The sequence below is a fragment of the Photobacterium kagoshimensis genome, assembly GCF_050337045.1.
GTDB lineage: Bacteria > Pseudomonadota > Gammaproteobacteria > Enterobacterales > Vibrionaceae > Photobacterium > Photobacterium kagoshimensis.
Genome location: NZ_JAKJSO010000018.1, coordinates 115,343 through 158,604, shown reverse-complemented (window position 1 = coordinate 158,604; position 43,262 = coordinate 115,343). Strand labels below are relative to the sequence as shown.

General features: G+C 44.1%; 37 protein-coding genes, 1 tRNA gene and 1 riboswitch (1 of these 39 cut by a window edge). Of the genes, 28 read left to right on the top strand and 10 right to left on the bottom strand.

What is annotated here, in order from left to right; genetic code table 11:
* Positions 1-122 precede the first annotated feature (122 nt).
* Positions 123-196 (top strand) — tRNA-Cys (locus L4C35_RS17505).
* A 63-nt stretch (positions 197-259) separates the two neighbouring features.
* Here L4C35_RS17505 and L4C35_RS17500 read toward each other — a convergent pair.
* Positions 260-2,104 (bottom strand): sigma 54-interacting transcriptional regulator, encoded by a 1,845-nt coding sequence (locus L4C35_RS17500; RefSeq protein WP_428464101.1) that lies wholly within the window; start codon positions 2,102-2,104, stop codon positions 260-262.
* A 483-nt stretch (positions 2,105-2,587) separates the two neighbouring features.
* Here L4C35_RS17500 and gcvPA point away from each other — a divergent pair, with 483 nt between their 5' ends.
* From gcvPA to L4C35_RS17480, 4 genes are all read left to right on the top strand, one after another.
* On the top strand, positions 2,588-3,985 hold the full coding sequence (gcvPA, locus tag L4C35_RS17495) for an aminomethyl-transferring glycine dehydrogenase subunit GcvPA (RefSeq protein WP_428464100.1): 1,398 nt from the start codon (positions 2,588-2,590) through the stop codon (positions 3,983-3,985).
* Between the two features lie 16 nt (positions 3,986-4,001).
* Positions 4,002-5,555, top strand: coding sequence for an aminomethyl-transferring glycine dehydrogenase subunit GcvPB (gcvPB, locus tag L4C35_RS17490; protein WP_428464099.1), 1,554 nt, complete (start codon positions 4,002-4,004; stop codon positions 5,553-5,555).
* Positions 5,556-5,647: 92 nt separating this feature from the next.
* Complete coding sequence (locus tag L4C35_RS17485; protein WP_428464098.1) at positions 5,648-6,760, top strand: ATP-NAD kinase family protein; 1,113 nt, start codon at positions 5,648-5,650, stop codon at positions 6,758-6,760.
* Between the two features lie 43 nt (positions 6,761-6,803).
* Positions 6,804-7,574, top strand: coding sequence for an SDR family oxidoreductase (locus L4C35_RS17480; RefSeq protein WP_428464097.1), 771 nt, complete (start codon positions 6,804-6,806; stop codon positions 7,572-7,574).
* Between the two features lie 77 nt (positions 7,575-7,651).
* Here L4C35_RS17480 and melA read toward each other — a convergent pair whose 3' ends face one another.
* From melA to L4C35_RS17450, 6 genes are all read right to left on the bottom strand, one after another.
* Positions 7,652-9,016 carry an alpha-galactosidase gene (melA, locus tag L4C35_RS17475; RefSeq protein ID WP_428464096.1) on the bottom strand — a complete coding sequence of 455 codons (1,365 nt, stop codon included), beginning with the start codon at positions 9,014-9,016 and terminating at the stop codon, positions 7,652-7,654.
* 54 nt (positions 9,017-9,070) lie between these two features.
* On the bottom strand, positions 9,071-10,057 hold the full coding sequence (locus tag L4C35_RS17470) for an ABC transporter permease (protein WP_428464095.1): 987 nt from the start codon (positions 10,055-10,057) through the stop codon (positions 9,071-9,073).
* A complete protein-coding gene (locus L4C35_RS17465; protein WP_428464094.1) occupies positions 10,057-10,812 on the bottom strand; it encodes an ATP-binding cassette domain-containing protein in 756 nt (251 codons plus the stop codon). Before L4C35_RS17465 ends, L4C35_RS17470 begins: the two co-directional genes overlap by 1 nt.
* Positions 10,812-11,825, bottom strand: a complete 1,014-nt coding sequence (locus tag L4C35_RS17460; protein WP_428464105.1) for a sugar ABC transporter substrate-binding protein — start codon at positions 11,823-11,825, stop codon at positions 10,812-10,814. The genes L4C35_RS17465 and L4C35_RS17460 overlap by 1 nt, the downstream gene beginning before the upstream one ends.
* 265 nt (positions 11,826-12,090) lie before the next feature.
* Positions 12,091-13,113: a PTS sugar transporter subunit IIC gene (locus tag L4C35_RS17455; protein ID WP_428464093.1), complete on the bottom strand. Its 1,023-nt coding sequence runs from the start codon at positions 13,111-13,113 to the stop codon at positions 12,091-12,093.
* Positions 13,114-13,716: 603 nt separating this feature from the next.
* Entirely contained in the window at positions 13,717-15,969 is a 2,253-nt protein-coding gene (locus L4C35_RS17450; protein ID WP_428464092.1) for an acetyl-CoA hydrolase/transferase C-terminal domain-containing protein, read from the bottom strand.
* 460 nt (positions 15,970-16,429) lie between these two features.
* On the opposite strand from L4C35_RS17450, the gene L4C35_RS17445 reads away from it, so the two are divergent.
* Positions 16,430-18,115 carry a wax ester/triacylglycerol synthase family O-acyltransferase gene (locus tag L4C35_RS17445; RefSeq protein WP_428464091.1) on the top strand — a complete coding sequence of 562 codons (1,686 nt, stop codon included), beginning with the start codon at positions 16,430-16,432 and terminating at the stop codon, positions 18,113-18,115.
* A gap of 139 nt (positions 18,116-18,254) precedes the next feature.
* Here L4C35_RS17445 and L4C35_RS17440 read toward each other — a convergent pair whose 3' ends face one another.
* A complete protein-coding gene (locus L4C35_RS17440; protein WP_428464090.1) occupies positions 18,255-19,955 on the bottom strand; it encodes an FAD-dependent oxidoreductase in 1,701 nt (566 codons plus the stop codon).
* Positions 19,956-20,156: 201 nt separating this feature from the next.
* Here L4C35_RS17440 and L4C35_RS17435 point away from each other — a divergent pair, with 201 nt between their 5' ends.
* The 19 genes from L4C35_RS17435 to L4C35_RS17345 all read left to right on the top strand — a co-directional run bounded on the left by L4C35_RS17435 (position 20,157) and on the right by L4C35_RS17345 (position 38,902).
* A complete protein-coding gene (locus tag L4C35_RS17435; RefSeq protein WP_428464089.1) occupies positions 20,157-20,570 on the top strand; it encodes a YeeE/YedE family protein in 414 nt (137 codons plus the stop codon).
* A gap of 9 nt (positions 20,571-20,579) precedes the next feature.
* Positions 20,580-21,041: a DUF6691 family protein gene (locus L4C35_RS17430; RefSeq protein ID WP_428464088.1), complete on the top strand. Its 462-nt coding sequence runs from the start codon at positions 20,580-20,582 to the stop codon at positions 21,039-21,041.
* 92 nt (positions 21,042-21,133) lie between these two features.
* Entirely contained in the window at positions 21,134-21,376 is a 243-nt protein-coding gene (locus L4C35_RS17425) for a hypothetical protein (protein ID WP_428464087.1), read from the top strand.
* 563 nt (positions 21,377-21,939) lie between these two features.
* Complete coding sequence (locus tag L4C35_RS17420) at positions 21,940-23,127, top strand: amino acid permease (protein ID WP_428464086.1); 1,188 nt, start codon at positions 21,940-21,942, stop codon at positions 23,125-23,127.
* Positions 23,128-23,502: 375 nt separating this feature from the next.
* Positions 23,503-24,099, top strand: coding sequence for an LPP20 family lipoprotein (locus tag L4C35_RS17415; protein ID WP_428464085.1), 597 nt, complete (start codon positions 23,503-23,505; stop codon positions 24,097-24,099).
* 4 nt (positions 24,100-24,103) lie between these two features.
* Positions 24,104-24,991, top strand: coding sequence for a tetratricopeptide repeat protein (locus tag L4C35_RS17410; RefSeq protein ID WP_428464084.1), 888 nt, complete (start codon positions 24,104-24,106; stop codon positions 24,989-24,991).
* Entirely contained in the window at positions 24,969-25,493 is a 525-nt protein-coding gene (locus L4C35_RS17405) for a hypothetical protein (protein ID WP_428464083.1), read from the top strand. Before L4C35_RS17410 ends, L4C35_RS17405 begins: the two co-directional genes overlap by 23 nt.
* A 465-nt stretch (positions 25,494-25,958) precedes the next feature.
* On the top strand, positions 25,959-26,603 hold the full coding sequence (locus tag L4C35_RS17400) for a histidine phosphatase family protein (protein WP_428464082.1): 645 nt from the start codon (positions 25,959-25,961) through the stop codon (positions 26,601-26,603).
* Between the two features lie 96 nt (positions 26,604-26,699).
* A riboswitch (cobalamin riboswitch) is annotated at positions 26,700-26,896 on the top strand.
* A gap of 184 nt (positions 26,897-27,080) precedes the next feature.
* A complete protein-coding gene (locus L4C35_RS17395) occupies positions 27,081-28,301 on the top strand; it encodes a cobalt-precorrin-5B (C(1))-methyltransferase (protein WP_428464081.1) in 1,221 nt (406 codons plus the stop codon).
* A complete protein-coding gene (locus L4C35_RS17390) occupies positions 28,298-28,951 on the top strand; it encodes a precorrin-8X methylmutase (protein WP_428464080.1) in 654 nt (217 codons plus the stop codon). The genes L4C35_RS17395 and L4C35_RS17390 overlap by 4 nt, the downstream gene beginning before the upstream one ends.
* Positions 28,951-30,246 carry a precorrin-6y C5,15-methyltransferase (decarboxylating) subunit CbiE gene (gene cbiE, locus L4C35_RS17385; protein WP_428464079.1) on the top strand — a complete coding sequence of 432 codons (1,296 nt, stop codon included), beginning with the start codon at positions 28,951-28,953 and terminating at the stop codon, positions 30,244-30,246. Before L4C35_RS17390 ends, cbiE begins: the two co-directional genes overlap by 1 nt.
* Complete coding sequence (cobI, locus tag L4C35_RS17380) at positions 30,239-31,093, top strand: precorrin-2 C(20)-methyltransferase (RefSeq protein ID WP_428464078.1); 855 nt, start codon at positions 30,239-30,241, stop codon at positions 31,091-31,093. Before cbiE ends, cobI begins: the two co-directional genes overlap by 8 nt.
* On the top strand, positions 31,090-32,706 hold the full coding sequence (locus L4C35_RS17375) for a cobalamin biosynthesis protein (RefSeq protein ID WP_428464077.1): 1,617 nt from the start codon (positions 31,090-31,092) through the stop codon (positions 32,704-32,706). Before cobI ends, L4C35_RS17375 begins: the two co-directional genes overlap by 4 nt.
* Before the next feature lie 69 nt (positions 32,707-32,775).
* Positions 32,776-33,729: a sirohydrochlorin cobaltochelatase gene (locus L4C35_RS17370; protein ID WP_428464076.1), complete on the top strand. Its 954-nt coding sequence runs from the start codon at positions 32,776-32,778 to the stop codon at positions 33,727-33,729.
* Entirely contained in the window at positions 33,722-34,606 is an 885-nt protein-coding gene (gene cobJ / locus L4C35_RS17365) for a precorrin-3B C(17)-methyltransferase (RefSeq protein ID WP_428464075.1), read from the top strand. The genes L4C35_RS17370 and cobJ overlap by 8 nt, the downstream gene beginning before the upstream one ends.
* The gene (cobM, locus tag L4C35_RS17360; RefSeq protein ID WP_428464074.1) at positions 34,603-35,376 is read left to right on the top strand and encodes a precorrin-4 C(11)-methyltransferase; all 774 of its coding nucleotides are present in this window, start codon (positions 34,603-34,605) and stop codon (positions 35,374-35,376) included. The genes cobJ and cobM overlap by 4 nt, the downstream gene beginning before the upstream one ends.
* A 20-nt stretch (positions 35,377-35,396) precedes the next feature.
* Positions 35,397-36,416 (top strand): adenosylcobinamide-phosphate synthase CbiB, encoded by a 1,020-nt coding sequence (cbiB, locus tag L4C35_RS17355; protein ID WP_428464073.1) that lies wholly within the window; start codon positions 35,397-35,399, stop codon positions 36,414-36,416.
* A 42-nt stretch (positions 36,417-36,458) separates the two neighbouring features.
* Positions 36,459-37,565, top strand: coding sequence for a threonine-phosphate decarboxylase (locus L4C35_RS17350; protein ID WP_428464072.1), 1,107 nt, complete (start codon positions 36,459-36,461; stop codon positions 37,563-37,565).
* The gene (locus tag L4C35_RS17345) at positions 37,562-38,902 is read left to right on the top strand and encodes a cobyrinic acid a,c-diamide synthase CobB (protein ID WP_428464071.1); all 1,341 of its coding nucleotides are present in this window, start codon (positions 37,562-37,564) and stop codon (positions 38,900-38,902) included. Before L4C35_RS17350 ends, L4C35_RS17345 begins: the two co-directional genes overlap by 4 nt.
* Before the next feature lie 99 nt (positions 38,903-39,001).
* On the opposite strand, the gene L4C35_RS17340 is transcribed toward L4C35_RS17345, so the two are convergent.
* A complete protein-coding gene (locus L4C35_RS17340; protein WP_048900671.1) occupies positions 39,002-40,105 on the bottom strand; it encodes a phosphoribosylaminoimidazolesuccinocarboxamide synthase in 1,104 nt (367 codons plus the stop codon).
* 589 nt (positions 40,106-40,694) lie between these two features.
* On the opposite strand from L4C35_RS17340, the gene L4C35_RS17335 reads away from it, so the two are divergent.
* Positions 40,695-41,234, top strand: a complete 540-nt coding sequence (locus L4C35_RS17335; protein ID WP_428464070.1) for a porin family protein — start codon at positions 40,695-40,697, stop codon at positions 41,232-41,234.
* Positions 41,235-41,374: 140 nt separating this feature from the next.
* Here the strand turns inward: L4C35_RS17335 and L4C35_RS17330 are convergent, their stop codons facing one another.
* The gene (locus tag L4C35_RS17330; protein WP_428464069.1) at positions 41,375-42,094 is read right to left on the bottom strand and encodes a DUF4397 domain-containing protein; all 720 of its coding nucleotides are present in this window, start codon (positions 42,092-42,094) and stop codon (positions 41,375-41,377) included.
* Between the two features lie 86 nt (positions 42,095-42,180).
* On the opposite strand from L4C35_RS17330, the gene L4C35_RS17325 reads away from it, so the two are divergent.
* Both L4C35_RS17325 and L4C35_RS17320 read left to right on the top strand, forming a co-directional pair.
* Complete coding sequence (locus L4C35_RS17325; protein ID WP_428464068.1) at positions 42,181-42,339, top strand: DUF2256 domain-containing protein; 159 nt, start codon at positions 42,181-42,183, stop codon at positions 42,337-42,339.
* 60 nt (positions 42,340-42,399) lie between these two features.
* Positions 42,400-43,262: the 5' end (the start) of an ATP-dependent helicase gene (locus L4C35_RS17320; RefSeq protein ID WP_428464067.1), read on the top strand. The gene runs 1,426 nt beyond the window's last position; only the first 863 of its 2,289 coding nucleotides appear in the window; its start codon is at positions 42,400-42,402; its stop codon lies beyond the right edge, outside the window.

Genomic DNA, 43,262 nt, shown 5'->3' with positions numbered 1-43,262 from the left:
GGTAGACACAAGGGATTTAAAATCCCTCGACGTTCGCGTTGTGCCGGTTCAAGTCCGGCCCGGGGCACCATCTATTCCTTAATATCGTTACCATAGGCGATATTGAGTAGAGAAAGAAATATGGCGCGTTGGCAGAGTGGCTATGCAGCGGATTGCAAATCCGTGGACCTCGGTTCGACTCCGGGACGCGCCTCCATATTCAAGAAGCCCCAGCAGAAATGCTGGGGCTTTTTCGTTGATGGTGCTGTCCAAATTGGTATTATTCGATAATGTGGTATAGCTTCATTTTTCGATAAAACGTACTGCGTGATATACACATAGCCTTTGCGGCTTGACGAACATTTCCCTTATTTTCATGCAGCAAAGAGAGCATGGTTTCTTTGTCATGGCTATGGGTATTCGCTTGCTGGCTTTTTCTTACATCACCTAGCGTAACCTTACTGGTGATATTCGCTGTAGCTAGCTGCTTTGTTGTTTGCTCTTTGAAAGGGCTGAGAATGTTTTCTGGCAGGCTGGACAGGGTTAACTTTTCACCATTCGATATATAGTACAAACGTTCAGTGATATTTTGTAATTCTCTAACGTTTCCCATCCAGCTGTATCGTTTCAAACAGTCGAGGAGGACAGGCTCGTAGTTGATTGTGGTTGGAAAAGCCTTGCCTGTAAGTTTGCCCATAAAATGTTCGAACAAATGTAAGATATCATCTGGCCTTTTCCTTAATGGTGGGATCTCAAAAGACATTACATTTAAACGATAATATAAATCTTGTCTAAAGTTGCCTTTGTTCATTTCATTCAACAAGTTCTTATGGGTCGCACAGATTATCCTAACATCGATAGGAATAGACTGTACGCCGCCAATGCGGGTTAGCCTTTTTTCTTGAATAACCCTCAATAAGGCAACTTGTTGTTCAAAAGGCATATCGCCTATCTCATCTAGAAATAGTGTACCGCCTGATGCAAGTTCGAATTTGCCGGGCTTTCCACCTTTTTTGGCCCCTGTGAATGCACCATCTGTGTAACCAAATAACTCGCTGCCAATCAGTTCTCGAGGGATCGCACCACAGTTAACGGCAATAAAAGGACCATCTTTACGTTTGCTTGTGTTATGGATTGATTGCGCAAAAAGTTCTTTACCAGTGCCGCTCTCACCTTCAATTAATACATTGCTATTATTTGTGGCCAGTTTTTTCGCATAATATATTCTCTGCTTCATGGCAGGATCAATAGTGATTATATCGTTAAAAGTAAATTGAGCTTGGTTGCCTGTAAAATCGTTTACTAGCTTACTGACCTCTTTATGAGGTTTTACTATAATGATACCTTTCCGTTTTCCTTTTAGGTCTTTATCAATGAGTGTTCCACTGATTAAACATGGGATGTCTCCATAAGTCGATGGCAGTGATGCGTAGGTATTTTTGAATTCAAGCCCTTGCACCATTAAACTTTTTATAGGACTCTCATCGTTTCCAAATATTATTTTATATAGCGCTTTTTCTAATCTGCATTGAGAAATGTGTAAACTATTAATCAATATATTATTCAGGAAATCAACATTCCCTAATTCGTCAATAACAAAAACACCTTCTGACATATTAATTAAAATTTTATGCAGGTGGTTGTTTAACTGAGCGAGATTGTCATGCGCTTTTCGAATTTCTAAGGTACGTACTTCGACTTCTTTTTCTAATTTGTCGCGTGCTTGTTTTTTATCAGTAATATTACGACCCACGGCTTGATACTCTATCACTTTACCATCATGATCAAAAAAAGCGCGACCAGTCCACTCTAACCAGGCAATGTTACCAGCCTTATCAATGAACCTAAATGTGCCCTCTTTCACTGGAGATTGCAGGGTAATTGATGCAATAAAACCGAATAATTTTTGTTTATCTTCATGATAAATAAATAGATCTTCACTTTTACCTATCAGTTCAGCATGAGTTTTACCGATAAACGCGCAGTATGCATCATTCACATACGTAAACTTCATATCAGGTGTTTGTCTTGTGACGAACTCAGACATGTCCTCTATCATTGAAAGATATTGTTTATCTTTAAGGCTTAACTTCTCTATTTCACTTCTAGGAACGATTGTTGTCACAATTTACCTCATGCTTCGATTGATACAGGTGGTATTATTTAGTTGGTGAATATGTTTTCTTGTCATTGTTATAGCGAGGTTTGATAAACCGATTTATACACACAAATATCATTATTAAGTTGAGTATGATGCGGTTGTTATCACAAATTCGAGTGCGATTTTTAGGATTTTCATCGAGGTGTGAATTTTATTGATTGTCCCAATAGTGTTTCACCGTTGCTTTATAAAAGCAGGTAGTGACACGTTAATGACACACTGATGAGACTAATAGCGTGCAGTTCGAGAGATATTTTGTTTAATTTTGGTTTGTTGTTAAATTAAATGTATGTTAATTCAACTCCTTAGCTATCTTTATTAAAATGTGTGATGTGAAACGTAAGTTTGGTATGTGATTTGCTCCTGTGATTAGTATCGACAAATAACCAGTAACCGCTGTTTACGATGCAATGTTACTGAAAGTGGAATTTTTCATGGAGGTAGAAAATGAACAAGCGTAATACGGTTTATCCATATATTCCCAATACAGCGCCAGTAACGAAGGCTGCACTCATGGAGCAAGTGAAAGTTGCCGATGAGATGGAGTTGTTTGATTCAATTCCTTCTCATTTACTTCAGACTGAAATGCAGCTTCCTGAGCCTATATTAGATGAATATTCAATTCGTAGGCACACCGATAATTTATTGTCTCAAAATGCCAACCTTACGACGCATAAGTATTTCCTGGGGGCTGGCTGCGCGCCACATTATGTCCCTGCTGTTGTTGATGAAATTATTGGGCGAGGAGAGCTTTATACCTCTTATGCTGGCTTGATGGCCGATCAAGGTAAATCACAGATTCAATTTGAATACCAAAGCATGATGGCAGAGCTGTTGGATATGGGATGCATGGCTATGCCGCAATACGATGGCGGGACGGCAGCAGGGCATGCGATCCGAATTGCGTGTCGTGTTTCTGGGCGTCGTAAAGTGGTTATGCCTAAAAGCATGAGCCCACAAAATAGTGAAATTATTCAAAATTATCTTGGGGGGATCGAGCAAGCTTTCGCAGATATTGAGTATGTTGATTTTGATGAAAAAACAGGATTGCTAAATCTAGACGACTTAGCGATGAAGCTTGACGATCAAACCGCCGCTGTCTTTATCGAAAATCCCACCTTCCTTGGTATTGTTGAAGTGCAAGCCGAGCAAATCGGAAAGCTAGCTAAGCAAGTAGGGGCTGAATTTATTGTTTATGCCGATCCTATCTCATTGGGTGTTATTGAGGCGCCGGGGGCTTATGGCGCAACAATAGTGTGTGGCGATATTCACTCTCTTGGTAATCATATGTTAGCGGGCGGCGGTGTTGCTGGCTACGTTATGGTTAAAGATGAAGAAGCGTATTTGTACCAATTGAAGGATCAGATGGTAGGTGCTTCACCTACATCCGTTGATGGTGAAATCGGCTTTTCTTGGGTTACTGCGTTTGAACGTACTTCGTATGCTGTTCGCGATGATGCGGCTGAATTTACGGGCACAAATGCAGCACTTTGGTCGATGGCATCGGGTGTTTATTTAGCACTTATGGGGCCTAAAGGTATGGCGACCATAGGTGAGACCATCATGCAGAAGTCACAATACGCAGCCCAAAAAATGGCGGCATTACCAGGGGTTGAAATTAAATTCACTGGACCTTTCTTTAAAGAGTTTGTGGTGGACTTTAGTGGCACCAACAAATTGGTTGCGGATATCAATAACGCGTTATTAAAACACAATATTTTTGGCGGCTATGACCTGTCAAATAGCTTTCCAGAGCTAGGGCAAAGTGCATTATTTTGTGTGACAGAAATACACACGTTAAGTGATATTGATGAGCTAGTAGATACATTAAAGGCAATTGTTTAGCTAAGGGGATAGCAAAATGGAAAGTATTACGTTGAGAGACTTTCATCAAGCTCGATGGAATGAACCCGTTATCATGGAAATGAGCACCGAGGGCGAGCGAGGTATTCTTGTTCCCTTAGCTGAGAAAGAAATTAAAGCAACGGTTGGTGATGGTGTTTCTGTACTTGGCAATATTAAAAGAAAAAGTCAGTTAGCTTTACCTGAAGTGAATCAGCCTTTGGTTAATCGTCACTATATTCGTCTTTCCCAAGAGAACCAAGGTGCCGATAACTCACTCGGTATTTCACAAGGCACTTGTACCTTAAAATATAGCCCTAAAGTGCAAGAGCATACCGTAGGTCGACACCCAGGCTTAGTCGGCGTGCATCCTCTTCAGGCGGAAGAGTCGATGCAAGGTATTTTGAAGATTTATTATGAAACCGAACAAATAATGAAAGAAATTGGTGGTATGGATCGTGTTTCATTTCTTCCTGCTTCCGGTGGCCATGCCATTTATTCGAATGCGCAAATTATCAGTGCTTTTCATAAAGCGAATGGTAATACCCATAAAAATGAAATCATTACAACGCTACATTCTCACCCTGTAGATGCTGCGGCTACATCAATTCTCGGTTTTCGAGTTATTACCTTGTTGCCAGATGAAAAAACAGGCTTGCCATGTCTGGATGAATTTAAAGCGGCGCTAAGTGATAAAACGGCAGGTATTTTTATTACAAACCCTGAAGACACAGGGATCTACAATGCGCAGATAGATAAGTTTACTCAAGCTGCCCATGATGTCGGTGCGCTTTGTGCTTATGATCAAGCCAATGCCAATGCATTACTTGGTATTGCAAGGGCACGGGAAGCTGGGTTCGATTTAATGCACTTCAACCTTCATAAATCATTCTCGTCTCCTCATGGCGGTGGTGGTCCTGGGTGTGGCGCTTTAGGTTGTACCGCTGAGCTTGCGCCATATTTACCTAAGCCAACGGTGGAATTTGATGGGAGTCAATACTATCTAGATTATGACCGTCAAAAAAGTATTGGTTACGTAAAAGCTTTTCTGGGTAATTTCCCTGTGGTTGCTAGAGCGTATATGTGGTGTATGTCGCTTGGCGCTGAAGGGTTAAAACAAGTTGCTATTACCTCGGTGTTAAATAACCAATATATGACTCAAGAAATTATTGAAAAGGTCCCCGGTGTTTCACTGCATTACGCCCCAGGTATTCGTCGTATGGAGCAAACTCGACTTTCATTCGATAAGTTATTTGAGCAATCAGGCGGCCTAGGTATTGATGCCGTAAATGCGAGGCTCGTGGATTACGGCATATCGGAACTATGGCAATCGCATCATCCATTTACCGTCCCTGAACCTTTCACACCAGAACCTTGCGATTCTTACAACAAGGATGATATGGACTATTTTGTTCAGGTTCTTAAAACGGTCGCGACAGAATGCCTTGAAGATCCAGGTAAGGTTGCAAGCTCACCGCATAAGGCCAGCCGACATTTACCTAAGCACGTTATGGGCGAAGAGTTTGGTGTTATCGCTACCACGTGGCGTCAATATACAAGACGTTTTAGGTAGTGATCAGGCGCTATCACTCACTCTTTGAGTGGTAGCGTCTCTACTAATTATAACGCGCATAGGTTACTAGCTACTTTAGGTGGTGATAACAGATGAAGAAAATTGGCGTCATAGTAAATCCCATTGCAGGCATTGGCGGCCGTGTTGGTTTAAAAGGCAGCGATGGGGAATTTATTCAAAAAAGAGCGCTGGCGCTAGGAGCTCAGCCCGAGGCTTTGCGGCGAACCGCCGACGCGCTCAAAATACTTCACCAAATAGATGAACCTTTCGAACTGATCACCTGTCCTGACCAAATGGGAGAATTGGCGGTAAAAGAAGCGGGTTTTGTGCCAACGATTATCGGTGAGCGCTGTCCGGCCAACACAACAGCAGCAGATACAGAACGTGCAGCAACAGAAATGATGTTACGTAAAGTGGACTTGATTTTGTTCGCTGGTGGTGATGGTACAGCTCGGAATATTTATAGTGTGATTGAGCAAACTATTCCCGTATTAGGTATTCCAGCTGGGGTCAAAATTCACTCTGGTGTGTACGCCGTGAACCCTAAAGGTGCGGGTCAAACTGTCGTGCAATTTCTTGCTGGCAAGCTGTCTGAAACACGTGAAGCGGAAGTGATGGATCTTGATGAAGAGGCATACCGACAAGGGCGTGTAAGTGCAAAACTTTACGGTTATATGAAAGTGCCAGCAAATACAAAGCGTGTGCAGAGCGTAAAAGTACGAAGTCATTCTGAAGCGTCGAGATTGAATGGTATCAGTGATGAAGTTGTTAGTTCGATGGAGCCAGATACCTTATATATCATAGGGCCAGGCACGACCACGCGACGTATTATGGAACGGCTTGGTTTGAATAACACGTTAATTGGCGTCGATGTTATTTGTAATGGAAAGCTTATTGCGAATGATATATGTGAGCAGTATTTGTGGCATCTTGTTGAAAATAAACCGGCTCAAATTGTTATTACTGCTATTGGTGGGCAAGGACATATTTTAGGACGAGGTAATCAGCAAATCAGTCCACGAATTATTAATAAAGTAGGCATAGATAATATTCGAATTGTCGCAACGAAAGAGAAGTTACTCTCAATTTACCAAAAGAGATTGTTAGTTGATACCGGCGATTCAGCATTAAATGAAGCACTTTGTGGATTTAAAAAAGTGATCACTGGCTATCGGGAATCAACGATTTGCAGAGTGGCTAACTAGATAAAACGCGTCATTATTTATTACCATAATAAGGATAGATAATATGTTTTCATTGAAGGATAAAGTTGCAGTTGTTACAGGTGGTGGTTCTGGTGTTGGTCTCGCGACGGTTAAAAGGTTTGTTGAAGTAGGCGCTAAAGTTGTTATTGCTGATATTTCAGATCAACAAGAGATGGCGCTTGAGCTAGGTTGTACCTATGTAAAAGTCGATGTATCTAACGAAGATGATGTTAAACATTTATTTGAAATTGCACGTGAGACTTACGGAAAAATCGACATTTGTGTAAATAATGCAGGCATTATTGTACCAGGAGAGATGCTAGAAGATGCAAGCATGGATGAGTATCTGAAGGTTTATAAAATCAATTTTGGTGGGGTGCTATATGGCTTGAAACATGCGCCACCGAATATGAATGATGGCGGCTCGATAATTAACACTGCGTCTTTGGCCGGGAAAATAGGCTTCCCGGGTTACGGTGCTTATTGTTCTACAAAAGGCAGCGTTATTCAGTTAACCCGAGTAGCTGCATTGGAGTTGGCGGAAAGGAATATTCGTGTTAATTGCGTTTGCCCCTCAACCATTGATACCCCTATGGCGCACGCAAAAGGCAACGAGCTTGAATTGATGCTTAAAGATTATGTATGGCCACTTGCTCGATTGTGTAAAGCGGAAGAAGTCGCGGCCATGTATCACTTCCTCGCGGCGGATGACTGCACATACCTAACGGGTACTGCTATTGATTTAGATGGCGGTTATAAAGCAGGCACGGGGATGAATGCGATAGGAAAACTGACAGAAGGTATCGAGCTATAAAGCGCGGTAAAAAGTAGTGTGTCGTGGTAATTAAGCCGCTGGTTATTATCAGCGGCTTTTGTGTTGTTCTTTATCGATTATGATTTGAATCCACGAAGCCAAGGTTGCTGGGCTTCAACCATCTCTTTGAACATGGCATCAATGTCTGACAGTGTACAAACTGTCGCGGTGACAGGGTCGAGTGCCAAAGCATAGCGTGCTGCGTTTAAGTCTTTGTTTAGTGCTGCTTCAACAATTAACTCTTGCACAGCAGTATTGGTTTTGATCAAGCTGGCACATTGGGTCGGTAACCGTCCCATTGTTTGTGGCTGTAAGCCATTTTTATCAACCCAAATTGGCACTTCAACAACACAGTTTTGCGGTAAGTTTTCAATTAATAACCCATCGGCTTGTTGGTTGGCGACGTTACCATTAATGCGTGTTCGTTCACCGCTTATCATGGCATTGATTAACTTTGGCGCATTAAGCATATTGGGCTTAATGACAAAGTCTTGTTTCCCTGCAAGTTGCGCATCAATTTCCGCATTACCTGCGGCGTGCACTTTTTCTTCTAATGCTAAGAGGTTCCAGCGTAGAGGAAGAAAGTGATTAATCATCTCTTCATTTTTCCTGAAATATGGCACGTAATCACTGCAATGCCAGTGGTTTTCAGTACACCAATAATCAAAGAACTTGAGCATTTCGCAACGTACACCATCGGCTTGGTAAACGTCAGACTTGGTATGAATTTGGCGAATTTGAGCCATGATATCTTCACCATTCGCCTGCATTTTGGTAATCCAAGTCATATGGTTGATACCGGCAAATTCGTAGTTAATATGGTCAGGGACTTCGTTGTACATCAACCGTTGCCAGCGCTCTGGTGTTGAAGGGTGATCAACCCATGGCCCTTGCCCTAAGTAACCCACCAGTTGAGCCACAGTATAGCGAACGCCGTAGCATAGCCCGACGGTCGTGATGTTACTGAACTCTTTTGCTGCCCATGTTAGCGGGGCGAGTGGGTTGGCATAGTTGATGAAAATTGCGTTAGGGCAGGCTTGTTCCATATCTTTCAAGATTGCCAGCATAGGCGGGATATGACGAAGTGCCCGAAAAATCCCACCAGGCCCCATGGTATCGCCGACTTCTTGGATAACACCATATTTAGCGGGAATATCTATATCTAGCCGCCAAGGTTCAAGTCCACCGACTTGGATTGCGTTGATAACAAAATCAGCCCCCTGTAAAGCCTCGCGCTGATTAGTCGTTATTTTAACTGTGATAGGTAAGTTGGCCTGCTCAACCATTTTTGCAACAAGCTGGCCACTGCGTTTTAGCACTTCAGGCTGAATGTCCATCAAGGTGATCGTTGAGCCTGCAACAGCAGGGTAGGATAATAAGGCTGAGCATATTTGGCGGGTAAACATTACGCTGCCCGCCCCAATGATAGTTATTTGTGCCATAACGAATCCTTTTACTATGAAAACAAAATCGGAAACTTACGCTAACAGTGCTGATTAACGTGATGAAAATAAACGAGATAACGAGCCTGAATGCTGTTTGAGCAAGATACTGTGTACCACTAACGAAAGTAGAATAATGATGCCGTAGATTAAACGGGTCCAAAACCCTGCAAGCCCCGCACTGATGATGCCAGCTTCAAGAATGCCAATAATACAGGCGCCAAAGAGAGTGCCGATTAACGTGCCACGCCCCCCTAATACTGAGGTACCACCAATAAAGACAGAGGCAAACACAAGTAGCATGTAACCTTGCCCTTGATTCGGCCACCAACTACTCATTTCTAGGCTAACTAAGACACCCACCAAAGCAGAAACTGCCCCCATCTGCATGAATAACAGCATACGGGTACGTTCTACAGGGACGCCCATCATTTCCGCCGCTTTTGGATTATCACCAATGAAGTTAACGTTATCGCCAAAGACATGCCAAGCCAGTATTAACCAAAGAGCGAGCAGCAGTACGCCCGCCCATAGCATTTGCGCTGGTAGCACTTCAGCAATACGTCCGACCATGATGTTATGAAGGGCTGTTTGACGGATCTCTGGCATGCTAATCGCGATGCCGTCAGCCAATACTGTTGTTAATCCTCCGAGGAAAAACTGGGTACCTATGGTGGCGATGATAGAGGGAATACGGAAAATAACGACTAAGCAACCGTTTAATGTTCCACATAAGACTCCAGCAGTGACGGCGCCGATAAAAGCGATTAATGGCGACTGAGTGAGTTTGAATAAGGTAGAAAAAACAAAGCCACCAAGCGCAACCACAGATGGAAAGCTCATGTCGATTTCACGTGCAATGATCAATAGCGTTAACGCAAAAGCTAACATTGCGGTGAAGGGGATTGTCGACATGAATGAGGTATAAATGCGAAAGTGAAGAAAAGTCTGTGGACTAAGGTATGTGAACATAGACCACAGCATCATTAGGATAAATGCGGTTAACGTCGGGATCCGATGACGAGTAAAGAAATGAAGCATTACGCCCCCCTGCCAACAGCATCAAGTAAGGCTTTATGTAGCGCATCTTGAGTCATATCTGATTTGTGGTACTGCGCGACGATTTGGCCTCTGTCCATCACCACAAATCTATCTGCAACACGAAATGCATCGTTCATGTTATGGGTGATCAATAAGCACGCTCTTTCCTGTTCGCGCAGGGTTTCAATAAAGCGCAATACTTTGTCTACTTCACCGAGCGATAAGGCAGTGGTTGGTTCATCTAAAATCACCACTTTAGCATCGAACAGCATGGCTCGACCTATGGCTAAACCTTGGCGTTCACCACCTGACAATAGGTTAACAGGCGTTTCTATGTTGGCACCGATGCCGCGAAAATCGAGTTTATTAAGCAGTGCTGCAGCCTGCTGGCGTTCTTGCTTTTGATCGATAAAACCCAGCTTGTTACGCAGATGGCGTCCAAGAAATAAGTTACGCCATACGCTCTGTTGCTCGCCCAGTGAACCTGATTGGTAAACGGTTTCAATGCCAAGTTGACGAGCGACTTTAACCCCATAGCGCTGGTTGTTTACTGTGTGTCCATTGATTTTCATGTGTCCTTGGTCTAATGCTTCAACCCCGCTGATTAATTTGATCAAGGTTGATTTGCCTGCGCCGTTGTCACCAAGCAAAGCGCATACTTCACCGCCGACAAGCGAGAAATCAATATCTTTTAACGCATGGACGGGGCCGAACCATTTGTTCAACCCCGAAATTTCAAGCACATTGTCAGCCATTAACGAATGCCTTTCGCAGCCAGTGGCGCAATGAAGTCGATGTTGGCGGCATTAACGAAACCGGCACCTGTATTAATATCTAAACCAGAAAAACCGTATCGGGTGCTGAGTACTACTTGGACGACAGATAAATAACCCATTAAGTAAGGCTGGCTATCCGCAACAAGCTGAACATAGCCAGTTTTAATCGCGTCAGCTGTTGCTGGGGAAAGGCTAAATCCAGCAACAAATAATTCACTCGGCCTAACACCTGCATTGCGTAAGAAGTTACCCATTTGTGAGGTTAATGCACCATGATCCACCATGATTAATTTCACATCAGGTGTACGAGCAAGATACGCAGAAAGGGCGCTAGTTCCAAGCGATGGATCTTTGTCTACCTCAGGTGAAATTTGAATAAAATCAACTGTTAAACCTGCATCTTCAAGCGTGGTGATAATACCGCGCGTTGAATCACTGCGTTCTGCGATATCTTTCATCCCCCAAACTAAGGCGCGATCACCTGGTTTAAACTGACCATCGCGCAGTGCTTGATTCGCAAGATGCATACCACGATCTGCGTTACTGACACCGACATAGCCAAAACCATTCGCTTGTTGGGCCGCCATGGTTTCTGGTAACGCGGTATCAACAGAAGTGACTTTGATACCTTTGTCATAGGCTTCATTAATCAAGGGTTCGAAGGCGCTGTCACCTGGGTGTCCCATAACAACAATACCTGATGGTTTAGCCGCAAGCGCTTGCTTGAAGTTCTCAACCATTTTTTGGGGTTGCCAATCGGAGTAAACCACACGTAAATCAACACCAAGATCTTCGGCGGCTTGTACTGCACCGTTTTGAACAACAGTTGCGTATGGACCGCCAACAGGCCCACCCACATCAAACCAAATTGACATGTCTTTACCAGATGGCGTGGCATTTGCCGATAGGGATACAAAGGAAAAAATAGTGGCGGTGATAGTCGCACGTTGTTTTGAAGTAAGGTTGGAGAGTAATCTTCTGATCATTTTCATCAAGGTGGTGCTCCATTGGGGCATATACACTAATTGCGCATAATACTCCTATCTAAGAGCAGGTAAATCAAAATAAAGCGCTAGAAATAAGATCTGGTGTCATGATTTTGTTGGGAAATTTGACTCTATTCTCAATATGGGTTTATACGAGCTATATCTCGATTTCATTAGAAATAAGCGGAATGCAGGCAAAAAAATGAAGCCACTCACATAGGGTGCGTGGCTTCAATTTATCGAAGATTAGAGATCTTCTTGTGGTGAGTGGTTAGCCATTAGCAAATTGTTGTAGCGGTATGCGTTCAGCCAGTAAACGTTTGTAGATTTGGTGGCCAATAACCCCGCCAAGCAAACCAGCAAAAGCAGCGGCAACTGTTGCCATGAAGAGCGTTTGCGGTGCATTGAACGCAATAGAGGCAAGCAAACCAGGAATTGGAGCTGCACTTCCTGGTGCATCGTTCACGATGCCGAAGTAGGCAGCGATAGTTCCAGCCAAAGCGCCACCAATGAAGTTAGACATGAAGATAGGCACTGGGTTACGGGTTACGATATGCGCTTGAGTGAGAGGCTCTAGCATTACGCTGATAGTGTTACTTGATTTACCCAGTTTTAGTTTGTGGAAGATATAACCATTGGTAAAAGAACCGCCGACACAAGCAATTGCCGCGATCCCCATAGGTAAACCTGTCAACCCAAGCATAGCGGTGAGGGCCATCGAACTGAGTGGTGAGGTACATACCATTTTAATCAGTCCACCCAGCATAAAGCCCATAGCAAGTGGTGAGAATAAGGTGGCCTCAGTGATCATATTTGCCAATGTGCCCATTAACATCTCTAGGGCAGGGCTAATGAAAATACCAAGCAGTCTGGCAAGTGGTGCAAGGGTTAGTACCCCAACAATAACATCGACCCCTTCTGGTAAGTATTTTTTGAACAGAGGGGCAAGAAAAGAGAATAGGTAACCGACAATAAAGCCTTCAAGTATGCCAAGGTTTGCCATCGCAAGACCTGTTACTATGGCATAAACAGGTTGGATCCCCATACGGAGCATCACTAAAGTCGCGGCTGCAATTCCGCCCATGCCCCCAACCATATTCCCGAATTCGGCAAGATAGCCGATCCCAAATAAATTCCCCATTACATATTTATGAATAGCTTCAACCAAAAAGGTTGCGATAGCAGCATCTGCTAAGCCGCTCATCGCGGCACTTCCGTTTGGTGCTTTGAAACTGAATAGCGAGAATAGACATAAAGCTGCTAATAGGGCAGCGATACCCATTAAAATTTCCATATGATTTCCTTACCATGACTGATATACGGTGCAAATATTTGGGCGACGGTCAGAGTTATCGCCACAGAGTAAGCGCGTGGTTGGTAATTATCCGGGATCAGGAACGGTAATATGGAGGTGGTATCTGAGTGTCGTGTGAGGAAGGAATTGCTGTGTGCTGTACAGACTGCCAGCGCGGGTTATCGTTCATAGACGATAGTAATTCTCGTATCGCAATTGTGTACTAAAACGGCTGCTCATAAAGGTCACCATTGTGTTACAGAAAGCGTGAGTAAATGTTACATGTTAAGAGGTAAACTATCATAGATGATCTGTTTGAATTTTGAACTACTTCATGTTCTTGATAATGAATAATTAAGTCATTCAATATGTTAACTGTCGTTACTTATTACTGATGCTGAACATAAAAGAAGGAGGCATTGCCTCCTTCGATGTGATTAGCGTTTACGCTTGATAGGCTGTATTGGTTTGTCACCTATGGTTGTTTTTCCTGGGCATACACGCTTAACAGGGCACTTCATACAGCCCCATATTGCCGCGTAGGGGCATAGGGCAATTTCCTTGTACTTTTTAGTCATAACAGTACCTACATTGCTAATTTAGTTAATGTTGAAACGCATTCAGTAATAGTTTTTGTGTAATACGTTCTTCGAGTGTTTTGGGTTCATCAAGTCGCATTCGTTTTAATAAACGTTTTTGCGCCTCATCAGGCTTTCCTACAACAAGCGATCGTGCGATAGCTTGCAACTTCCCTTGAGGGCTTGCTGTTTCTTTTTTTAATTTCTTAAGTGCTTTACCTATTGTTAGTTCTTCATCGGTAAAACTGCAACCAAATGGGAAGGCAGGGAACCAGTTAAGCTTGGTGTAAGGTGCTAAGAAGCTGGTGACAGATTGCGGTGTATTGTTCGCGAATTCTGCTGGGATTTGGTAATCCTTTGCAACTTTACCCGCGGCTTTTGCTTCGGTTAAAAGTTGCTGTTGGAAACGTGAATCAGCGATTTTAATGAGTTCGGTGTAAACAACGTGATCTGGTTTACTGCGCAAATCAGCGATACCGTATTCGGTAACGACAATATCTCGAAGCTGGCGTGGGATGGTGGTGTGGCCATAGTTGAACAAGATATTAGATTGCAACTTACCGTTACGAACGCAGGTACTACGAATTTTAATAATTGACCGAGCATCTGGTAGTTGGTGTGATTGTGCGACAAAGTTGTATTGGCCACCAACACCACTCACAACCTGACCATTTGCCAGTGCATCTGAGACGACAGAGCCATCTAGGGTCACCATCATGCCAGAGTTAATAAACCGTGCATGCTGGCGTTGAACTTGTTTTAACTGCTGATTACCAAGCATGTGATCGTAGAGGTCATTGACATAGTTAACACTCGTCATACAGAAATGTTCATGTTCTTCAGGTGTTAAGTCACGTAAGTGTTGATAGAACTCCTGTGGGCCGATAAAGAAGGCACCATGCATGACAATACCGCCTTGCAAGCTATCGTTTAAGTAGTGCTTACTGATTTCTTGAAGACACTGGGCATCGTGTAAATTGGCAGTCACCTTATGTTCGCCGATCAACAAGGTACCGTTGCGATAACTGACATCTGATTTAAGCACACCAATTTTCAGCAAGTAGTTTACATCGTCTTCTGTCAGAAATGGCGTGATGAGCTTGTGGTCACACAGTGTCATTAGCGTGCCGATAGACACGTCTGTCGTGATTTTATCGCTATTTAATAAATGCTGTAGAGCAACGTCTTCAAATACTTGGCGCTTCAAAATACCAGCTTGGTACAAATGCATGAAACCATCGACCATAAGTTCACTACAACCATATAGGCCGTGATAGAAAGGTTCGGTATCGCCTACTTGCGTAGTGATAGGGAATCTTTCTTTGATCTTCAAGGTTTTCAGCATTTGCTGATATTCAGTGTTATGTTGGTGGCGCAGTAGGGTGCTGTAAGTTAGAGCGCTACTTAGTGAGCCAATACCAATCTGTAATGTCCCATTATCTTTCATCAAGGTACTGGTGTATAAACCGATCATATGATCTTCAGGTGAGATCGCCATATTAGGCGCGGCAAAGATAGCATAGTCTTGATGATCGGGCTGGCTGTTTGCATCTAAAACAAAATCAAATGCATTGGCTGAAAGCTCTGCATGGTTGTACATGAAAGGCATATTACTGTTTACCTCTCCTACAACCGCAATGGGTTTACCTTCTGCTTTGAGTTTCTCTAATTCAGGAATTAAATCTAAGCCTAGGTCGGAGTTACTGCATAAACTGTATGTGGTTACACCGTCACATGTTCGTGATGCGATAAGCTGTGCGATGACATTTACTTGTTTATCAAGAAGATCGCGAACGGCATGGGTGTAGTTTGTGCTGGTATAGTTGAGCTGTTGTTTAGAATTCAAACAACTGCCAGCTTTGAAGAAAAATTCACCAACTTGGACATTTGAAGGTAAATTTCCGCTACGAATATCTTTCATGTACTCAATATCGGGTACACCAGCAAACTCACGTTCTACAAAAGGTTGCAGAAAGTTTTGCTCTAAAGCGGATTTACCTGAAGGCTTTTCTAATGTGATCCCCGTTTCGATGGTCAGTGATATAGAAGGATCCTTTTTGGCTCGTTGATAGATTGCATTCACAAAAGCAATAGGTTTACCGATCGCGAGTGGGAGTCCTAATACGATCTTTTTACCGACAGTTGCAATGACTTGATCAACAAGATCGTCTTGGTGTTCGAATACGATCGCTGGTGGTTTTGTATGAGATAGAGAGTTGCCCGCCATGAGAGGCGTAAGATGAGTAGGATGCGTTTCAACGAGTTCAAGTACAGACATATCACATTCCTTTGTTATCGGTATTAGCGATGAGCAGTAATATTTTGTTTGTTGTTAAATTGTTATTATTGGAAGAAAGAATAGAGCATTCATTCTATTTTTGCCTGTTCACGTCTTCTTTATGCAATAAGTTGACTCTAGTCACATCCTTTTTTCGCATACTGTGGAGTTGGTATCGCTTATTGCTTTCACGATATGGCTGTGACAAGAGAAGCAAAGTCGAAGGCACTAAACCTTATGGAACTATTGATAAATAAAGGGATAGCGGGTTATTGCTGTGAGAATAAGTGACATGTATCACGGGTTGATATTCAGATAAATTCTTGCACAGTATTTAGTGGATTTTGCCGATGAATTTGTGACATCAACACTGTGTGAAATAAGAAATTAGAAAGAATGATCTAATATTCATTGTTACCGTTAAGACAGCAATTTGTTATAGGAATAAAAAGGATCATTTATGCCGAGCTTGTCGCTGTTGGATTTTAGTTTTGTGGCCTTCGAGTCAGCGAAAACGCCTCTGCATGTTTCAGGGCTGATCATTCTAGAGCCGCCGAAAGAGGATGCGGCAAATTTTGCGCAAAATGTTTACGCGAGCTTTTTACAAAAGCCCGATGCGTGTCAGCCTTTTAACTGGAAGCTGAACTGGGGTATGACGGGTAAACCCCGGTGGGATGTATTACCAAGCATTAATATCGAAGATCATATCCGTTTCACTATGTTGCCAGCCCCTGGAAATGATGCACAGCTGCAAAAAGTGGCTGGCCGTATTCATGGTCAGGTTCTCGATCGTGCTAAACCCTTATGGGAAGTATGGGTTATTGATGGGCTGGAAGGTAACCGCGTTGCGCTAATGATGAAAATGCACCATGCGGTTGCGGATGGGATTCGAGCAAGCAAGATGTTTACATCAAGTTGTTCACCAGATATTGAAGAATCATTTAATGCGCCGTTATGGCAGCATGATATACGCAAAACGTCGTCGCAGCGTCAGCAAGAGCATCACTTGACAGAAATGGTGATGAAAACTGTCACCAAAGCATCGAAACAAATATCGCTGTTGCCATCTATGTTCCGCTTAGGGACTAAGCTTGCGATGAAAGCTGTTAATTTGGGACACAGTGATTTAGCGCTGCCGTTCTCTGCGCCAAAAACACCATTTAATGCTAATCCGCAACGTAATAGAGCATTAAGTTTAGGCGACTTCTCTATTAAGCAAATTAAGCATTTGCGCACGATAACGGGTGCGTCAATGAATGATGTGCTGTACACCGTTTCGGATATTGCACTGAACCGTTATTTAAAGAGCAGATCGCAGCCATTACGTAAGCCTCTTATCGCAATGATGCCGATTAATTTACGTAATAAAGCTGAATCGAATGCGGGTCATGGCAATAAAATGACCATAGGTAATGTGGAATTAGGCCGTCCTAATCTAACGCCATTACAGCGTTTAGAGGCGATTCAAACGGCAACGAATGACCTTAAACGTGAAGCCTTAGCTATCTCACCAGATGCCTACATTAACTACTCTTTGTTGGTGAATGGTATTTCCTTGATAACCGGTAAGTTAGGCGTTAATAATTATGTACCAACCACAACTAACTTATTGATATCTAATGTTCCTGGAGAAAAAGAGCAGCTTTACTTTATGGGGGCGAAAGTTCAGCAACAGTACCCTGTTTCCGTACTTATGCCGGGACAAACGCTCAATATTACTTTCTTCAGTAATGGCGATACCATGTATTACTCGTTAGTGGCTTGTAGCCAATCTTTACCGGGTTTTGAAGTGATTGCAGACTATATGCAAGAGGCGTTTGAAGAGTTACAGCAAGAGATTTTAGAAGCGGCTTGTTTTGAAGTTGGCGAGCGAGTAGATAAACCCACTGAAGAAGAGTTTGCAATTGAAGTAGCGGTGTCTGCAGCTCAGCAGTCACTCACACCTGAAGATGAGGAGTTCGATCGCTTACTGCGTGAAAAACAGCACAAAGTGGCAGAGCTTGAAAAACAATTAGCCGCGCTAACGGCCAAGTTATCGTCTCAAATAGAGATAGACCCAAGTGCTGAAGCGGTTAATCAAGAAATTGATGAAGAGCTGCCAGTTAGTGCGCCTAAAGTGGCGCGATCACGCGCGGTGAAAGTTTAAGTGGCCGTTGCCATTTGGCGTTATTATCGAAGAAATTATTGAATAACAATCGCTGCGCACTTGAACCTTTAAGTAGGGCAGTATAACCATCACTTTTATTCTAGCGTTTGCCGCAGCGTCTGCTGCGGCTTTTTTTTGTTTACTGCTTGGCTGTGATGTAAGTACGGTAGCCACCGATCAGATTTCGCGCTGTAAAGCCATTATTGACGAGCTGACGGTAGGCCACATTGCCACGTAAACCAACCTGACAATAAATTACGATCTCTTTGTCTTTTGGTAGCTCATGCATGCGTTGGCGAAGTTGATCTACCGGAATATTTAACGCACCTGTAATATAGCCATTTTCCAGCTCAGCAGGGTTGCGCACATCTAGTAGTACTTGGTTATCCGTTAGTTGATCAATTTCATCGAAATGAATCGGTGTCGCGTCGCCCTTCATAATATTATTGGCCACAAAAGCCGCTTGGTTAATCACATCTTTTGCGCTGCCGTACGGTGGTGCGTAGGTGAGCTCTAGGTGTTGGAGTTGTTCAACTGTCATACCTGCACGCTGCGCAACAGCCATAATATCAATACGTTTATCGACCCCGTCTTTACCTGCGGCTTGAGCCCCTAAGATCTTGCCTGTTTTGGGGTCAAACAGCATTTTGAAAGATACAATTTCAGCACCAGGGTAGTAGCTCGCATGGCTGGCGGTATGGACATACACTTTTTCAAAATCAATGCCATCGCGTAGAAGTTGTTTTTCATTTTTACCCGTTGAAGCAATGGCTAAATCAAAAATCTTACAAATCGCGGTGCCTTGCGTGCCTTGATAGCTTTCACTTCTGCCCATCATGTTATCTGCTGCCATTCGGCCTTGTCGGTTCGCAGGGCCTGCCAGTGGCACCATGGTTTGTTCGCCTGTGACAAAGTCAGCTTCTTCAATGGCATCGCCGACAGCATAAATTGCTGGATCACTGGTTTGTAGGTTAGGCGTTGTCCAAATACCGCCTAGCTCACCAATTTTGAGCCCTGCATTCGCTGCAAGCGTAGTTTCAGGGCGAACACCTATCGCCATAATCAGTAGATCAGTATTTAGCGATTCACCATTGCTCAACGCGAGGTTGAGGTGACCGTTAATGTGCTGATGTTGGGGGTTTTCACCGGCTTCAGTACTCGCGATGTGGGGCTCAGATAGATATTCGACGCCAGTTAAAGCAACGCCTAAACGTAGGTCGACGCCATGGCTACGAATTTCACTGTGAGCAAATCCTGCCATCTCTTTATCGACAGGAGTCATCACTTGATCTGCCAGTTCTAATAAGGTTGTTTTAATGCCTCGCTGGTGGAAAGCTTCCATCATTTCAAGGCCAATAAAACCACCACCAACTACGGTAGCATGCTCGACATTATTGGTTTCGATAGTTTGCAGAATGCGGTCCATATCTGGAATATTGCGCAGGCTATGCGTCAGTGGGTTTTGTACTCCAGGAATAGGGGGAACAATAGGGCCCGCGCCTGGGCTTAATAGTAGAAAGTCATAGCTTTCGGTGTACTCACTATTCTCAAGTAGGTTTTTAACTGTGACGGTTTTGTCATTGCGGTTGATACTGGTCACTTCGTTCATAACACGTACATCAACATTGAAGCGAGCGAGGAAACTATCGGGTGTTTGAAGCAGGAGCTTACTGCGATCTTGGATATCGCCACCGATATGGTAGGGAAGGCCACAGTTAGCGAAAGAGACAAACTCACCGCGCTCAAACATGATGATTTCTGCATCTTCACTTAGTCGACGAGCGCGAGCCGCTGCAGATGCACCGCCTGCAACGCCACCGATAATCACAATCTTAGTCATACACACTCCTGATATTTTATTTGTACGCTTTTATTACTAAACACTGTAAAACTTTAAATTAGCATTGTCTAATTTAAATTTTGCTTAATTAGTGTTGACTAATCAAAAGGGCGGGTTAAGCTAGTTATAAGGTAGAGTATTGGTGATTATAGGCAGCCAATATAGAAGTTAATAATGGGTACTTACAAATAGGGTAGTGAGATGAGCGAATTTCCATGGGATGCACTAAGAGGCGGAATGTTATTAGGGTTATCCGCTGCGTTACTTTTGGTGATGAATGGCCGTATTGCAGGTATTAGCGGCATTTTATCTGGGTTATTAAAGCCTCAAAAAGGGGAGTTTGGCTGGCGAGCGACCTTTATTCTTGGGATGGTCATTGCGAGTTTACTTGCACCTATGTTGGGGTTTGAACTACCGCTCGATTTACCTGTTGCATCAATCCCTATGGTCGTTCTTGCGGGTTTGCTGGTGGGTATAGGCACCAAGCTTGGCAATGGTTGTACGAGTGGTCATGGTATTTGTGGAATGGGTCGTTTGTCGAAACGTTCTATTATTGCAACCTGTGTATTTATGGTTAGTGCAATTGCAACAACCTTCGTTCGTCTTCACATATAAGGGCTAGCTATGTTGATTCAAACCATACTTTCAAGTGCCATGTTTACACGGCTTATAACATTGATTGCAGGTGTACTGTTTGGACTCGGAATGATGATCTCAGGCATGGTTGATCCTGTAAATGTGATTGGATTTTTAGATATCACAGGTGACTGGAACCCGAGTTTGATGTTTGTGATGGGCGGTGCATTAATGGTGTTTATGCCGATCTATTTTTTAGTGGTTCGTCGCCTAGACAAACCCGTTTGTGATAATGAATTTAAGATCACCACCAATAATACGGTTGATCCTAAGTTACTGACAGGCGCTACACTTTTCGGTATTGGTTGGGGGATAGCAGGTGTTTGCCCAGGTCCTGCTGTAACATCGTTGAGTGGGGGCAATCTAGCGATTGTCGCTTTTACATTGAGTATGTTGATTGGATTTTTTATTGTAGTAAGAATTGAATCACGACATGAGAATGTAGGTTAGCGCTCATAATCTCTCCATTTACTACATTGGCTATTGAATCATCGTCAGATTTTGGTACAAAGGAACGAAGTCCCCATGAGCAGGAGGCAAGGATGACGATTGCCAATAAATTATTAAGCCCAGCGATCATAGATCAGGCGAGCAAGGAAGGCGTGCTAAATGCTTTGGAAAGCGTTTATGCCAAAGCACACTATGCAAGGTTTAAGCGGGTAAAATGGGGACGTGATTTTTTTGATGGTATTCAATTTGGCGATGGTAGCTTGATTGCTGTCAAGCCAGGGCAGTTTAATCGACTAATGCTGGTGGCACTGGAGTCTGATACCGCTTTAGCTTAAAGTGCCAGAAAGTTTAAAAGCGTGTTTTAGGTAGCCTCGTGTGGTAAACGGGGCTTTTTTATGTTTCGAAAAACAAAGTGTGATCCATGTCACGTTGTGGTGGTATAAACGAAATAAATACCACAAGTGTATTGTGCTTTCCTCTCTAGATTATTACTTTGCTTATTGACCGAACAAACAGCATTTTTCACTGACCATGTAAAACGCTGCTTTGATGGCATAAGGAATGCCATCAATAGAACAATGGAACTGATCGTTTTAGGAGTACGATGATGATTCACACTAACCGAGAGGCTATATCGCATATAGTTTCTGGTGACACACAAAGGATGGCCTTATCTGGCTGTGCCACTAATTCACAATCCTCAATTTCAACTACCTCTTCTATTGCTTTAGAGCGATTTTATCACTTCTCGTTTATGAAGCGCTTTTGCGCGTAACGCTAATGGTTTAAGCAACCCATCGCTTAACAATTAATCTTATTCTGCAAGCTGTACTACAAAATGACCAAACTGGTATTGCGCAGGAAAAAACGAGAACAAAAACGCTTTAAGGAACACATTGTGAATATAAAAATCATGGGCAGTGCTTTGATCATTGCCGGTACTGCACTAGGTGCAGGTATGCTTGCTATCCCTATGGTATTGGCGCAATTCGGCCTGCTTTGGGGCACATTATTAATGTTGGTAATTTGGTCAGGTACGACCTACGCCGCATTACTTTTACTGGAAGCCAGCATCAAAGCGGGTGGCGGTTTAAGTATGAATACCATTGCCCGAAAAACACTGGGTAAAGGTGGCCAAGTGGTTACTAACGGCCTGCTTTATGCGCTACTTGTTTGCCTATTAATGGCTTACATTATCGGTGCTGGCGATTTAGTGAAGAAAATGGCAGCGAGTGCAGGGGTAGAACTTACTATGCTGCAAACGCAAATTGCTTTCACGCTTATTGCAGGTGTCGTCGTGGCGGCAGGGACGGCGGTAGTGGATAAGCTGAACCGTGTACTGTTTGGCATGATGCTTGTTGTACTGGTGATGACTTTATTCTCGCTAGTACCGTCTATTTCTATGGAAAACTTACTAACAGTAACAAGTGATAGTAAAGTTGACCTGATTAAAACCAGCTCTGTGTTATTCACAAGCTTTGGTTTTATGGTGGTAATTCCATCTTTGGTGACTTACAACGAAGGTGCGTCTCAAAAGCAACTGCGTAATATGGTGGTGATTGGTTCGCTTATCCCATTATTCTGCTACTTACTTTGGCTATACGCAGCAGTAGGTAACTTAACCGCTGATCAGTTGGTCCATTTTGCTAACGTTTCTGAGTTAATTGCAGCTTTGGGCACTAAGTACAGCAGTATTCATACGATTCTGTCGGTGTTCACAGGTCTTGCGCTTCTAACATCATTCCTTGGTGTCGCTATGTCGCTTTACCACCAAAATGAAGATGCGTTTAAGCAAAATCGCGCTGTAACTTATGTATTAACCTTCATTTTCCCTTTGATTGGTGCCTTGTTAGCAGCCGATCAATTCCTAGCTGTATTAGGTTATGCAGGTATTATCCTTGTCTTCCTCGCGATTTTTGTGCCAATGGCAATGACGGTGAAAGTACGCCAGCAGGACAGCTGTGGTAATGGTGAGCAGTTGCTGCAAACAGAACAAGGTACATTGTACCAAGCATCTGGCGGTAATATGGCACTTGGTCTTAGCTTCTTGTTTGGTTGTTTTTTGTTGATGGCTCAAGTGATCTAAGCAATATATAGCGTCATTTAACATTACGTAATAGAAGGCATACTTAGGTATGCCTTTTTTGTCGGTGTAAAAGAGCTCTGTAAACAATACGGCAATAAGTCATTATAGATTACTTATATTTACTATGATTGGTTTGACATAGAATTATGCGTTAGGTATATTATACGCATCATGACGCATTGCTATTTTTATTGGTCTTAATTGTGAGTAAAAATAATGAATTTTCATTAAAACGCGGTTCAATTGCTTTGTGTTTTGTGTCAAACTTCTAGTGTTTAGTAATGCATCAAGTATGTGAATGCTTGTTGTTGCTTAGCGTCGAAATAATAATATTAAAAATACTTAATTAATAATTGTTTAGTGGTAGACATTGATATGAATAAAGTTTTGTTAAAGCTAATGGTTGCTCTTGGTGTAGTAACTATGGTCGGTTGTTCGAGCATTGAAACAGCGGAAGACATTCAAAAAGCAGATTGTTACTTCCCTGACATGCCGTCAAAAGAAGCACCAAAATGGATTTGTGAAGTAACGCCTCAAGGTTACGAAATCATTGGTGTGGGTTACGCGAAAAAAAGCGTAGCAGGCTCAAGCATTATGCGCGAAATCGCATTGAACAATGCACAACAGCGTTTAGCCTCACAGTTAGAAAATAACATTAAAAGCAAGTTTGATGCGGTAACAAGACAATCAAGCACAACCACTAAAACCGTAAGTGACGAGCACGTTTCTGAAATGGTAGAAATCACCATTAACAACGTTGTTAGCACTGTTGTTCGTGATGCGCGTGTGATGACAACGTTAACATCACCAAGCGGCGGTATGTACACTTTAGTTGCAATGACCAACGATGCTTACCAAGCAAACATGGCTGCTGCTATTGAAAAAGCACGTAACGATGAAATTTGGAACAAACTAGACTCAGAACAAGCGCAAGAAGCAATGAAGAAAGCGTTAGTATCTTTAGAGGGTTAATAGTATGAAAGCGATGATGAAAAGCTTGTTAGGCTTGACTGTACTTGCTGCAACGCTATTAACATCAGGTTGTGCTTTTTACACTGAAGTGGGCTCAACCATTGCAGCGCCAAGTAACAAAGGTATTAATTACAAGCAAATGGAAGTGAACAACTTCTCTTCTTCTGAAAAAAGCAAAGGTCCCGTTTTTTCGAAGATGCTGCGTAGTAAAATCCGTGAATACGGTTATGTTGACCCAGCAAGTAAAGCGCTTGGCATAGTTGTTACTGGCGAGATCAGCTGGGACAAAGATGAATCGACATGGAAAGAAGAAGTGAAATCGGAAGATGGTAATTACTTCCGTTACTACGCAAAGCGCACGCGTTCAGCGACAGTCACTTACTCTGTGAAAAAGAATGGCCATGAAATTACCTCTGGTAACTATTTTAGCCAATCAAGTAGTGAGAAAAATGACCTAGATAGCATAGGTGCAGCGCACGCGAAACTGCAAGGTTGGGATAGCATGAACAACTCGATTTTAGAAGACCTTTCAGTTCATGTTGCTCAAGATCTAACGCCACACCAGAAGTATATTACGGTTCGCTTACTAAGCGGTGATGATGAAAGCATTGATCTTGCGAATGAATATGCGCAGCGTCAACGTTACGATCAAGCTTATGCCATGTATCAGCAAATAGCGCAGGCATCACCTAACGTTGTTGATCAGGCGATTGCAACCCACAACATGGGTATGATTAAATTCCTTGAGAGTGAATTTAAAAATGCTTACAAGCTGATCAAGCAAGCAAATGTGATTGATCCAAAAAACATGGAAATCTTAGACTCGATTCCTATGGTTGAAAACTACTTCCAAATGAGTAAAAACCACGATGAACAAATTAAATCTGCTTAGTGCAGCAACAGCATTACTTTTACTTGCTGGCTGTGCATCTGAGCCGAGTGTGACCGTTCACGTTCCACCAGCAAAATCGAAAATCTTTGGTGATGTAAGCTCATGTGAAAGCCAGCTACAGCTGCATGTTATTCATGAAACCGATGCCGCAGGCGAGCGTATTTATGTTACGTCTGAGCAAACCGTTGTGGTGGCAGGGGGGGATCGCGATAGCATTACCACACTTGAAGAAGCAGCCCGTGACCGTGCGCTATCATTAGCTGTGATGGAAACAAATGGTGTCGCTATTGAGAAGCACTTTACCCAAAATGAAACTGTGTTAGACCGCAATGGTTCACAGTCATCATACGGTGATGTGCAATCTTGCTTAACCAGTAAGGCTGTTGGTGTTGGTGTGGCTCAGCTTCGTCATTGTGATACTAAAACGCTGCCTTCACGTCACATGGAAATGACTTGTGTTGTAGATGTGAAAGTGCCAAAAATGAAAGTGGAACGCATGTAACCATAGTTCGACTGCTCGCTGTGTAATAACATCGCGGTGATATTAAAACCAAGTGCTTGCCACTTGGTTTTTTTTCATCGAAACAATACTTAGCTAAGACTATGACGCAATGGGTTTTGTCATGGATGTAGTAAAAAGTAAACAAAAGACTGAATTTTAGATACACGAAATTCGACAATATACCAAGTATATTATCGTAGCTGTGGTTGAGAGAGGAATAGGGAAGGCGAGTTTGACCGAACTATGGCCTTCCACTAGTGTAAGCCTTTAAATGACCAAAAATAAAGGGCTTACGGGCTTTTCACTGAGTACGAAAAAGTGAAAAGCGGCAATAAGTTTGCTTGGGCTGATAATACCGACTTTGTTTGATCGCGGCTATACCATTGCCTTATGCTGTTTTCGAAGAAATACACTAAAGTGTAAACTTATTATTACAGGTTCAAGGTGGCGCCGATAAAACAGCAAATGAAGATAAATGATAATAAACCGTCTGTTCGGCTTGTTATGGTGCGCCATGCGCAAACTGAGTGGAATCTTGTTGGTAAGTTACAAGGTTGGCGAGACAGTCGCTTAACGATTGAAGGTCGAAAGCAGCTCGCCTGTTTGATATCAACAAGCCAATGCTGTCGAAAATACCCCGCCGATATTGTGTATTCAAGTGACCTTGGCCGAGCTCTGGCGTCTGCTCGTATTATTTGTAACGAGAGTGGCGGTCATATCGTGCCAGATCAACGCCTGCGCGAAAGAAGATTTGGTATTCTCGAAGGTAAGCAAAAAAATGAATGTGTTGACGGTTTTTTACATACTCAACACTGGTTAGCTTATCAAAGCCGTTATGAAAAACGACTGGATGCGTACGATACGATAGCGACAGGTTTATTAGCAGAGAGTGAGCTCATGTTTGAGCGGCGAGTAGCCGATTTTTTACAGACTTTGGTCAGTCGACACGCAGGAAAAACAGTTTACGTGGTGAGTCACGGCGAGTGGATTCGCTGCGCATGGAATATTGTCAATGGCCGAGTATCGTGGTCATACGGAGAAGGTATTCCCGTGAATACAGCAATGAAAATATTTGAGCTAATGCCATCTCAGCTTAATTTAAGTGAATGAAAAGTAAATATTAGTGTTGATAACTAGAGGTATATCATTAAACTAGTTCGATAATAAACCACATAATAAGTAATGTCATTCCAGCTTGAATACTGAGTGACCATGGTGAGAGATAATCGCAGCAAAATAGCCTTTATCAGCCATGCAGGGAATCAGGTGAGAAACCTGAGCTGTACCCGCAACTGTAAGCGATGAGTTTTAACAAAGCCACTGAGTAATGACGATATTATTCGGGAAGGGGTTGAAGCGGTTTAGTCGTTAGTCAGGATACCTGTTACTTCATTCGCTTCCGAATTCTGAGCGGGGATACTCAGCATCGTACCTTCCAGCGATTTCTCTATCGTTGCGTTCGGCTATTCGGGGGTAATTGTATTTGAACCCCAGTAATGGATGTCGAGCTTTTCGCAAAGCTAAACAGCATTACCACTATGGAATGGTAAGGCGCTATGGCGAATCATAAAAATTGTGGAGCGAGCTTTGGTCACCAAGGTTAAGCGCTCAAAAAAACGCACCGATTTACGTTCTGGTTTTACGACTGGTGCTTGTGCTGCGGCTGCCAGTCGTGCCGCTGTTCATGCTTTGCTGACAGGGCAATCTCTGCCGTTTATTTCTATTACTTTGCCTAATCTTGAATCGGCTACCTTTGCTATTGCACGACTTGAATACCATTGCGATGGTGTACTTGCTGGGGTTATTAAAGATGCAGGCGATGATCCTGATTGTACCCATGGCGCTGAAATTCAGTGCTTTGCGCAATGGAGCGACCAATCAGGCATTTTACTTGATGGTGGCGTTGGGGTTGCGCGAGTAACCTTACCAGGGCTGGAGTTACCCGTTGGCCAGCCTGCGATAAACCCTGTGCCTCGGGCTAATATCCTCGATATGGTGCAGCTCGAATGGAACCTAAACGCTGATGCCAAATCACGTAATTGTTGTCAGCAAGGTATCGTGCTAGAAATTCGTGTACCTGATGGTGAAGAACGCGCCAAAGAAACCATAGGTCCTCGCCTCGGGTTAATCGGCGGCATTTCTATTCTTGGCACGCGTGGCACGGTCAAACCTTATTCCACCTCTGCTTTTTCTGCTTCAGTGCGCCAGTCTGTGCAAATTGCTAACGCGAATCAACAAAATCATGTTGTGCTCACGACGGGGTCTCGCTCCGAAAAATCCGCTATGGCAATGCTGCCGCAGTTAGACAGTATCTGTTTTATTCAAGCGGGCGATTTTGTCGGCGTTGGTTTACGTGCTAGTAAGCGTTATCACGTCCCAAAAGTAACGGTTGTCGCCATGATAGGCAAGCTAGCCAAAATGGTGGCTGGTCACATGATGACACATGTCTCAGGCCGTGCCATCGACTTTCAATTATTGGCAGATCTTGCGATTCAAAGTGAGTGCGCAGCTGAACTGTGCGAGCAAATAAGAGATGCGAATACGGGCCGCCATGTTTTAGATTTATGGCGTGAAACGTCCCCTCAAGCTTTTTTAGATTTGCTATGCCAACAAGCAGCGGAACATGCCGCAGTATACGTTGATCATTATCTTGATATCGAATTTCGATTAATTGATTTTGATGGTCGCTTATTGGCCATGCACCGCTCGCCATCTCATCATCACATGCTTAGTGACAGCACAAGCAAAAGCAATATTCATATTAAAAGTGCGCAAGTATCCCCCTCAGCTCATAAGGACATACCATGAATAAGATGCAGCAAATGACTGCACAAGGTCGACAAATCGAAAATAATTCGTTCGCGATTATCGACCATGAAATAGAAGCCTTTCACGGTGGGCATTCGTTCACACCTGTTGAATGGAATGTGGTGCGTCGCGCCATCCACACCACGGGGGATTTCGAATATGCCCAGCTCTTTCAGTTCAGTGATAATGCGGTGAGTTTGGGTATTCAAGCCCTACAAGCGGGGGCCCAAATTATTACCGATGTCACCATGATTTCAACGGGACTGAGCCAGCAGCGTTTATCAGTACATGGTAACCAAGCGCACTGCTTTATCAGCCACCCGACAGTGATTGAACGGGCCAAAGCCAGCGGTGAAACCCGAGCCATACAAGCGATGCAATATGCCCGAGATGCTGGTGTATTAGATGGCGCTATCATTGCTATTGGCAACGCGCCGACAGCCTTGTTTGAAATTTTACGTATGGTGGAAGCCGGCGAGGCTAAACCTGCGCTCATCATAGGTATTCCTGTTGGTTTTGTGAAAGCGGAAGAATCAAAGCAAGCATTGACTGAACAAAGCACTATTCCTTATATCGCCAGTGTGGGACGCAAAGGGGGAAGCCCATTAGTGGTTTCAACGATTCATGCTTTGCTGATGGAGTCGGTCTAATGCTCAGTGGTGATATTGCCCCTTCTGAGCTGCCAGCGATCACGGTTGTGGGTGTGCCTGAAGATGGTTGCATGAGCTTAACCAGCCGTGCGGTAAACGCGGTAGCGCAAGCTAGGGTGGTTGCAGGTAACGATCGTTTATTAGCTTGGTTTCCTCAATGCAAGGGGAAGCGGCTATCCATGGCGCAAGGCTATAAAGCATGGTTAGCAGCAGTATTAGAAGAAAGTGAGGAGGGCGGTGTGGTTATCTTAGCATCGGGTGATCCTCTGTTTTACGGTATCGGTAAAACACTAAGTAACCACTTACCCTCAGCAGAGCTGCGTTTTATTCCTAGTCCTTCATCCATGCAGTTGGCGTTTAGTCGCTTGGCATTGCCGTGGCAATACGCCACTTGTTTGTCTGTTCATGGTCGTCCGTTAGTGGGCCTTGTCAGCCAAATACAGCAAGGGGATCTGTTTTGTGTGTTAACCGACGGCAATAATCATCCTGGCGCCATAGCGAAGCACTTACTGACTTATCATCAGGCGCATTGGCAGGTATGGGTTTGTGAACAGCTAGGCGGGATAGAAGAAAAGGTCACAGCTTTTACAGTAGCTGAATTAGCCACAAAGCAAGTTGAGGATTTTAATCCGCTTAATCTTGTTGTGTTACAACGCCAGCAAGCACTTTATTGGGGTGGGTATGGTCAATATGCCGCCGATGACACATTTGAAAAACGCATGCCTAAGCGTGGTTTAATCACCAAGCAACCTATTCGTCATTTAGCTTTGAGCAGCATGCGTATTTGCCCTGACCACAGCGTTTGGGACATAGGTACAGGTTCAGGCTCAGTCGCGATTGAAGCGGCTAAGCAGTGTTGGCAGGGACAGGTTTATACCCTTGAATCTAATCGTGATTGTTATGAATCGATTGAAGCCAATATTGCTGCTCATGCGACCGACAATGTACAACTGCTCAAAGTGAAAGCGCCCGAGGAATTGGCCAACTTACCTCAAGCTAATAGCGTATTTATTGGTGGCAGTCGTGGTGAAATGGCAGCAATCCTTGATACATGCTGGCAGCGCTTAGCCGATGATGGCGTTATTGTTGCCACCGCCGTCACCATAGACTCAGTCGCCGAACTTCACACTTGGTCAAAACAGCGCAACGTCAAGGCGCTAGTGCAAATGGTCTCTATTTCTCAGGGCGTACCATTAGCACATTACACCCGCTATCAAGCAGAAAACCCGATTCATCTTTTTATCTTTGATAAACGTCTTCAAACAGAATTACACAGCGAAAATAATAATGACTAAACAATTAGGCAAGCTCTATGCCGTAGGGGTGGGGACTGGCGACAGTGAACTACTGACATTAAAAGCACACCGATTAATCAGTACAGTGGATGTTGTGGCGTTTCCTGAAAAGGATAAAGGCTCACAGGCATCTTTTGCTCACAAGATCGTCGCAGGTGCAGTACAAGATGACGAGATGCAGGGCGAAAAGCTGTTTTTGCACTTTCCAATGAGTCGCGATCCGCAGATTAATATTCCGGCGTGGCGTGAAGCGGCATTGTCGTTAGTTGCGCGCTTACAACAAGGTAAAGATGTTGTGTTTGCAACAGAAGGCGACCCTTCGGTTTATAGCACTTGGGCCTATATTCAAGAAGAGTTACAAGAACTACTGCCACAGCTTGAGGTTGAAATTGTACCGGGTATTACCTCGGTCACAGCTATTCCCGCTCAAACCCAAATTCCTTTAGCTGACGGCCAAGAGCGTTTTTGTGTGGTGCCTGCCACTTGGGGATTATCGTGCTTACCGCGCTTAGTCGAAGAGTTCGATACCATCATGTTGATCAAAGCAGGCCGTATTGTTCCTCAGTTAACTGCGCTACTGGAAAGCATGGATATGCTCGCTTGTGCCACTTATGTGTCGCATGCCACTACCGACAAGCAAGAAGTGTATCAAGACTTGCGTGACGTGCCTGAGGGCCACCGTTATTTCTCTATGGTGCAGCTTTCAGTACGCTCTCGTCGTGGTGTGTTGCGCGGCACGTCCGTAGAGCAAGACTCGACTGATCAATCGCTTCAGCAAATCTCAGCTCAACAAACCCTAGGTCAGCAAACCCAAGCCTCATCGTTAGCCAAGGAATCTGCTGCGTGAAAATAGCCATTTATGCCATCACCCTTCACGGTGCTAAGCAAGCTCAGCGATTGGCAAAGACCTTGCCATTTGCCACTGTGTTTGTGTCAGATGTTGGTCAAGAGGTGTTTCAGCACAATGAAGCACAAATCCAGCACTTAACCTTACCCTTGTCGGATTTTATGGCGCAGCGTTTCAGTGACTATGATCATCATATTTGCTTTTTCGCCACAGGGATCGTCAGTCGTATGATTGCTCCTCTAATGGTGGATAAACGCACCGATCCCGGGGTGATTTGTATTGATGATCATGCCAATTTTGTCATTCCTATGTTGTCAGGCCACCGTGGTGGCGCGAACGCTTTAGCATGCCGTGTTGCTGAGTTATTAGCGGCGACACCCGTGGTAACAACTGCATCTGATGTGGCTGGGAGTTTATCGGTAGATATGCTAGGTGCCGCGCTTGGTTGGCAACTTGCCCCTGAATGCGAACCCGCTATTACAGCTGTTTCTGCTGCCGTAGTGAATGAAAAACCTGTTTTGATAGTACAGCGCGCAGGGCAACAGAATTGGTGGCGTGAAAAGCGCTCTATGCCTGCCAATTTGATTTGCCATCCAGAATTGGCAGCGACCCAGTTATCGACAATCTCCACTGATTCATGGGATGGACTGGTATTGATTTGCGATCAGCAAATACCGGAAGGGTATGCAGATTGGCAAAATAAATGCGTGCTGTGGCGACCAAAATCCTTGGTATTAGGAATAGGTTGCGACAGAAATACCCCTGCCCATGTGATTCAGCAAGGGCTACAAACCTTCCTCGATGAACATAGTTTAGCGTCAGAATCCGTGGCTGCTTTTTCCAGTATTGCGTTAAAAGCCGATGAAGCGGGTATTCATGCGATTTCTCAGCGTCAACAAACACCATTTGTCACTTTTGAAGCGTCGCAATTAGCGGATGTTGAAGGCATTGAAAACCCTTCTGAGTTTGTCAAAAAAATCACTGGCGTATCATCGGTTGCGGAAGCTGCGGCACTGAAAAAAGCAGGAGCGAATCGCTTATTAGTGCCTAAGTGGAAGTACAAGCAAGATGGCTTCAACATGACCTTGGCCTGTGCACGTATTCCTGCTGATGAAGCCATGGCGAAGAAAAAATGGAAGAACTGGTTAGGTGAAAATTGCCATATAAATGCGCATGGCAATGAAGTCGTCAAAGGGTATCAGTGTAAGCCAAAGCACGTTGATTTAAACCGACCTATGCTATACCACCGCCACCATGTATTGGTCTGTGAAGGTGGTCGCTGCGCTAAAGAAGGTAGCCGTAATTTAGCCCATCATCTAAGAACTTACCTGAAAGAATTAGGGCTGAGTGAAGGTGAAAACCGCATTAAAATCAGCCGTACTCATTGTGCGGGGACATGTCGCAATCGCGCCGCTTTGGTGATTTATGAGCGCTTAGCGAGCCATGAAACGCCGGTTAATAATGGCCTTTGGCTACGCAATATCGACGCGCTAACAGAAGACGATTGGCAGCAACTCTTCCTCGCGCTGAAAACGCGAACACCATTGCAACAGGTGTTGGCTGAAGGCTTTTTTGCACCGATAGAAGATGCACAGATTGAACAATGCCAATAAGCGCTAGCTTCAGTTAGTCACGAGTGATTGTTATGGAAAACATAATTTAAAATTGAAATAGGAATATCAATGAAACGTTTACGTCATTACAACCAAGGTACTGCTATTGTTCTGAGCTGTTTTGGCTCTGTGGTAGAACAGCAGCGCTACGTGAAACTCCAGCAACACATCAGTGAGCTATACCCAGACTGTCACGTTCGCATGGCAACTAGCTCTAAAATGGTTATTAAGAAGCTCGCCCGCAAAGGTGAGGTCTGCCAGAGCCTACCTCAAGTGTTAGCGGACTTAGATACTCAAGGTTATCAGCATATTTTAGTGGTTTCTTGCTACTTGTTCCCAACGGATGAGCATTTATACCTAACCAAAATTGTAGATGGTTTTAAGCAGTTTTCGTTTTCACGAATCGGTCAAACACCAGCCATTATGCATCACAGCCAATTGGCGACGAAATTGCTTGGCGCACTGCATCAGCGTTTTCCCGTTGATCAAGGCTGTAATTTGTATATCCACCATGGTGCCCCGCTGTTGGACAACCCTGGTCATCAAGCCATTCATTATTGCGATAGCTTACTGACTAAAATCTCTAAGCGTAATTTCACCTGCTCTTTGGAAGGGGCGTGGCCGTTTGGATTACTGATTGATAGCCTAAGCGAAGAAATGAAACAGGCTTGCCAGTCTTTGATTGCCAGTGGTGAAAAACCCAAGCTGCGTTTAGTGCCGCTCTTGTTAGTTTCAGGCAATCATTTTGAAAATGACCTGGCCAGTATCAAAAGTCAACTTGATGCAGATTTTGATGTGCAAGTTGCAGAGCCTGTTCAACACGCAACAGCTAACAGCTTTGAGACGGTGAATGATAAGGCGTGTGAGCCGCTGAATGATAAGACGAATGAAAAGTTCTGTATGTTAGATGTGCCTGAACTGCTCGAGATAATCGAAAAGCAAATCGCGGAAGGATTGATCAAAATAGGTGCACCAGAACGGGCTTTAGATATTAGCGGCGTTGCCGAGGTGAACCATGGCTAAATTAACCTTGGTTGGCCTTGGTCCTGGCAGTATAGATTTAGTGACCCCTGCCGCTCGCGAAGCCATTGAATCTGCCGATGTTGTGGCTGGCTATAAAGCCTATGTCGATTTGATTATTTCGCTTATTGATCAGCAAGAAGTGATTCAAAGTGGCATGACGCGTGAGTGGGAAAGAGCGGCAGCGGCGATTGATGCTGCAGCGGAAGGAAAGTCGGTTGTACTCGTCTGTTCAGGCGATTCTGGGATGTACGCAATGGCGCCCTTAGTGCTGGAGCTATTACAACAGCGTAACCCTGAGTTACCTGCTGTTGAGCTTGTCATTATTCCGGGGATCACTGCGGCAAATGCGTGCGCTTCGTTAGTGGGCGCGCCGCTTGGTCATGATAGTTGCACGATTTCGTTATCGGATCTGCTGACGCCTTGGGAGGTGATCACCAAGCGGATAGAAGCGGCTGCAATGGCCGATTTTGCGATCACGTTTTATAACCCAAGATCGAAAAAGCGTAAAAGCCATATTGAAACCGCGCAGCAGATCTTATTGCAACACCGTGACCCTAAGACCCCTGTCGCGGTAGTGAATGCCGCGTATCGTGATGATCAGCGTGTGATGTTAAGCACGCTCGACAGCTTCACTTCACTCGAGTTTGGTATGAATGCTGCGGTACTCGTGGGTAACAGTAATAGCTATTACTTTGGCGATTGGATTGTCACCCCACGTGGTTATAAGAATAAATATCAGCTTGAAACAGGGGCTGTGCTGTCAGGGCAAAAGCGAGGACATGCACTGAAAACATCAGGTGCACCTCAAGTTGAAACCGAGATTCAAATTGATGCTGAGTTTCAGGAACAAACTATGACTGAGGGTGATCGAGTATGACCGTCTTTTTTATAGGTGCAGGGCCGGGTGATCCTGATTTGATCACAGTAAAAGGTGCGCGCTTAGTTGAGCGTTGCCCTGTGATCTTGTATGCAGGCAGCTTAGTACCCAAAGCCGTGATAGAACGTGCGAAACCCGATGCGAAAGTGTTTAACTCTGCCGATATGGATCTGGATGCGATCACTAAGGTGTACACGGATGCCTTTGCGAATGGTGAAGATGTGGCGCGTGTACAAACGGGAGATCTTTCGATCTATTCTTCGCTGGCCGAGCAGGTACGCCGTTTAGATGCACTTGGTATCGATTGGCAGGTGATCCCTGGTGTATCATCGTTTCAGGCTTCTGCTGCTGCATTGGGTCAAGAGCTGACCTTGCCTGAAAAGTGTCAAACGATCATATTAAGTCGCGCATCTGGTCGCACGCCTGTACCTGACAAAGAAAACCTCAAATCACTGGCAGCACATGAAGCAACGCTGTGTCTGTTTTTGAGCGCAACATTGATTCGTAAGGTGGTGCGTGAACTGTCCGAGGTTTATCCGATGAGCTGGCCCGTTGCTGTGGTTGAAAAAGCCTCTCACCCAGAACAGCGCATTATTCGAGGTACACTCGCTGATATCGCTGACAAAATGCATGACGCCAATATTCGTTCTACCGCAATGATTATTGTGAGTAAGGTGCTTGGCGAACAAGACTTTGTCGATTCAAAATTATATGACCCTACGTTTTCTCATGCGTGTCGCAAAGCACGTGTGGTAGAAGGTAAGGTATAGCATAAGAAGGTTAATACACCATGCTTTGGGCGTATATCCCACCGACATTATTTGGCTCTGTCGCATTAACACTGGCGCTTTTACTGGCAGCTGGCTTGTTGCTAGATAGTTGGCTGGGTGAAGTGCGCCGATTTCATCCATTAGTTGGGTTTGGGCATTGGGCGAATTGGATTGAACGCCAGCTAAATACATCCACGTCAAGCCAAGCTGTTGGTGCTTCTGAACAACGTTGCTCTAGAATGGCTAATGCGAGAGCACGAGGTGTCTTGCTTGGGATCTTCGCTTGGTGCTTGGCTGTTTTGCCTATTTTATTGGCCTCATACTGGTTATTTGGTTGGCTCTATCATGCCTCGTTATATCTGTGGTTAGCGGCGAATGCCATTGTGCTGTACTTCACGGTGGGCAAAACCAGTTTATTACAGCATGCACAGTGGATTTACCGCCCTTTGGTAGCAGGTGATCTTAGTGCGGCGCGTGAAAAAGTGGGTTGGATTGTCAGCCGCGATACCAGCGCAATGGATCAGTATCAAGTGACGTCAGCAACGGTGGAGTCAGTGCTTGAAAATGGTAACGATGCCGTTTTTGGTGCGATGTTCTGGTTCATTATTGGTGGGGCGCCAGCCGCTGTGTTGTTTCGGTTAGTGAATACCTTAGATGCAATGTGGGGATATAAAAATGACCGTTATCGCCACTTTGGTTACAGCGCGGCAAAACTTGATGATGCCATGGGTTTGTTACCTGCGCGGCTAACAGGCCTGACTTATGCCGTGATCGGTAATACTAAAAATGCGCTTCATTGTTGGCGAACTCAAGCGCATCTATGTGCCAGCCCTAACGGTGGGGTGGTGATGACAAGTGGGGCAGGGGCAATCAATACCATCATTGGTGGGCCTGCCATATACCATGGGATTCTGCACGATAAAATTTTTATGGGGCAGGGTGAGAAAGCAACGGCATCAGCAATTGCGTTAGCCTGTGGTTTAGTGGAACGCAGCGCATGGTGCTGGGTTGCTGTCTTGGTGATTATTGCCGCGTTATAAAGGCTATAGAGCTCAATCGAGATTATTTATGAGTAGTAAAACATGCTGAATCATGGCGGAAAATTACGCGAGTATGCGGCTTTGTATCAACGGCCACTAGAAGAATGGATTGATCTTTCTACAGGCGTGAGCCCTTGGACATATCCTATTGGCCAGATCCCAACACATGTGTGGAATCGCCTGCCTGAAGATGATGATGGTTTAGTCGAAGCTGCACAACACTATTATGGCTGCGAGTCTTTATTACCTGTTGCGGGTAGTCAAGCCGCTATCATGGCGCTGCCTAGTGTGATTCTATCGGCGCTGATTGAAAGTGATTACGAAGGCGAAGGCGAAGGCGAAGGGGGTTGTAAAAAGGATCTTCAGATCGCATTGCCACAGGTGGGTTATAAAGAGCATGAGCAGGCTTGGCGCAAAGCGATACTACAATTCCCTACAGCTCAAGTCTCATTGTCTTTTTATACTGATGAACCTTCCGCTGAGATGTTAATGACCGCAGATGTGCTGGTGGTGATTAACCCGAATAATCCAACGGGGCATTATGTTCCTGCCAATAAGTTACACCTGTGGCAACAAGCATTGGTTCAACGAGGTGGGTGGCTGGTGGTTGATGAGGCCTTTATGGATCTCACGCCAGAACACTCACTTTTGTACTCGAATGCTTCAGCTGAAACGCCCCTTGATAATTGTGTTGTATTGCGCTCTGTCGGTAAGTTCTTTGGTTTAGCTGGTGCACGGGTTGGCTTTGTAAACGCTCAACCTAAGCTGTTAGAGTCGCTACAGGCATTACTTGGTCCTTGGGCGGTTGCTGGCCCCAGCCGCTATGTTTTGCAGCAAGCATTAGCAGATACAAGCTGGCAGCAACAAACACGTAAACGAATTTCTGTCATGGCTGATAAATTACACCAAGTGTTGTCGCTGCATTTTTCTAACAAAGATAACGCCGCTGAAGTAACAATGACCAGCGGGATACTTTTTCATACGGTTCAGCTGCCACAAGCCGCTTGGTGGCATCAATCACTAGCCAAACAAGGCGTGTTGGTGCGACTGTGCGACGAGAAACATGCGATTCGATTTGGTTTGCCACACAATGATGCGGACTTGCAGCGAGTAAACACAGTATTAACCCATATTAAGGACAATCAATGAGTTCATATTCATGCCCAGCCTTGGTTGTGGCAGCACCGGCATCAGGCACAGGGAAAACCACGGTTGTTGCTGCATTAGCGCGTTACTTCACGCAACAAGGCAAGAAGGTAAGGGTATTCAAAACAGGCCCTGATTTTATTGATCCGCAGTTTTTGGCTTTAGCTTCTAAAGCGCCTGTTTATCAATTGGACTTTTGGATGTGTGGCGAAGCACATTGCCGAAATTTACTGGCACAAGCATCGCAAGAAGCGGATTTGATCTTAATTGAAGGCGTGATGGGGATGTTTGATGGCCAGTGTTCCAGTGCAGATATTGCCGCAGCTTTTGGTATCCCTATTTTAGCTGTGATTGATGCCGGTGCTATGGCCCAAACCTTTGGTGCGATAGCACATGGATTAGCCAGTTATCGTCAGGATGTTGATGTGTTTGGTGTGATTGCAAACCGCGTTGGCTCTGAGCGCCACGCTGAAATGTTGCAAGAAAGTCTACGTCCACCGCTGAGATTCTGTGGCTGGCTACCGAAAGACATGGATTTGGCTTTGCCTGAGCGTCACTTAGGCTTGGTGCAGGCCAGCGAGTTGGATGATATAGAAGCAAGATTAGATCACGCAGCCAGTGTGATAGCTGCCAGTAGTGATGTGCCTTTACCTAAGCCAATCCAGTTTGAGCTACAAGATGACCCAAATGCTGTTACTGTTGCTCAAAAAACAGCTCTTTCTGGTATGACAATTGCGGTTGCAAAAGATAACGCCTTTCTGTTTTTGTATCAGGCTAACCTTGAGCTGTTAGAAGCCTTGGGTGCTAATCTGGTCTACTTTTCACCTCTAACGGACACCGCGTTACCACGCTGCGATGCCTTATATTTGCCGGGCGGCTACCCAGAGCTTCACCTTGATGCATTGCATGCTAATCAGGTACTCATCGCGCAAATACAACAGCATGTTCAACAAGGTAAACCATGTGTCGCAGAATGCGGCGGTATGCTTTATCTCAATAAAACGTTAACAGCGGCGGTAGCATCAGAAGCAGAATCATCTTTCGACACCTCTCCCGTTTCTATGTGTGGGGTGTTAAATGCACACTCGACAATGCAGCCTAAACTGGCAGCATTAGGCATAGTTGAAGCAGTCTTTGATCTAGGCACATTGCGCGGGCATACCTTCCATTATTCAATGACCACGTCAGAGGAAGAAGTGTTAACGCAGCCTGTGAGTCAGTATGGTCGTAAGACAGATCCTGTATGGACTAAAGAGGCAACTACAGCGTCTTATATCCATTGGTATTTCCCTTCAAACCCTGATGTCGTGGTGTGGCTGTTTACGCGAAAAGCCGCGTGAATGGCGAAGCGATGTGGAAAACGATGTGGAATAAGAAAGGGCTGCGTAATTGCAGCCCTTTTGATATCAGTTCAAATTTGCAGAGATTATTGTTAATGCTTAATCGATCAAACCGTATTGTTCGCGAAGGATCGCAACGATTTCGGCTTTAGGATTTTGGCTAAGTACAATTTTCTCCCCCGTCACTTTTTCTGCGATATCTGTGTAGGTTTTTGATAACGCCATTAATGCACTTTCTGGCAGTTCGTTATCACGGGCAAGGGCAAAACGCTCGTCCATACGATCTTTGTTGAGCAGAATGTCGGCATCAGGGAAGTAGTTAAGCAGGAATTGGCGGAAACCTTCTTTTGAGTTTTCGACAATTTTACCGTCACGGTAAGAAGACTCTTCCCAAATACGTGAAGAATCTGGTGTACCCACTTCATCCATATAAATCAGTTTTTCGTTACCTTGTGCATCTTCCACATAACCAAATTCAAATTTAGTATCAACGAAGATTTGACCCAGTTTTTCAAGTTCACCACTGATCACATCAAAGCCTTCTTTCAACAGCTTCTCGTAATACGCAATATCATCGGCAGATTTGAAATTGAAGGCTGCAAAGTTATCTTCAATATTTTTACGGGTAATATTTACATCATCAACCGCAGGAACGCCGGGAACATTTTCTAAAATGCCTTTGGTCGAAGGGGTAATAAGTAATTCAGGTAGCTTTTGGTCACGCGTTAAGCCTTCTGGTACTTCAATACCACAGAATTCACGTTCACCTTTCTCGTATGAACGCCACATAGAGCCCGTGATGTATTGGCGGCAAATAGCCTCAATCATAACAGGCTTTGCTTTTTGGACGATCCAAATGAAAGGGTGGGGAATGTCTAAAATATGGCTATCGGCTAAGCCATTGTCGCGGAATAATTTAAACCAGTGATTTGAAATTGCGTTAAGCGCTGCACCTTTACCAGGTACGCCTTTCATACCGCCTTCGCCGTGCCAGATACAGTCAAAAGCTGAAATACGGTCACTGATAACCATAATTGCCAATGGGGCATCAGGCTTTACGTTATAGCCTTTTTCCTTAATCAGACGCTGGCTGTCTTCTTCGGTTAACCAATATACCGAACGTACTTTACCGCTGTGCACGGGTTTGTCGGTACGGATTGGAAGGTCATTATTTACAGCAAGAACTTGATCAGCGAGGCTCATGGCGAAATTCCTATTTCATATTAATGCGATGAAAGCACAGCTACTAACGCGTTGTTGGTACCTGTGAAGGGCAACTGCCTGTTTCTGTGCGGATCATACCAGAAGTTGTAAAGTCTGCCAGTAAAAAAGCAATCGTTTGCCTTTTGTAGGGAGAAGCAACGAGATATAGAGCGGTTTGTGGTGAATAAGTCGTGGACAGTAAATGAGGGTAGCTGCTTTTTAAACATGCCTGTTAGAGGCGTTGCATTATCAGATGGTCAAATTTCAGTCATCAGGAAATAAAAATATATTCCCCTGGTGTATGCATTGCTATCTATTATTTGTGATTTTAATTTAATTAAAGCCATATTGGATTAGTGTGTTTTTAGAGTAAATACACAAGGTTAAATTATTTTCACTGCTAAGTGATTGTTTTCTATTGTCGCAATAAAACAATGTATAATTAATTCGCTTTTGCTATTTACAAGCATCCGTAACTTAAGTAAATTCCACCTCATCAAATAAAACAACGTTCGAAACCAAAATTAAAATAGCCTTTAAATTAGGTTCGTGCGGTATTAAGACAACATTATAAATACATGGAGCTATCATGAAAAAGTTATTAGCCTTAGCAATCGTTTCTACTATCGGTTTTGGTGCGACAGCTGCACAAGCAGAAGGTCTATATGTAGGTGGTGACTTACAACTACAGCAACAAACAATGAAAGGTAACGGTGACAAGCAAAAGACTAAACTTGGTTCAATCAATGGTAAAGTAGGTTACGAAGTTAACGAATACTTCTCGGTAGAAGGCCGTGCAGGTATGGGCGTTAAGAGCGGTAAGTACAATGCCGTAAAAGCTAAAGAAAAGTACAATGTAGGTGCTTATGCATTGGCGAGCTACCCAATCACTGATGCTTTCTCTGTCTATGGCCTTGCTGGTTACTCATACGGCAAAGTGTCTTTAGAAGATAAAGGCCACAAAGAAAAAGCGTCACTGAAAGGCCTTTCTTACGGTATTGGTGCTAAATACAAAGTGACTGAGCAAATTGCATTAACGACTGAAGTGGGTCACTACGGTAAATACAAGAAAGGTGATACAAAAGTATCAAAAGAAGCTGTTAGCCTAGGTGTACAGTACAGTTTCTAATTAGACCAGCTAGTTAACAGCCAGTCATGCCTTACTCTCAATATTTGTTCTTGCGTAAATTGAACGGGTATTAAGGCATAATCAAAACAGCCCATCATGGGCTGTTTTTGTTTGTTAGGAATAAGGTTTCGATAAAGGGGTTATTCTACAAAGCCATCCATCAAAATTAAATCTACTGCCGCAAAGTTAGCGTCCATATCAGAGGCAATGGCGTTATAAACTTTGCCATTTTCTAAATCTATCGTTACCATTTTAACCACAGTTTTCGTCCCTGTTGGTGTCAGTGACACCTGGTATTGGCCTGCTGGTAGCGCGACATAGCCAGTGTCTTTCTTAAATACTAGGGCTGATACATTGGGTGTTAGATTCGTGATATCGGCTTGTGATGCTGTGACATAAATATCAACACCTGCTGCGGAAGCATCGTTTGCGAACGCTGAGCCGTGGATCAACCGTAACTGTGCCATCTCGTCTTTTACTTCTACGTTATCTTCAAGCAAGATGACGGTAAATGGCCCTGTTCCTCCGGTGAATTTATCTAACGCAATCGCACTGTATTTTTTATTTGCTTCGACTGGTATATCAGCCTCAAACACAGCCGTAGTGGTGCCAGCTCCAACGACTTTTACATTGTAAGTGGCTGGTGGCAACATGGCGTATTCAGTCACGTCTTTGAAACTTTTATTAGTAAATGCTGCTGCATCGTTTACGAGAATATCGACGGCTGGCGCATCAGCCGAACCATGTACTACCCGAAGTTGTGCCTCTGTTGGAGTCATTGATGAATCATCGTCATCGTTACATCCAGTAATAAAGGCTGCTGCAAGTGCAAATAAAGAAACTTTCAACCAAGCTTTCATAATACTTCCTCCCGTCTGGTCCTTAATCTACGAAGGGTGTCGATAGGGCGATCACATTTACTTTTTTATTATCAATAAGACCTCTGATGAAAAAGACTCACCTGCCAACAAAACGTTGCGCTGTTTGTTTAAAGCCTTTTAGTTGGCGTAAAAAATGGAAGCGTTGCTGGCATGACGTGGAGTATTGCTCGGAACCTTGTCGACGAGCAAAAACTGACCAGAAGCATAGGGAGAAGGTGGATTAAATCCATTAACTTCACAATTTATGGCAAAATTACAGTCATATTTTTTAGCCTGTTAGAATTATGACGACCTTTACTTCAGAACAAGATGCTTTTATTCAGCACCAAGATGGTAACGCTGTGTGTATCGCGGGTGCGGGCACAGGGAAAACAACGACTTTAGTTGGCTTGATTGGGCAAAAGCTGGAATCTATTCCAGCCAATTCAATGCTCGTTCTGATGTTTAACAAAGATATTCGGTCTGATTTCAAACAAAAACTGCAAGCATCGGGCGTTATGCAGGATGTCCCTGTTCATACCTTCCATAGCTTTTGCCTAAAGTTTTTAAATCAAACGGGGTATTTGCGTGAAACGGGCTATCAGATTGATTTTAATGAAGGCGAGCAAGACAAACGTTTTGCAAAGCAGATCCTTCGAGGGATTGCTCAGCAGGAAAAATCCTATCAACGCCAGCAGCTGATTAAAGATCCGAAAACGATTGAGCTTTTGATGAATTTTATTGGCTTAGTGAAAGCCTATTTATTGCCGCCAAAAGAAGTGTTTGATCTGACAGATATTAATCAGGAGTACCGCTTTATACTCGATGCTTACCGTGAATTTGAGGCCGTTCGAAAGCAACACAAGAAATTGTTTTTTGATGATTGGCTGGTTGAATCTGTGAAAGTGCTGAAACAGTCAGAAGCTATTCGCATCCAGTATCAAAATCAGATCCGCTTGCTGGTGGTGGACGAGTTTCAAGATATCAACAACGCGCAATATGCTTTATTAAAGGCTTTATTGGGCGATCAAGCACAGCTTATTGCTGTGGGTGATGTTGACCAGTGTATTTACAAGTGGCGCGGGAGTGCACCTCAATTCATGTTGAATTTTGAACGTGATTTTGCGCCAGCAACGACCTACACCCTGTCAAATACTTTCCGTTTTGG

What these genes read in the sequence shown, in the direction of transcription:
- L4C35_RS17405 (WP_428464083.1), top strand. Translation starts at nt 24,969, where the DNA reads ATGAACAAATTAAATCTGCTTAGTGCAGCAACAGCATTACTTTTACTT.
- L4C35_RS17470 (WP_428464095.1), bottom strand. Translation starts at nt 10,057, where the DNA reads ATGCTTCATTTCTTTACTCGTCATCGGATCCCGACGTTAACCGCATTT.
- gcvPB (WP_428464099.1), top strand. Translation starts at nt 4,002, where the DNA reads ATGGAAAGTATTACGTTGAGAGACTTTCATCAAGCTCGATGGAATGAA.
- L4C35_RS17465 (WP_428464094.1), bottom strand. Translation starts at nt 10,812, where the DNA reads ATGGCTGACAATGTGCTTGAAATTTCGGGGTTGAACAAATGGTTCGGC.
- L4C35_RS17390 (WP_428464080.1), top strand. Translation starts at nt 28,298, where the DNA reads ATGAATAAGATGCAGCAAATGACTGCACAAGGTCGACAAATCGAAAAT.
- L4C35_RS17425 (WP_428464087.1), top strand. Translation starts at nt 21,134, where the DNA reads ATGACGATTGCCAATAAATTATTAAGCCCAGCGATCATAGATCAGGCG.
- cobJ (WP_428464075.1), top strand. Translation starts at nt 33,722, where the DNA reads ATGGCTAAATTAACCTTGGTTGGCCTTGGTCCTGGCAGTATAGATTTA.
- L4C35_RS17370 (WP_428464076.1), top strand. Translation starts at nt 32,776, where the DNA reads ATGAAACGTTTACGTCATTACAACCAAGGTACTGCTATTGTTCTGAGC.
- L4C35_RS17485 (WP_428464098.1), top strand. Translation starts at nt 5,648, where the DNA reads ATGAAGAAAATTGGCGTCATAGTAAATCCCATTGCAGGCATTGGCGGC.
- L4C35_RS17340 (WP_048900671.1), bottom strand. Translation starts at nt 40,105, where the DNA reads ATGAGCCTCGCTGATCAAGTTCTTGCTGTAAATAATGACCTTCCAATC.
- L4C35_RS17415 (WP_428464085.1), top strand. Translation starts at nt 23,503, where the DNA reads ATGAATAAAGTTTTGTTAAAGCTAATGGTTGCTCTTGGTGTAGTAACT.
- cbiB (WP_428464073.1), top strand. Translation starts at nt 35,397, where the DNA reads ATGCTTTGGGCGTATATCCCACCGACATTATTTGGCTCTGTCGCATTA.
- melA (WP_428464096.1), bottom strand. Translation starts at nt 9,016, where the DNA reads ATGGCACAAATAACTATCATTGGGGCGGGCAGCGTAATGTTTACCCGC.
- cobI (WP_428464078.1), top strand. Translation starts at nt 30,239, where the DNA reads ATGACTAAACAATTAGGCAAGCTCTATGCCGTAGGGGTGGGGACTGGC.
- L4C35_RS17350 (WP_428464072.1), top strand. Translation starts at nt 36,459, where the DNA reads ATGCTGAATCATGGCGGAAAATTACGCGAGTATGCGGCTTTGTATCAA.
- gcvPA (WP_428464100.1), top strand. Translation starts at nt 2,588, where the DNA reads ATGAACAAGCGTAATACGGTTTATCCATATATTCCCAATACAGCGCCA.
- L4C35_RS17345 (WP_428464071.1), top strand. Translation starts at nt 37,562, where the DNA reads ATGAGTTCATATTCATGCCCAGCCTTGGTTGTGGCAGCACCGGCATCA.
- L4C35_RS17460 (WP_428464105.1), bottom strand. Translation starts at nt 11,825, where the DNA reads ATGAAAATGATCAGAAGATTACTCTCCAACCTTACTTCAAAACAACGT.
- L4C35_RS17400 (WP_428464082.1), top strand. Translation starts at nt 25,959, where the DNA reads ATGAAGATAAATGATAATAAACCGTCTGTTCGGCTTGTTATGGTGCGC.
- L4C35_RS17330 (WP_428464069.1), bottom strand. Translation starts at nt 42,094, where the DNA reads ATGAAAGCTTGGTTGAAAGTTTCTTTATTTGCACTTGCAGCAGCCTTT.
- L4C35_RS17480 (WP_428464097.1), top strand. Translation starts at nt 6,804, where the DNA reads ATGTTTTCATTGAAGGATAAAGTTGCAGTTGTTACAGGTGGTGGTTCT.
- L4C35_RS17440 (WP_428464090.1), bottom strand. Translation starts at nt 19,955, where the DNA reads ATGACTAAGATTGTGATTATCGGTGGCGTTGCAGGCGGTGCATCTGCA.
- cobM (WP_428464074.1), top strand. Translation starts at nt 34,603, where the DNA reads ATGACCGTCTTTTTTATAGGTGCAGGGCCGGGTGATCCTGATTTGATC.
- cbiE (WP_428464079.1), top strand. Translation starts at nt 28,951, where the DNA reads ATGCTCAGTGGTGATATTGCCCCTTCTGAGCTGCCAGCGATCACGGTT.
- L4C35_RS17455 (WP_428464093.1), bottom strand. Translation starts at nt 13,113, where the DNA reads ATGGAAATTTTAATGGGTATCGCTGCCCTATTAGCAGCTTTATGTCTA.
- L4C35_RS17445 (WP_428464091.1), top strand. Translation starts at nt 16,430, where the DNA reads ATGCCGAGCTTGTCGCTGTTGGATTTTAGTTTTGTGGCCTTCGAGTCA.
- L4C35_RS17325 (WP_428464068.1), top strand. Translation starts at nt 42,181, where the DNA reads ATGAAAAAGACTCACCTGCCAACAAAACGTTGCGCTGTTTGTTTAAAG.
- L4C35_RS17450 (WP_428464092.1), bottom strand. Translation starts at nt 15,969, where the DNA reads ATGTCTGTACTTGAACTCGTTGAAACGCATCCTACTCATCTTACGCCT.
- L4C35_RS17410 (WP_428464084.1), top strand. Translation starts at nt 24,104, where the DNA reads ATGAAAGCGATGATGAAAAGCTTGTTAGGCTTGACTGTACTTGCTGCA.
- L4C35_RS17435 (WP_428464089.1), top strand. Translation starts at nt 20,157, where the DNA reads ATGAGCGAATTTCCATGGGATGCACTAAGAGGCGGAATGTTATTAGGG.
- L4C35_RS17335 (WP_428464070.1), top strand. Translation starts at nt 40,695, where the DNA reads ATGAAAAAGTTATTAGCCTTAGCAATCGTTTCTACTATCGGTTTTGGT.
- L4C35_RS17430 (WP_428464088.1), top strand. Translation starts at nt 20,580, where the DNA reads ATGTTGATTCAAACCATACTTTCAAGTGCCATGTTTACACGGCTTATA.